The sequence below is a fragment of the Pseudomonas sp. LF-5 genome, from assembly GCF_037626295.1.
Taxonomy (GTDB): domain Bacteria; phylum Pseudomonadota; class Gammaproteobacteria; order Pseudomonadales; family Pseudomonadaceae; genus Aquipseudomonas; species Aquipseudomonas monsensis.
The window spans coordinates 1,366,500-1,422,353 of sequence record NZ_JARKMT010000001.1; the positions used below are offsets into that span (position 1 = coordinate 1,366,500).

56 protein-coding genes and 2 pseudogenes (2 of these 58 running past the window's edge) are annotated in these 55,854 nt (G+C 58.8%); 32 read left to right on the forward strand and 26 right to left on the reverse strand.

Going from position 1 to position 55,854, the window contains the following annotated elements:
- Positions 1-262, reverse strand: partial view of a DUF3087 family protein gene (locus PseuLF5_RS06075; RefSeq protein ID WP_340133173.1) — the 5' portion only. It extends 266 nt beyond the left edge of the window; only the first 262 of its 528 coding nucleotides appear in the window; the start codon lies at positions 260-262; the stop codon falls past the left edge of the window.
- A 222-nt stretch (positions 263-484) separates the two neighbouring features.
- Between PseuLF5_RS06075 and ppnN the strand changes: the two genes are divergently transcribed.
- Together ppnN and PseuLF5_RS06085 are read left to right on the forward strand one after the other, a co-directional pair.
- Entirely contained in the window at positions 485-1,858 is a 1,374-nt protein-coding gene (gene ppnN, locus PseuLF5_RS06080) for a nucleotide 5'-monophosphate nucleosidase PpnN (protein WP_123467821.1), read from the forward strand.
- 240 nt (positions 1,859-2,098) lie between these two features.
- Positions 2,099-2,833 carry a substrate-binding periplasmic protein gene (locus tag PseuLF5_RS06085; RefSeq protein WP_340133174.1) on the forward strand — a complete coding sequence of 245 codons (735 nt, stop codon included), beginning with the start codon at positions 2,099-2,101 and terminating at the stop codon, positions 2,831-2,833.
- A 131-nt stretch (positions 2,834-2,964) separates the two neighbouring features.
- On the opposite strand, the gene PseuLF5_RS06090 is transcribed toward PseuLF5_RS06085, so the two are convergent.
- Positions 2,965-4,359: an FAD/NAD(P)-binding protein gene (locus PseuLF5_RS06090; protein ID WP_340133175.1), complete on the reverse strand. Its 1,395-nt coding sequence runs from the start codon at positions 4,357-4,359 to the stop codon at positions 2,965-2,967.
- Positions 4,360-4,923, reverse strand: coding sequence for a helix-turn-helix domain-containing protein (locus PseuLF5_RS06095; RefSeq protein ID WP_123467815.1), 564 nt, complete (start codon positions 4,921-4,923; stop codon positions 4,360-4,362).
- A gap of 85 nt (positions 4,924-5,008) precedes the next feature.
- Here PseuLF5_RS06095 and PseuLF5_RS06100 point away from each other — a divergent pair, with 85 nt between their 5' ends.
- The 7 genes from PseuLF5_RS06100 (at position 5,009) to PseuLF5_RS06130 (ending at position 12,248) form a co-directional block, all read left to right on the forward strand.
- Positions 5,009-5,944 carry a DMT family transporter gene (locus tag PseuLF5_RS06100; RefSeq protein WP_123467813.1) on the forward strand — a complete coding sequence of 312 codons (936 nt, stop codon included), beginning with the start codon at positions 5,009-5,011 and terminating at the stop codon, positions 5,942-5,944.
- Positions 5,945-6,190: 246 nt separating this feature from the next.
- Positions 6,191-9,109 (forward strand): monovalent cation/H+ antiporter subunit A, encoded by a 2,919-nt coding sequence (locus PseuLF5_RS06105; RefSeq protein ID WP_267795368.1) that lies wholly within the window; start codon positions 6,191-6,193, stop codon positions 9,107-9,109.
- Positions 9,109-9,453, forward strand: a complete 345-nt coding sequence (locus tag PseuLF5_RS06110; RefSeq protein ID WP_008085854.1) for a Na+/H+ antiporter subunit C — start codon at positions 9,109-9,111, stop codon at positions 9,451-9,453. Before PseuLF5_RS06105 ends, PseuLF5_RS06110 begins: the two co-directional genes overlap by 1 nt.
- Positions 9,450-11,129: a monovalent cation/H+ antiporter subunit D gene (locus tag PseuLF5_RS06115; protein WP_123467809.1), complete on the forward strand. Its 1,680-nt coding sequence runs from the start codon at positions 9,450-9,452 to the stop codon at positions 11,127-11,129. The genes PseuLF5_RS06110 and PseuLF5_RS06115 overlap by 4 nt, the downstream gene beginning before the upstream one ends.
- Complete coding sequence (locus PseuLF5_RS06120; RefSeq protein ID WP_340133176.1) at positions 11,126-11,614, forward strand: Na+/H+ antiporter subunit E; 489 nt, start codon at positions 11,126-11,128, stop codon at positions 11,612-11,614. Before PseuLF5_RS06115 ends, PseuLF5_RS06120 begins: the two co-directional genes overlap by 4 nt.
- On the forward strand, positions 11,611-11,889 hold the full coding sequence (locus tag PseuLF5_RS06125; protein ID WP_123467805.1) for a K+/H+ antiporter subunit F: 279 nt from the start codon (positions 11,611-11,613) through the stop codon (positions 11,887-11,889). Before PseuLF5_RS06120 ends, PseuLF5_RS06125 begins: the two co-directional genes overlap by 4 nt.
- The gene (locus PseuLF5_RS06130) at positions 11,886-12,248 is read left to right on the forward strand and encodes a Na+/H+ antiporter subunit G (protein ID WP_336348084.1); all 363 of its coding nucleotides are present in this window, start codon (positions 11,886-11,888) and stop codon (positions 12,246-12,248) included. The genes PseuLF5_RS06125 and PseuLF5_RS06130 overlap by 4 nt, the downstream gene beginning before the upstream one ends.
- A 116-nt stretch (positions 12,249-12,364) precedes the next feature.
- On the opposite strand, the gene PseuLF5_RS06135 is transcribed toward PseuLF5_RS06130, so the two are convergent.
- Complete coding sequence (locus PseuLF5_RS06135; RefSeq protein WP_340133177.1) at positions 12,365-12,805, reverse strand: DUF3995 domain-containing protein; 441 nt, start codon at positions 12,803-12,805, stop codon at positions 12,365-12,367.
- 94 nt (positions 12,806-12,899) lie between these two features.
- Here PseuLF5_RS06135 and PseuLF5_RS06140 point away from each other — a divergent pair, with 94 nt between their 5' ends.
- The gene (locus PseuLF5_RS06140) at positions 12,900-13,289 is read left to right on the forward strand and encodes a DUF2946 domain-containing protein (RefSeq protein ID WP_123467799.1); all 390 of its coding nucleotides are present in this window, start codon (positions 12,900-12,902) and stop codon (positions 13,287-13,289) included.
- Positions 13,290-13,381: 92 nt separating this feature from the next.
- Positions 13,382-15,514, forward strand: a complete 2,133-nt coding sequence (locus PseuLF5_RS06145; RefSeq protein ID WP_340133178.1) for a TonB-dependent receptor — start codon at positions 13,382-13,384, stop codon at positions 15,512-15,514.
- Positions 15,515-15,610: 96 nt separating this feature from the next.
- Here PseuLF5_RS06145 and PseuLF5_RS06150 read toward each other — a convergent pair whose 3' ends face one another.
- From PseuLF5_RS06150 to PseuLF5_RS06160, 3 genes are all read right to left on the reverse strand, one after another.
- Entirely contained in the window at positions 15,611-16,627 is a 1,017-nt protein-coding gene (locus PseuLF5_RS06150; protein ID WP_123467795.1) for an ABC transporter substrate-binding protein, read from the reverse strand.
- Between the two features lie 129 nt (positions 16,628-16,756).
- Positions 16,757-16,954: a hypothetical protein gene (locus tag PseuLF5_RS06155; protein WP_123469150.1), complete on the reverse strand. Its 198-nt coding sequence runs from the start codon at positions 16,952-16,954 to the stop codon at positions 16,757-16,759.
- 5 nt (positions 16,955-16,959) lie between these two features.
- On the reverse strand, positions 16,960-17,409 hold the full coding sequence (locus tag PseuLF5_RS06160) for a hypothetical protein (protein WP_163005233.1): 450 nt from the start codon (positions 17,407-17,409) through the stop codon (positions 16,960-16,962).
- Positions 17,410-17,830: 421 nt separating this feature from the next.
- On the opposite strand from PseuLF5_RS06160, the gene PseuLF5_RS06165 reads away from it, so the two are divergent.
- Positions 17,831-18,082 (forward strand): hypothetical protein, encoded by a 252-nt coding sequence (locus tag PseuLF5_RS06165; RefSeq protein ID WP_123467793.1) that lies wholly within the window; start codon positions 17,831-17,833, stop codon positions 18,080-18,082.
- A 48-nt stretch (positions 18,083-18,130) separates the two neighbouring features.
- Positions 18,131-18,367 carry a DUF2789 family protein gene (locus tag PseuLF5_RS06170; protein ID WP_123467791.1) on the forward strand — a complete coding sequence of 79 codons (237 nt, stop codon included), beginning with the start codon at positions 18,131-18,133 and terminating at the stop codon, positions 18,365-18,367.
- Between the two features lie 7 nt (positions 18,368-18,374).
- Here the strand turns inward: PseuLF5_RS06170 and PseuLF5_RS06175 are convergent, their stop codons facing one another.
- The 3 genes from PseuLF5_RS06175 to PseuLF5_RS06185 all read right to left on the reverse strand — a co-directional run bounded on the left by PseuLF5_RS06175 (position 18,375) and on the right by PseuLF5_RS06185 (position 20,920).
- Complete coding sequence (locus PseuLF5_RS06175) at positions 18,375-18,578, reverse strand: hypothetical protein (protein ID WP_123467789.1); 204 nt, start codon at positions 18,576-18,578, stop codon at positions 18,375-18,377.
- 109 nt (positions 18,579-18,687) lie between these two features.
- On the reverse strand, positions 18,688-20,292 hold the full coding sequence (locus PseuLF5_RS06180; RefSeq protein WP_340133179.1) for a methyl-accepting chemotaxis protein: 1,605 nt from the start codon (positions 20,290-20,292) through the stop codon (positions 18,688-18,690).
- Between the two features lie 223 nt (positions 20,293-20,515).
- On the reverse strand, positions 20,516-20,920 hold the full coding sequence (locus PseuLF5_RS06185; RefSeq protein ID WP_003225981.1) for a TraR/DksA family transcriptional regulator: 405 nt from the start codon (positions 20,918-20,920) through the stop codon (positions 20,516-20,518).
- Positions 20,921-21,364: 444 nt separating this feature from the next.
- Between PseuLF5_RS06185 and PseuLF5_RS06190 the strand changes: the two genes are divergently transcribed.
- The 3 genes from PseuLF5_RS06190 (at position 21,365) to PseuLF5_RS06200 (ending at position 24,062) form a co-directional block, all read left to right on the forward strand.
- Positions 21,365-22,273, forward strand: coding sequence for a MurR/RpiR family transcriptional regulator (locus tag PseuLF5_RS06190; RefSeq protein ID WP_123467785.1), 909 nt, complete (start codon positions 21,365-21,367; stop codon positions 22,271-22,273).
- A gap of 62 nt (positions 22,274-22,335) precedes the next feature.
- Positions 22,336-22,941, forward strand: coding sequence for a glutathione S-transferase (locus PseuLF5_RS06195; RefSeq protein ID WP_123467783.1), 606 nt, complete (start codon positions 22,336-22,338; stop codon positions 22,939-22,941).
- A 2-nt stretch (positions 22,942-22,943) separates the two neighbouring features.
- Positions 22,944-24,062, forward strand: a complete 1,119-nt coding sequence (locus PseuLF5_RS06200; protein WP_340133180.1) for a DNA alkylation repair protein — start codon at positions 22,944-22,946, stop codon at positions 24,060-24,062.
- A gap of 133 nt (positions 24,063-24,195) precedes the next feature.
- Here PseuLF5_RS06200 and PseuLF5_RS06205 read toward each other — a convergent pair whose 3' ends face one another.
- The 8 genes and pseudogenes from PseuLF5_RS06205 to PseuLF5_RS06235 form a co-directional block, all read right to left on the reverse strand.
- The gene (locus tag PseuLF5_RS06205) at positions 24,196-25,056 is read right to left on the reverse strand and encodes a hypothetical protein (protein WP_340133181.1); all 861 of its coding nucleotides are present in this window, start codon (positions 25,054-25,056) and stop codon (positions 24,196-24,198) included.
- Positions 25,057-25,133: 77 nt separating this feature from the next.
- The gene (locus PseuLF5_RS06210) at positions 25,134-26,114 is read right to left on the reverse strand and encodes a hypothetical protein (protein WP_340133182.1); all 981 of its coding nucleotides are present in this window, start codon (positions 26,112-26,114) and stop codon (positions 25,134-25,136) included.
- Positions 26,115-26,217: 103 nt separating this feature from the next.
- Positions 26,218-27,543, reverse strand: coding sequence for a PIN domain-containing protein (locus PseuLF5_RS06215; protein WP_340133183.1), 1,326 nt, complete (start codon positions 27,541-27,543; stop codon positions 26,218-26,220).
- A gap of 124 nt (positions 27,544-27,667) precedes the next feature.
- Positions 27,668-28,819: a hypothetical protein gene (locus PseuLF5_RS06220; protein ID WP_340133184.1), complete on the reverse strand. Its 1,152-nt coding sequence runs from the start codon at positions 28,817-28,819 to the stop codon at positions 27,668-27,670.
- A 381-nt stretch (positions 28,820-29,200) separates the two neighbouring features.
- A pseudogene (locus tag PseuLF5_RS28145) lies at positions 29,201-29,566 on the reverse strand (DUF7079 family protein).
- An 853-nt stretch (positions 29,567-30,419) separates the two neighbouring features.
- Positions 30,420-30,647, reverse strand: a complete 228-nt coding sequence (locus tag PseuLF5_RS06225) for a hypothetical protein (protein WP_340133185.1) — start codon at positions 30,645-30,647, stop codon at positions 30,420-30,422.
- 47 nt (positions 30,648-30,694) lie between these two features.
- Positions 30,695-30,928 (reverse strand): annotated as a pseudogene (locus PseuLF5_RS06230) (DUF2235 domain-containing protein); the annotation flags it as partial.
- A 138-nt stretch (positions 30,929-31,066) separates the two neighbouring features.
- Entirely contained in the window at positions 31,067-31,429 is a 363-nt protein-coding gene (locus PseuLF5_RS06235) for a DUF6124 family protein (RefSeq protein ID WP_340133186.1), read from the reverse strand.
- Positions 31,430-31,935: 506 nt separating this feature from the next.
- On the opposite strand from PseuLF5_RS06235, the gene PseuLF5_RS06240 reads away from it, so the two are divergent.
- Entirely contained in the window at positions 31,936-32,475 is a 540-nt protein-coding gene (locus PseuLF5_RS06240; RefSeq protein ID WP_222833158.1) for a thioesterase family protein, read from the forward strand.
- 237 nt (positions 32,476-32,712) lie between these two features.
- Here the strand turns inward: PseuLF5_RS06240 and PseuLF5_RS06245 are convergent, their stop codons facing one another.
- From PseuLF5_RS06245 to PseuLF5_RS06255, 3 genes are all read right to left on the reverse strand, one after another.
- Positions 32,713-33,192: a GNAT family N-acetyltransferase gene (locus tag PseuLF5_RS06245; protein WP_340133187.1), complete on the reverse strand. Its 480-nt coding sequence runs from the start codon at positions 33,190-33,192 to the stop codon at positions 32,713-32,715.
- Positions 33,193-33,205: 13 nt separating this feature from the next.
- On the reverse strand, positions 33,206-33,418 hold the full coding sequence (locus tag PseuLF5_RS06250) for a DUF4287 domain-containing protein (RefSeq protein WP_123467767.1): 213 nt from the start codon (positions 33,416-33,418) through the stop codon (positions 33,206-33,208).
- Between the two features lie 230 nt (positions 33,419-33,648).
- The gene (locus PseuLF5_RS06255) at positions 33,649-34,197 is read right to left on the reverse strand and encodes a cytochrome b (protein WP_186747732.1); all 549 of its coding nucleotides are present in this window, start codon (positions 34,195-34,197) and stop codon (positions 33,649-33,651) included.
- A gap of 209 nt (positions 34,198-34,406) precedes the next feature.
- On the opposite strand from PseuLF5_RS06255, the gene PseuLF5_RS06260 reads away from it, so the two are divergent.
- The 8 genes from PseuLF5_RS06260 (at position 34,407) to PseuLF5_RS06295 (ending at position 41,464) form a co-directional block, all read left to right on the forward strand.
- Positions 34,407-35,084 carry a thermostable hemolysin gene (locus PseuLF5_RS06260; protein ID WP_340133188.1) on the forward strand — a complete coding sequence of 226 codons (678 nt, stop codon included), beginning with the start codon at positions 34,407-34,409 and terminating at the stop codon, positions 35,082-35,084.
- Positions 35,074-36,555, forward strand: a complete 1,482-nt coding sequence (locus PseuLF5_RS06265) for an AMP-binding protein (RefSeq protein WP_340133189.1) — start codon at positions 35,074-35,076, stop codon at positions 36,553-36,555. The genes PseuLF5_RS06260 and PseuLF5_RS06265 overlap by 11 nt, the downstream gene beginning before the upstream one ends.
- Positions 36,552-37,226, forward strand: a complete 675-nt coding sequence (locus tag PseuLF5_RS06270; RefSeq protein WP_123467759.1) for a TenA family transcriptional regulator — start codon at positions 36,552-36,554, stop codon at positions 37,224-37,226. The genes PseuLF5_RS06265 and PseuLF5_RS06270 overlap by 4 nt, the downstream gene beginning before the upstream one ends.
- Entirely contained in the window at positions 37,213-38,022 is an 810-nt protein-coding gene (locus PseuLF5_RS06275) for an SDR family oxidoreductase (protein ID WP_186747725.1), read from the forward strand. The genes PseuLF5_RS06270 and PseuLF5_RS06275 overlap by 14 nt, the downstream gene beginning before the upstream one ends.
- A complete protein-coding gene (locus tag PseuLF5_RS06280) occupies positions 38,019-38,663 on the forward strand; it encodes a tetratricopeptide repeat protein (RefSeq protein ID WP_123467755.1) in 645 nt (214 codons plus the stop codon). Before PseuLF5_RS06275 ends, PseuLF5_RS06280 begins: the two co-directional genes overlap by 4 nt.
- An 11-nt stretch (positions 38,664-38,674) precedes the next feature.
- Entirely contained in the window at positions 38,675-39,337 is a 663-nt protein-coding gene (locus PseuLF5_RS06285) for a response regulator (RefSeq protein ID WP_123467753.1), read from the forward strand.
- Positions 39,334-40,752 (forward strand): ATP-binding protein, encoded by a 1,419-nt coding sequence (locus PseuLF5_RS06290; protein ID WP_322374304.1) that lies wholly within the window; start codon positions 39,334-39,336, stop codon positions 40,750-40,752. The genes PseuLF5_RS06285 and PseuLF5_RS06290 overlap by 4 nt, the downstream gene beginning before the upstream one ends.
- Positions 40,753-40,900: 148 nt before the next feature.
- Complete coding sequence (locus PseuLF5_RS06295; protein WP_123467749.1) at positions 40,901-41,464, forward strand: GNAT family N-acetyltransferase; 564 nt, start codon at positions 40,901-40,903, stop codon at positions 41,462-41,464.
- A gap of 47 nt (positions 41,465-41,511) precedes the next feature.
- Here the strand turns inward: PseuLF5_RS06295 and PseuLF5_RS06300 are convergent, their stop codons facing one another.
- Entirely contained in the window at positions 41,512-42,585 is a 1,074-nt protein-coding gene (locus PseuLF5_RS06300; RefSeq protein WP_186747716.1) for an NAD(P)-dependent alcohol dehydrogenase, read from the reverse strand.
- Between the two features lie 255 nt (positions 42,586-42,840).
- Here PseuLF5_RS06300 and PseuLF5_RS06305 point away from each other — a divergent pair, with 255 nt between their 5' ends.
- Entirely contained in the window at positions 42,841-43,773 is a 933-nt protein-coding gene (locus PseuLF5_RS06305) for a universal stress protein (protein WP_128615599.1), read from the forward strand.
- 97 nt (positions 43,774-43,870) lie between these two features.
- On the opposite strand, the gene PseuLF5_RS06310 is transcribed toward PseuLF5_RS06305, so the two are convergent.
- Positions 43,871-44,764, reverse strand: a complete 894-nt coding sequence (locus PseuLF5_RS06310; protein WP_340133190.1) for a LysR family transcriptional regulator — start codon at positions 44,762-44,764, stop codon at positions 43,871-43,873.
- A gap of 133 nt (positions 44,765-44,897) precedes the next feature.
- Between PseuLF5_RS06310 and PseuLF5_RS06315 the strand changes: the two genes are divergently transcribed.
- Together PseuLF5_RS06315 and PseuLF5_RS06320 are read left to right on the forward strand one after the other, a co-directional pair.
- The gene (locus PseuLF5_RS06315; RefSeq protein ID WP_340133191.1) at positions 44,898-46,547 is read left to right on the forward strand and encodes a GMC family oxidoreductase; all 1,650 of its coding nucleotides are present in this window, start codon (positions 44,898-44,900) and stop codon (positions 46,545-46,547) included.
- A gap of 146 nt (positions 46,548-46,693) precedes the next feature.
- On the forward strand, positions 46,694-48,316 hold the full coding sequence (locus tag PseuLF5_RS06320) for an MFS transporter (RefSeq protein WP_123467741.1): 1,623 nt from the start codon (positions 46,694-46,696) through the stop codon (positions 48,314-48,316).
- Between the two features lie 55 nt (positions 48,317-48,371).
- On the opposite strand, the gene PseuLF5_RS06325 is transcribed toward PseuLF5_RS06320, so the two are convergent.
- Positions 48,372-48,740 carry a DUF427 domain-containing protein gene (locus PseuLF5_RS06325; RefSeq protein ID WP_123467739.1) on the reverse strand — a complete coding sequence of 123 codons (369 nt, stop codon included), beginning with the start codon at positions 48,738-48,740 and terminating at the stop codon, positions 48,372-48,374.
- A gap of 305 nt (positions 48,741-49,045) precedes the next feature.
- A complete protein-coding gene (locus PseuLF5_RS06330) occupies positions 49,046-50,452 on the reverse strand; it encodes a serralysin family metalloprotease (protein WP_340133192.1) in 1,407 nt (468 codons plus the stop codon).
- A 279-nt stretch (positions 50,453-50,731) separates the two neighbouring features.
- Here PseuLF5_RS06330 and PseuLF5_RS06335 point away from each other — a divergent pair, with 279 nt between their 5' ends.
- From PseuLF5_RS06335 to PseuLF5_RS06345, 3 genes are all read left to right on the forward strand, one after another.
- Entirely contained in the window at positions 50,732-52,660 is a 1,929-nt protein-coding gene (locus PseuLF5_RS06335) for a DNA topoisomerase III (protein ID WP_340133193.1), read from the forward strand.
- 202 nt (positions 52,661-52,862) lie between these two features.
- On the forward strand, positions 52,863-53,366 hold the full coding sequence (locus tag PseuLF5_RS06340) for a GNAT family N-acetyltransferase (protein WP_340133194.1): 504 nt from the start codon (positions 52,863-52,865) through the stop codon (positions 53,364-53,366).
- 510 nt (positions 53,367-53,876) lie between these two features.
- Positions 53,877-54,206 (forward strand): hypothetical protein, encoded by a 330-nt coding sequence (locus tag PseuLF5_RS06345; protein ID WP_123467733.1) that lies wholly within the window; start codon positions 53,877-53,879, stop codon positions 54,204-54,206.
- 540 nt (positions 54,207-54,746) lie between these two features.
- Here the strand turns inward: PseuLF5_RS06345 and cynR are convergent.
- Entirely contained in the window at positions 54,747-55,634 is an 888-nt protein-coding gene (gene cynR, locus PseuLF5_RS06350) for a transcriptional regulator CynR (protein ID WP_340133195.1), read from the reverse strand.
- A gap of 122 nt (positions 55,635-55,756) precedes the next feature.
- Between cynR and cynS the strand changes: the two genes are divergently transcribed.
- Positions 55,757-55,854, forward strand: partial view of a cyanase gene (gene cynS / locus PseuLF5_RS06355; RefSeq protein ID WP_123467729.1) — the 5' portion only. 370 nt of this gene lie beyond the right edge of the window; 98 of the gene's 468 nt are visible here — the first part of the coding sequence; its start codon is at positions 55,757-55,759; its stop codon lies beyond the right edge, outside the window.

Consider the following 55,854-nt stretch of genomic DNA (forward strand, 5'->3'; position numbering starts at 1 on the left):
TGAGCCGCCAGCTATAGACCGCCGGCGCCATCCACGCCTGATGCCAGAACTGCCCGCGCAACAACGCCGCCGTCAGCAGAAACGCGACGAACACCCCGCCGACATTAAAGCGCAGGTTATCTCCGCCAGCTTCGCCGAACAGCGCCACCGCCGCCGTGGAAAAACCCATCGCCAGCACCAGGAACAGCGCGGCGATGATGATCGTGCTGCGGCGGGTCTGCTGGCGAAACGTTGCTGCATCCATCGGCTGAATCTCGAACATCAGGCATGACTTCCTTGAGCGATAAAAAGGGCAACGGAAAAAACTCGCTGCGCATTATCGCCTCTGCGCGCGATTTAGCTATGCTGGGGGCCCTTTTCATCTTTTCAGCGTCCAACGGGGACATGGCGGTACCGCGCAGATCGTGCCATCTTCATTCATGGATACACACTATTCGGATGCCATCCGCCTGGTTCGGGATGACATCGTTTTAAGGATCATTGCATGACCCAACGACACGTAATCAATGCCTCGGTCAGCCCGAAAGGCAGCCTGGAAACCCTTTCTCAACGTGAAGTTCAACAACTGAGCGAAGCCGGATCCGGCAGCACCTACACCCTCTTCCGCCAGTGCGCCCTGGCCATTCTCAACACCGGCGCCCATGTCGATAACGCCAAGACCATCCTTGAAGCCTACAAAGACTTCGAAATCCGCATTCACCAGCAGGATCGTGGCGTGCGCCTGGAACTGCTGAACGCTCCGGCCGACGCCTTCGTCGACGGCGAAATGATCGCCAGCACCCGCGAAATGCTGTTCAGCGCCCTGCGTGACATCGTCTACACCGAGAACGAACTCGACAGCCAACGCATCGACCTCAGCACCTCGCAAGGCATCAGCGACTACGTTTTCCACCTGCTGCGCAATGCGCGCACCCTGCGCCCAGGCGTGGAGCCGAAAATCGTCGTCTGCTGGGGCGGGCACTCGATCAACACCGAAGAATACAAATACACCAAGAAAGTCGGCCACGAACTGGGCCTGCGCAGCCTCGACATCTGCACCGGTTGCGGCCCCGGCGTGATGAAAGGCCCAATGAAAGGCGCGACCATCGCCCACGCCAAACAACGCATCCACGGCGGGCGCTACCTCGGTCTGACCGAGCCGGGCATCATCGCCGCCGAAGCGCCGAACCCGATCGTCAACGAACTGGTGATCCTGCCGGACATCGAGAAACGTCTGGAAGCGTTCGTCCGTGTCGGCCACGGCATCATCATCTTCCCGGGCGGCGCCGGGACCGCCGAAGAGTTCCTCTATCTGCTGGGCATCCTGATGCACCCGGACAACGCCGGTTTGCCATTCCCGGTGATTCTGACCGGGCCGAAACATGCCGCACCGTATCTGGAGCAACTCGACGCCTTCGTCATCGCGACCCTGGGCGAAGCGGCGAAACAGCACTACGAAATCATCATCGACGACCCGACTGAAGTGGCGCGGCAGATGACTCAGGGCCTGAAAGCCGTGAAGCAGTTCCGCCGCGAGCGCAACGACGCGTTCCACTTCAACTGGCTGCTGAAAATCGACGAAGGCTTCCAGCGCCCGTTCGATCCGACCCACGAAAACATGGCCAACCTGAAACTGCACCGCGACCAGCCTCCGCACGAACTGGCAGCCAACCTGCGCCGGGCGTTCTCCGGCATCGTCGCCGGCAACGTCAAGGACAAGGGCATTCGCCTGATCGAAGAACACGGGCCGTACCAGATCCGCGGTGACGCGGCGATCATGCAACCGCTCGATCTGCTGCTCAAAGCCTTCGTCGCCCAGCACCGGATGAAACTGCCGGGCGGTGCGGCGTACGTGCCGTGCTATCGCGTGGTGGCGTAACCCTCACCGCTGACGCGACTCCCTGTGGGAGCCCGCCCGCTGGCGATAGGGTCATCAGATTCAACATCATTGTTGACTGATAATCCGCTATCGCCAGCAGGCGGGCTCCCACAGTTGTTTCAGGGTGAACCCGACGCTGCCAATCCGCCTTTATTTCTGACACAAAAGCCCCGTACTTTCCTCACGACAGCCAGCCTCGGCCCGTACTAAGCTTCGCGATCAATTTTTCAGGGACGAGTCATGAAACGGATTGCCGCATATTTGCTTTCAATGTTGGCTCAGACGGCCAATGCGGCGGATCTGCAATTGCTCACCGACTACCACCCGCCTCTGCATTTTCAACAAGGCGAGCAGTTAGTCGGCTTTGGCGTAGATATCGTGCGCGCACTGGCTAAAACAACCGGTGATCAGATCCATCTCCAACAAGTCCCGCTGCTCCGCGCGCTGCGTATGGCTAGCGACACCCCGGACACCGGCGTCTTCACCGTATTGCGCACCGACGAACGCGACAATCGCTACCAGTGGGTCGGGCCGCTGATCGAAGTGGAGACTGCGCTCTATGCGCAGGACACTCGCCAACCGCGTGTACGCAGCCTGCACGAGGCCGACCGGGCGGGCCGCATCACCGTGCCGCGCAAGTGGCTGGTCTACAGCTATTTGCAGAGGCAGGACCTGAACAATCTTTATGGCGTGGAAACCCCGGAGCAAATGATGCGGCTGTTCAGTCTGGGGCGTACCGACTTCGTGGTGACTGACACGCTGTCCTTTGCGTCCCTTGCCCGCGAACAGGGCATGGAGCCCGGGCGCTTGCAGTACCAGATCCCGTTGATGAAACAGGACACTTACATCGCCTTCTCGCTGCAAACCGACCCGCGTCAGGTTGCGCGTTGGCAGCGGGCGCTGGACAGCTTGCGCGCCGATGGCCGCCTTGAGCAGATTCGCCAGCGCTGGCTGGTGGGGGCATTGCCGAGATGATCATCGGTTGAGCGGGCCCCATCGCTGACAAGCCAGGCTCCCACAGATTGCGCAGTGCCAGCAAAATTGTCGCCCTACCTCGGCCCCTGTGGCAGTTGGCTTGCCAGCGATGGGGCCGTAAGCGAACAAGCTCAAATCACCAGACGCGCCGCCAACGCCTTGGCCTGCGACGCCACATCCGTCACCGCCGTGCTCTCCCACCACATCCCGCGCAACGGCGGCCCCATGGCGAACAGACGACGCGCCTTGCCCCCCTCTGCGTCCAGCACCGCACCATCTATTGCCGCCGCAATCCCCAACGCCAACGGCCCCGGCTGCACCAGCCCACGTGCCAGCAGTTGCTGCGGCAGCGGTCGCGCCACCCGCCGCCAGTCATACTCGATGCCACTGGAGTTGATCAGCGCCGCCCCCTGCACCGCACAGGTTTCAGTTTCGCCACGACGCCGGATACGAATACTCACCCCGCCGTTCGCAGTCGGCTCAAGCCCCTTGAACGATGCGGCTTGAATCCGTAAACGGCCTTCACCACGCAACCGCTCAACCAACTCGGCACTCAGCGGCGGCGAACGATGGTGATGACTTTCCCACCACGGCCGTACATGCCGTACGAATTGTCGACGTTGCACGTCAGTCGCCTGACTCCACAAACGTGCAATGTGAGCGCGAACCGTGTCCAGTGGTGCCTGCCAGTCAACGCCCTGAGCGATGGCATCCCGACAATGCCGACGCAGTTCGCGCAACAGCTGTCGCGGCGTACGAATGCTGTAATCCGCAGCCAGGAAATCCATCCACGCTGGCGGTTGCCGCCGCACATGGGGCAGTAGCCCGTGACGGGAGAACACTTCGATCGGCCCACGATGCCCGGCCTGTTCCAGCGACACCACGGCATCGACCATGGTCAGGCCAGAGCCGATGATCAGCACGGTCGAGTGTGGATCGAGCAAGCGCATGGCGTTCACGTCCCACGGATCGAGCGCGGCGGCATTGAGGCCGCTGGAGTGCTTTTGCGGCGTGCGCGCAGCCGGGAACATGCCGGTCGCCAGCACCGCAAAGGCGCCGCTCACCTGTCGACCGTCGTGCAACGTCAGTTGCACCGAGTCGGCGTCCGCCTGCAAATCGAAGACCTCCGCGCACAGGTGCACGACGCTCGAGCCATGTTGCGCACCGATACTCCGGGCCTCGGCCAGACGCTGTTGCACATACACGCCAAACAACCCGCGCGGCGGAAACAGCTCGCTGACCGGCACGGGCTGCGCGGCAGACTCCGGCCAGCCACCGCCGGCAATATGTGCGCTGAGCCACTGGGTCAGGTCATCGGGATTGTCCGGGTCAACGCTCATTCGCGCCGCGTTACCGTTGAGGGTATGGCCCGGTTCGACCGCGCTGTACGCTTCACCCCGGCCAAGCTCGGCACGCGGCTCGACGATCAGGATGCTGCGCGGCCCAGGCAAGCGCAGCAGTTGCACCGCCAGCATCGTGCCACTGAGGCCGCCGCCGATGATCAGGATATCCGCGCTCTGCGTCATTCAAATCACCACATTGCGTACAAACCACGCCGCTACGTCGCCGTCATTGCGATAGCTGTGCGGCTGGTTGCTGGCAAACATGAAAAACTCACCCTTGTTGATCTGCTGCCGTTGCTCACCGAGCATCAGTGTCAGGCAGCCTTCGAACACATAAATCTGCTCGCTCCAGCCATCGGCGTCCGGTTGCGAGGGGTAGACCTCGCCGGGTTGCAGGCACCATTCCCATTGCTCGACTTCACGGGTCGCGGTGGCTTTGGACAGCAGCACGGCCTTGCTTCCCGGCATCACGCCGGCCCAGGCCACTTCATTGATGCGGCTCGGATCGCGGGCGTCGGGCGCCTGGATCAAGTCACTGAAGGCCACGTCGAGGGCTTCGGCCACCCGGTCGAGAGTGGTCAGACTGACATTCTTCTCGCCGGCCTCGATCGCCACCAGCATCCGCCGACTGACGCCGGACTTTTCCGCCAACGCCGTCTGACTCATGTCCGCCGCGTGACGCAGGCGCCGAACGTTCTGGCTGACGTGTTGAAGGACGGACGTTCTTTGGCTGGAATCTTTGTGCACTATATTGCTCACTCGGTGGGGTTGGGCAGTATACTGCGCAACGTTAGGCGCATTGTGCGTCCTCTTTTTTACAGTGCGCAAGGTCATGACGACAGTGAACGGTTCTTCCCCCCCTCTTCGCTTCTCCCGCTTCAGCAAGGCCGAGTGCGTGCTGGTGCTGATCACCATGGTCTGGGGCGGCACTTTCCTGCTGGTGCAACACGCCATGACCGTCAGCGGCCCGATGTTTTTCGTCGGCCTGCGCTTTGCGGCGGCCGCGTGCATTGTCGCCGCGTTTTCCTGGCGGCATCTGCGTGCACTGACCCTGTTCGAACTCCGGGCCGGCGCCTTCATCGGCGTGGCGATCATGCTCGGTTATGGTTTGCAGACGGTCGGCTTGCAAACAATCCCGAGCAGTCAGTCGGCGTTCATCACCGCGTTGTACGTGCCGTTCGTGCCGCTGTTGCAATGGCTGGTCCTCGGGCGGCGGCCGGGGCTGATGCCGAGCATCGGCATCATGCTGGCGTTTACCGGGTTGATGCTGCTGTCGGGGCCGTCCGGCGCCTCGTTGAATTTCAGTTCCGGTGAAATCGTCACGCTGATCAGCGCCATCGCCATTGCGGCCGAAATCATTCTGATCAGCACCTATGCCGGTCAGGTTGATGTGCGTCGCGTGACCGTGGTGCAACTGGCGACGACGTCGGTGCTGTCGTTCCTGATGGTGGTGCCGACCGGCGAGATGCTTCCGGATTTCTCCTGGACCCTACTGGTCACCGCGCTGGGACTGGGCGCCGCCAGTGCAGCGATTCAGGTGGCGATGAACTGGGCGCAGAAGAGTGTTTCGCCGACCCGAGCGACGTTGATCTATGCCGGTGAACCGGTGTGGGCCGGTATCGTCGGGCGGATTGCCGGGGAGCGGTTGCCGGCAATTGCGCTGGTGGGCGCGGGGTTGATTGTCGCGGCGGTGATTGTCAGTGAGTTGAAGACCAAGGGTAAGGCCGCAGAAACCGATGTTGAGCTGCAGCGAGAAACGCAGGGCTGATCGGCAATACCTTCAGCGCCTGCGCCAACGCTTTCGCGAGCAAGCTCGCTCCCACACTGGAATGTATTTCAAATGTGGGAGCGAGCTTGCTCGCGAAAGGGCCATCTGCCACACCTTCCCTTGGCTTGAAATAACGCCAAACACAAATTTTGAGTCTACTTTGTAGGATTCTGAGACATCCTGGCGTTTGGTGATCAGGGAGCTGGCACGTATGATGCTTCACAAACTTCCGCAGATTAGAAGCCTATGTCCCTGATAGTTCTACTGCTTCTGCCATTCATTGGCAGCTGTCTGGCAGCGGTGCTGCCACACAACGCGCGTAATACCGAATCCCTCCTGGCAGGCCTGGTCGCTTTGATCGGCACCGTCCAGGTCGCGATGTTGTACCCGCAAATTGCCCACGGCGGCGTGATCCGCGAAGAGTTCATGTGGCTGCCGAGCCTGGGCCTGAACTTCGTGCTGCGCATGGACGGCTTCGCCTGGCTGTTCTCGATACTGGTCCTGGGCATCGGCACCCTCGTCTCTTTATATGCCCGTTATTACATGTCACCGGATGACCCGGTGCCGCGTTTCTTCGCGTTTTTTCTGGCGTTCATGGGCGCCATGCTCGGCCTGGTGATTTCCGGCAACCTGATCCAGATCGTGTTTTTCTGGGAGTTGACCAGCCTTTTCTCGTTCCTGCTGATCGGTTACTGGCACCACCGCGCCGACGCCCGTCGCGGCGCCTACATGGCGCTGATGGTCACCGGGGCTGGCGGATTGTGCCTGCTGGCGGGGGTCATGATCCTCGGCCATGTCGTCGGCAGCTATGACCTGGACAAGGTCCTGGCCGCCGGCGATCAGATTCGCGCACATGCCCTCTACCCCATTCTGCTCCCCCTCATCCTCATCGGCGCCCTCAGCAAAAGCGCGCAGTTTCCTTTCCACTTCTGGCTACCGCACGCCATGGCGGCGCCCACGCCGGTTTCGGCTTACCTGCACTCGGCGACCATGGTCAAGGCCGGGGTCTTTCTTCTCGCCCGTCTGTGGCCGTCGCTGTCCGGCAGTGAGGAATGGTTCTACATCGTCAGCGGCGCCGGTGCCTGCACGCTGTTGCTCGGCGCGTATTGCGCGATGTTCCAGAACGACCTCAAAGGCCTGCTGGCCTACTCGACCATCAGCCACCTCGGCCTGATCACCCTGCTGCTGGGCCTCAATAGCCCGCTGGCAGCGGTCGCGGCGGTGTTCCACATCCTCAACCACGCCACGTTCAAGGCCTCGCTGTTCATGGCCGCCGGCATCATCGACCACGAAAGCGGCACCCGCGATATCCGCAAACTCAGTGGCCTGATCAAACTGATTCCGTTCACCGCGACACTGGCGATGGTCGCCAGTGCCTCGATGGCCGGCGTGCCGTTGCTCAACGGCTTCCTGTCGAAAGAAATGTTCTTCGCCGAAACCGTGTTCATCAATGCCACGGCGTGGGTCGAGGCGGCGCTGCCGATTGTCGCGACCATCGCCGGTACGTTCAGCGTCGCCTACTCGCTGCGCTTTACGGTTGATGTGTTTTTCGGCCCGACCGCCACCGACCTTCCGCACACCCCGCACGAACCGCCGCGCTGGATGCGCGCGCCAGTAGAGTTGCTGGTCTTTACCTGCCTCGTCGTCGGCATCTTTCCGGCGCAAGTGGTCGGCCCGCTGCTCGCAGCGGCCGCCCTGCCGGTGGTTGGCGGCACGCTGCCGGAATACAGCCTGGCGATCTGGCACGGTCTGAATGCGCCGATGATCATGAGCCTGATCGCCATGTCCGGCGGCATCGTCGTCTACCTGTTGCTGCGCAACCAGCTCAAGCGCGGTCGCTTCAAATACCCGCCACTGATCGGTCGCTTCAACGGCAAGCGCCTGTTCGAACGCAGTCTGGTGGTGATGATGCGCATGGCCCGGCGCGTCGAACGTCGACTTGGCACCCGCCGCCTGCAAATGCAACTGTTCCTGATGGTATTGGCCGCGGTGCTCGCCGGCCTGATTCCGATGCTGCACAGCAGCCTGAGCTGGGGCGACCGGCCGAAGATTCCCGGCTCGATTGTCTTCGTGACCCTGTGGCTGCTGGCAATCGCCTGCGCCCTCGGCGCCGCGTGGCAGGCCAAGTACCACCGTCTCGCCGCGCTGACCATGGTCAGCGTCTGCGGGTTGATGACCTGCGTGACCTTCGTCTGGTTCTCGGCACCGGATCTGGCGCTGACACAACTGGCGGTCGAGGTCGTCACCACCGTATTGATCCTGCTGGGGCTGCGCTGGCTGCCACGCCGGATCGAAGAAGTCTCGCCACTGCCGAGCAGCCTGCGCAAAGCGCGCATTCGCCGCCTGCGCGACTTGCTGCTGTCGATTGCCGTGGGTGGCGGCATGGCGTTGCTCTCCTACGCCATGCTGACGCGCCAGACGCCGAACGACATCTCCTCGTTCTACCTCAGTCGTGCCATGCCCGAGGGCGGCGGCAGCAACGTGGTCAACGTGATGCTGGTGGACTTCCGTGGCTTCGACACCCTGGGCGAAATCACCGTGCTGGTCGCCGTGGCGCTGACCGTGTTCGCCCTGCTACGCCGCTTCCGCCCACCGAAAGAAAGCCTGCAGTTGCCGGCCCAGCAACGCCTGCTGGCGCCGGACGTGGTCACCGACCTGGTCAACCCGCGTTCGGCCAGCGACACCGCGCTCGGCTTCATGATGGTGCCGGCGGTGCTGGTGCGCCTGTTGCTGCCGATTGCGCTGGTGGTGTCGTGCTACCTGTTCATGCGCGGGCACAACCAGCCGGGCGGCGGATTTGTCGCCGGCCTGGTGATGTCGGTGGCGTTCATCCTGCAATACATGGTCGCCGGTACGCAGTGGGTCGAAGCGCAAATGAGCCTGCGCCCGTTGCGCTGGATGGGCACCGGCTTGTTGTTCGCCACCGCCACCGGGCTGGGCGCAATGGCGGTCGGTTATCCGTTCCTGACCACCCACACCTGGCATTTCACCTTGCCGTTGCTGGGCGATATCCATATCGCCAGTGCGCTGTTCTTTGATATCGGCGTGTATGCCGTGGTTGTCGGTTCGACGCTGTTGATCCTTACCGCCCTCGCCCACCAATCGGTACGCGGTCACAAGACTGCATCGCTGCCCAAGTCCGTCGCCAGCAAAGGAGCCGTCTGATGGAAGAAGTCATCGCAATCGCCATCGGCGTACTCGCCGCGTCTGGCGTCTGGCTGATCCTGCGGCCACGGACATTCCAGGTGGTGATGGGCCTGTGCCTGCTGTCGTACGCGGTCAACCTGTTCATCTTCAGCATGGGCAGCCTGTTCATCGGCAAGGAGCCGGTGATCAAGGACGGCGTCACCCAGGACTTGCTGCACTACACCGACCCGTTACCGCAAGCACTGGTCCTCACCGCGATCGTCATCAGCTTCGCCATGACCGCGCTGTTCCTCGTCGTGCTGTTGGCCTCGCGCGGCCTGACCGGTACCGACCACGTCGACGGCCGGGAGCCTAAAGAATGATGGCGATGACTCACCTGATCGCCGCGCCGATCCTGCTGCCGCTGCTGACCGCCGCCATCATGCTGATGCTTGGCGAGAAACACCGACCGCTGAAGGCGAAAATCAACCTGTTCTCCAGCCTCGTCGGGCTGTTCATTTCGGTGATGCTGCTGCAATGGACACAGACCACCGGCGTGCCCGGCTCCATCGGCGTGTACCTGCCGGGCAACTGGCAGGCACCGTTCGGCATTGTGCTGGTGGTCGATCGCCTGTCGGCACTGATGCTGGTGCTGACCGGGATCATCGGCGTCAGCGCGCTGCTGTTTGCCATGGCCCGTTGGGACGGCGCCGGTTCGAGTTTCCACGCGCTGTTCCAGATTCAATTGATGGGCCTGTACGGCGCATTCCTGACGGCGGATCTGTTCAACCTGTTCGTGTTCTTCGAAGTGTTGCTCGCCGCGTCTTATGGCCTGTTGCTACACGGCTCGGGCCGGGCTCGGGTGTCGTCGGGGCTGCATTACATCTCGATCAACCTGCTCGCCTCGTCGTTGTTCCTGATTGGCGCGGCGCTGATCTACGGCGTCACCGGCACATTGAACATGGCCGATCTGGCGCTGAAAATTCCGCTGGTATCGGAAGCCGACCGTGGCTTGCTGCACGCTGGCGCGGGGATTCTCGCGGTGGCGTTCCTGGCTAAGGCGGGGATGTGGCCGTTGAATTTCTGGCTGGTGCCGGCCTACTCCTCGGCCAGTGCGCCGGTGGCGGCCATGTTCGCGATCATGACCAAGGTCGGCGTCTACACCCTGCTACGCCTGTGGACACTGCTTTTCTCCGGCCAGGCCGGGGCCTCGGCCTTCTTCGGCGGCGACTGGCTGATCTACGGCGGCATGGCGACCATGGCTTGCGCGGGGCTGGCGATTCTTGCCGCGCAACGCCTGGAGCGCATGGCCAGCCTGAGCATTCTGGTGTCGGCGGGGATTCTGCTGTCGGCGGTGGGTTTCGCCCAGCCGAACCTGATCGGCGCCGCGCTGTTCTATCTGGTCAGCTCGACCCTGGCGCTGAGCGCGTTGTTCCTGCTCGCCGAGTTGATCGAGCGCTCGCGTTCGGCCAACGAAATTCCGCTGGAAGACGAAAGCGAACTGCTGCCACGTCCGCAAGAGTCCTTGCAGCCGCCCAAGGGCATCAACCTCGATGATGAGCAGAAAGCCGTGGTCGGTCAGGTCATCCCGTGGACCATGGCGTTTCTCGGCCTGAGCTTCATTGCCTGCGCGTTGCTGATCATCGGTATGCCACCGTTGTCCGGTTTCATTGGCAAACTCAACCTGATCGGCGCCTTGCTCAATCCGCTGGGGCTGGGCACGGGCGCACCGATTTCCAATGCGGCGTGGGCGTTGCTGACATTGTTGATCCTGTCCGGGCTGGCCTCGTTGATGGCGTTCTCGCGCCTTGGCATCCAGCGCTTCTGGACACCCGAGGAGCGCCCGTCGCCGCTGCTGCGCAAACTCGAATGCGCACCGATTTTCCTGCTGCTGGGGTTGAGCATCGCCCTGACCTTCAAGGCCGAACCGCTGCTGCGTTACACCCAGGCCACCGCCGACGCGCTGAACAATCCGCAGCAATACGTGATGGCCGTGCTCGGCACCCGCGCCGTGCCAAGCCCGGAAGCCAAAGCCGCGATGCTGGAGGTGCAGCCATGAAGCGCATTTTCCCGGCACCGTTGCTGTCACTGACCCTGTGGGTGTTATGGCTGACGCTGAACCTGTCGGTCAGCCCGGGCAATCTGTTGCTTGGCGCAATACTGGGGTTCGCCGCGCCATTGATGATGCGCAAGTTGCGCCCGAAACCAGTACGCGTTCGCCGTCCGGGGACAATTCTGCGCCTGTTCCTGCTGGTCGGGCGTGACGTGATCATGTCCAACCTGATCGTTGCTTGGGGCGTACTCAACGCCGGTCGCCGCCCGCCCCGCTCACGTTTTATCAAGGTGCCGCTGGACTTGCGCGATGCCCATGGCCTGGCGGCGCTGGCAATGATCTGCACCGTGGTGCCCGGCACCGTGTGGTCGGAACTGGCGCTGGATCGCAGCATTCTGTTGCTGCACGTGTGGGATCTGGATGACGAAGCGCAGTTCATCGAGCACTTCAAGCGCACTTACGAGCGGCCGCTGATGGAGATTTTCGAATGAGCCCGTTACTGTCGAACGCGATTCTGCTGACGTTGTTCCTGTTCTCGCTGGCCATGGTGCTGACCCTGGTGCGCCTGTTCAAGGGGCCGTCGGCGCAGGATCGAGTACTGGCCCTGGACTACCTGTACATCATCGCCATGCTGATGATGCTGACCCTCGGCATTCGTTATTCCAGTGACACTTACTTCGAAGCGGCGCTGCTGATTGCGCTGTTCGGCTTCGTCGGCTCGTTTGCCCTGGCGAAATTCCTGCTACGTGGCGAGGTGATCGAATGAATGCCGATTTGTCTTTATGGGTCGAGATCCCCGTGGCGATCCTGCTGGTACTCAGCGGCGTGTTCGCGCTGATCGGTGCGACCGGATTATTGCGCATGAAGGATTACTTTCAGCGCATGCACCCGCCAGCCCTGGCCTCGACGCTGGGAGCGTGGTGCGTGGCATTGGCGTCGATCATTTGTTTTTCGGCATTGAAATCGGGGCCGGTGCTGCACGCCTGGCTGATTCCGGTTCTGTTGGCGATCACCGTACCGGTCACCACGTTGCTGCTGGCGCGGGCGGCGTTGTTCCGCAAGCGCATGGCCGGGGATGATGTGCCGGCCGAGGTCAGCAGCCGGCGCACCGAAAGCGGCAGCTGAAGCTTTGTATTGTCTGCAATGACGCTATCGCGAGCAGGCTCACCGCTACACTTGGAACGCGTTCCTCTGTAGGAGTGAGCCTGCTCGCGATAGCGCTCTCCAGATCACCTCAAACCTCAAACCCAGGCCACCGCCAACAACCCCGCCCCTAGCGCCAGACACAACGGCGAATACACCCACGTATCCAGTCGCGCAAACCGTGAATCCTTCACCTCTTTGAAGAAGCCCACCAGATTCGAATCGCCAATTGCCCGGGCAAACATCAACAGCGCAATTGCACTGATTACCCATTGCAGCCAGCCCTCATGCACCGCCGGCATTCCCCAGCCGACGCGCATGCAGACCAGCCCGGCAATCGCCAATAACGCTGCCGCCACCAGCAGCGTGATCCAGCCTGAAGGCTCGAAGGCCGGTCGTACTGTCGCCACCAGCCCCTGCACGGGAATCTGCGGCACCGCAGCTACCGCCGCCCACTGCCCACCCAACGCCCAATACACATGCACCAGGCTGATGATTGCAAAAATCGTCACCAGCCACTGAGCCAATACGAAGGTCATGCTTGAGAGTCCTTTCAAAAGACTTGAACAAATCATCCTAGTCGGCATTTTTTCAAGTGCACGACCGATCAGCGGTACGGTAAAGTGCCGCCCCATGAAATTCTCCCGTTCCGATCGCTCACTGCTGGCCTGGATGCTCTATTGCTGCGTCCTGTTCAATGTGTTCGCCTGCAGCATCGGTCACGGGCAAATGGTCGGCATGCAACTCAACGGCATCGGCGGCCAGTTCTGTACGGTCGACCCGGCCACTCAAGCGCCGCTCACGTCAAATCCCGTCGAAGAAAAACTGCCGACCCTGAGCAAGGCGTTCGGTTGCCCGCTGTGCTCTGTCGGCGGGGGCATGGGCCCGGCGTTCAACTCCAGCCTGACCCTTGCGGTGCTGCCCGAACAACACAGTCCGCCGTTGGCGCCTGTCGTCAGCGCCGACCTCCCTGCCCGCTTCACCTGGCCCTCGGCCAACCCTCGCGCCCCACCGCTCGCCTGAGTGTCTTCGCCCTATTGATTTGTCAGCCCACTGCGCCAACGCGCGGCGTTTGCCTGTGCGCTGACACCTAGCCAAGCATTCAGGATTCAATGATGAAACAACTCACTTTGCTGGCGAGCCTGTGCGGCTGCCTGTCCGTTAACGCCTGGGCGCAATCCGCCGTGGATCTGGCGCCGATCACCATCAATGGCGAGTCCGGTGCCGAACCGGGCTTGAGCCTCGACCAATCCAGTGGCATGGCCTCGCGCCTCGGTCTGAGCGTGCGCGACACACCCGCGTCGGTGGCCATTGCCAACCGCAACGACATCGAACGCCACGGCGCACAAAATTTCCAGGACGCCGCCAACACCCTGCCTGGGGTCAATGCCAGCGCACCGCCGGGTTTCGGCGGCTTCGTCTCCTATCGTGGCTTCACCAGCAGCCAGATTACCCAGATGTTCAACGGCATCAACGTATCCGGCGGCCTCGCCCGGCCGGTGGATGCGTGGATTTACGACCGGGTGGAATTGCTCGGTGGTCCGTCATCGCTGGTCAATGGCGCAGGTTCCGTCGGCGGTTCGTTGAACTACGTGACCAAACTGGCCAGCCGCGATGAACAGGCAACTGAAGGTCGGGTCAGCTACGGCACCTACGACACCACCGAAACCGCATTCGGCCTAAACCACGCACTGACCGCGCCGAATGCCGATGTGCAGCACTACGCGCGTCTGGATGTCAGTCACAACACTAGCAACGGCTACATCGACCGCCAGGAACGCGATGCCTGGAGCGTGGCGTTCTCGCTGCTCAGCGACCTCACGCCGGACCTGTCGCACACCCTAGCCCTCGAATATCAGGACGAGCACGAAGAAAGCCCGTACTGGGGCACGCCGGTGCTCAACCCCAAGGCCGGTGAGTTGAAAATCGACAGACACAACCGCTTCAACAATTACAACGTCGAAGACGGGCGCTACGAACAACGGACGATCTGGCTGCGCTCGATCATTGATTACCGGATCAACGACAGCACCACCCTGCGCAACACGCTGTATCACCTCGACAGCCAGCGCGACTACCGCAACCTCGAAACCTATCAGTACAACGCCGACAACACGGCGGTGAATCGCTCCACCGCGTATCAGGTGCGCCATCAGGGCGAGCAGAACGGCAACCAGTTCGAACTGCGTCACGACAATACGTTCTTCGGTCTCGATACAACGTGGTCCGGGGGTTTCGAATACAAGGTCAACCAGACCACCAACTCACCGCTCAACGTCAAAGGCGCGAGTACGGTGGACCCGAACAACTACCGGCCGGGGCATTTCTACGACATTCCCGGCACCAACCCGAAGTTGATCAGCGACAAGACCAATGAAGTCACGACCAAGGCACTGTTCGTGGAAAACCGTCTGGCGCTGACCGACAAACTGTCGCTGCTCACAGGCCTGCGTTACGACGATATCGACCTCGACGTCACCAACCATCGCACAGTGACCGCCGCCAACCCCAAGCACCTCAAGCGCAGTTGGGAGCCGGTGACTGGTCGCGTCGGCCTGACCTGGCAATTCATCCCGTCGGCCAACGTCTACGTGCAATACAGCACCGCCGCCGAGCAACCGAACGGTACTCAGGACTTTGATGTTTCGACGGGCAAACAATGGGAGATTGGCAGCAAGTTCGACTACCTGAACGGGCGAGGCTCGGCGACCGTCGCCGCCTACACCATCGAGCGCAAGGACTTCGCCGTTACCGATCCACTGGACCCGACCAGCAGCATTCCAGTCGGCCAGCAGACCTCGAAAGGCATCGAGATTGCGAGTTCGTTGCGTATCACCGACAAGCTGTTGGCCGAAGGCAACTTCGCCTGGGTCGATGCGCAGTACGACGACTTCACTGAAAAGAATGCCGCCGGTGTCGTGGTGTCGCGCAAGGGCAATACACCGACCAACGTGCCGGATCGCGTCGGCAATGTGTGGCTGACCTATGACTTTTCGCCGCAATGGCAAGGTGGGGTCGATGCGCGTTACGTAGCATCGGTGTATGCCGACACCGCCAACACCATGACGGTGCCGTCGTACACGCTGTTCGGCAGTTTCCTCAGCTACAAGGTTGATTCACACACCACCGTCACTGGGCGGGTGCGCAACCTGACCAACGAGGTGTACGCCGAGTTTGCGCATGTGTCGCCGGCTTACTATCTGGGCACGCCGCGCACCTTTGAATTGGCGGTGCAGACTCGATTCTAAAAGCTTGAAAGCATCGCGAGCAGGTTCACTCCTACAGGGAAACGCATCCCAAATGCAGGAGTGAGCCTGCTCGCGATGGCGTCAGCCGCAACCCCTCTATTTCAGATCAGCCGCCACCTTATCCGCCACATCCTTCGGCAACCATGCCTGCCACACATCCGGATGCGCTTTCATGAAGGCTTCAGCCGCTTGGCGTGGCGCGGTGTGTTTTTCACTCATGTCTGCCAGCGCCTTGTTCAGCGACTCGATCGGAAAATCGACCTTGCTGAAGAATTCGGCAATCTGCGGGTACTGCTTTTGAAACGGCGTAGACACGCCAATCGACAGCTTCGAGGCCAGCGACCGGGTCGGTTTCGGATTCGGATTGTCGGCGTCGGTCAGGGTCTTCCATGCCTCGGCATCAAACGGCGGCTCTTCCAGTTGCACCAGTTTGAATTTGCCCAGCAGCGGTGTCGGCGACCAGTAGTAGAACAACACCGGTTTGCCGCGACGAATCGAAGAACTGATCTCGGCGTCCAGTGCCGCTCCCGAGCCACTGCGGAAATTGGTGAAGTCATCCTGCAGGCCGTATGCCGTCAGCTTCTGCTTGTTGACCACTTCCGAGGTCCAGCCAATGGGGCTGTTGAGGAACCGGCCCTTGTTCGGGCTCTCCGGGTCCTTGAACACATCCTTGTACTTTTTCAGGTCACTGACGCTGCGCAGGTCCGGCGCCAGCGGCTTGATGCCTTTGGCCGGGTCCCCCTTGATCACGTATTCCGGCACCCACCAGCCTTCGGTCGCGCCCTTGACCGTATCACCGAGGCTGACCACCTTGCCCTCGGCTTCTGCCTTGACCCACACCGGACTACGCCCGGCCCACTCCTCGCCAATGACCTGAATGTCATTGTTGGCCAGCGCGGTTTCCAGGGTGATGGTGGTGCCGGGCAACGTGTCCGTCGGCAATCCGTAGCCCTTCTCGACGATGATCCGCAAGACATCGGTGATCAGGCTGCCGCTTTCCCAATTCAGGTCGGCAAAATGAATCGGCGCCTGCGCGGCCATCAGCGGTGGTGCCGACGCCAGCAAAGCGAATGCGGCCGCGCTGGCGGCCAACAACCGTCGAAATCCGTTCATGCTTTTTGCACCTCGCGCTGTTCACAGCAATAGCAGGATGGCCTGATGGAAGACCGCAAGCCTCTGAATACTCAGTCAACTGACTGTAGCCGAGGTTCCTGCTTTTTCCGGGGCGTATCCCGGACGAGGTCAGGTTTCAGACTTTTCCTGCAAGCTTTGCAGCTCGCGTCTGACCATGCTGGCGTATTCCGCCGGGCGCAACGTGTAGATCTGCGATGCCACCCACCCCAGCCACGCGCCCTGCAATCGGGCTTTCGCATCGAACAGACGCCGAGCCTCTTCACGCGCATTATCGAGGTGGTGCACATGAAAATCAGCGCGACTCACAGCATTCACTCGCTGGCCTTGAAAGTCACCAGTTCGCCCTTGCGCCATTTGGCGGCCTTGGCGGTGACGGCTTTCAGGGTTTTGGTCAGGCCTTCCTGCAGTTGCTCATTGGCGGCGAACACGGTCACCACACTGTGGCCTTCCTTGAACAGGATCGCGTGACCATCGGCGGTGTCGACAAAGGCGTAGTCGCCCAGGCCGTAGACCGTCAGTTTGATTTCACGAAAACGGATATCCATCTTGCCGCCTTCGCGGCTGGGCAGGACCGACGCGCTGAAATGATCGCCAACCTTGAGCTTGAGCCCCGGTTTGTCATCGACCACCAAGGCACTTTCGGTGTCGATTTCGGCTACGTAAATGCCTTCGGCGTTTTGCTCGGTGATGTAAACAAAACGCGACTGGAACAGCTTGACCAGCTTTGCACGCAAATCACCGAGCACGAACAAAGCATGCATATCGAGGTTACTGACTGCCAAAGAAACATCCCCACATCTGAAAAAACCGTGCACGGAAAACGCGCGCGGCAAAAAACGGCCATGCCGACAGAACTGCCAAGTGACTCAAATAAAAGTCCGAGCGAGCGGAGCGCTCATTTATCGCGAGGTGCGTAAGACTACTGGAATGTCACTCGCGAAACTTGCTCCGATGTCGCCAAAGTTCGAAGGAAGATTCCTTACTGACGCTCAGAGAAAGCTGACTACGAACTTTAGGGAAAATTCTCACGAAAAAAAGCATTTTTCCGACATATCGCCCGTGAAAAATTGCTTTAGATAAGCCCTGTCGTCAACAGGTACTGGCGATTCTAGAGCAGCAACGCTCATTACGACTACCCGCAACGGCCAGTAAATGCCGGCCGACCGATGAAAAGGACTTCATATGTGCACCCTGACTCACTTTGCCACTCCCGTAGAGGCCAGGCACAAATCGACGCTGATCTTCCATGTCAGTGAAACGCCCGACCCGACCCCACGCTTTCAAGTCGTGCCGGCGGGCATCGCCTTCTTTCACATCAAGGAAAAATCCACCGGTCGCGTCAGAGGTTTCCGCGAAGACCATAACGAAGCCTGTGCCTTGGCTCGTTCACTTGAAGCGCAAATCGAACTCCTGGCCGGCGACTGCCTCAGATAAAGGGAGTGATCGACTGCGCCATGTCGGCGCAAAACCAAGGAGTAAACGATGGAACTGCCAGCATACGACCTGAAAACCCTGTTCGACCAGTTGGGCCTGCCCTCGGAAGGCAGCGCTATCGACGACTTCATCGAAGCGCATCCACTGCCCGCCGATGTCAAATTGATCGAGGCCGACTTCTGGTCGCCGCAACAGGCGCAATTGCTCAAGGAATGGTTACGCGCCGACGGCGAAGAAGCCGTCATGGTCGATGAATTGAACGTGCGCCTGCACCCCGGCAAGTAAGCACTGATCAGTGCAGACTGTCAGCGGGCTCGGCCTGCAATTGCGCGAGCCACGCAGCCTTGCACTCTTCGGCCTCGTCGCGGCTGGCAAATGCGGTGCCGCGTTGCTCCCCGTTGAGCAGCACCACCCAGCAAACGCTTTGCCCCCTTGCGCGCAAACCGGCGGGTACACCACTACCGATCATCACGGCGACATCAACCCGGCATTGCATGCCGACCTCCTGAATTAATTAGCTACCTAACTAAGCCGGCAGACTAATGCTTTCATTCGGAAGGAAAAAGCAACGCCGCTGCACAGAACCCTTGCCTCAACGGTAACAATCAGCACGGGGTCTCCGGTTTGTAGCCCAGCCGCAATCCACCCCAGTGACGTCCCTTGATCATGATCGGCACCGACAAATCGTGCATCAATTCGCCGGTGTCGCGGGTGTAGGTTTGCAACAGCACCGGTTGCTGATGACTGCCACAGCGTATCCCGGTGCGGTCGGCAAACTTGCGTTTGGTGCGATTGTTGACCGCATCAACCTGCACATCCCCGGTCAACGGCTGGCTGAACACCTGGTTATGCGTCGGCACATAACCCTGCTGCGTGCAGGCGATGGCGAACACCAGACCTTCATGGCGCGGCAACAAGGGCTCCTGAATCGCCGGCAGCACCTGATCGGTGTAACGGTCGAAACGGGTCTGGTACTTGGCCGGTTGAGTATTGGGAATCGCCTGATACTGGCGATCGAACAGATCCTCCAGACTGATCCGCCCCTGTTCGACATCCGCCTCGAAACGCGCCGCGATCTGACTCGCCCCCTCACGCGCCAGGTCATAAATACGCTGGTGATAGTCATCCAGGCCAACCTCAGCCAGACGTTCGCTGATGGTTTCGGCCTGCCCTTCCATCTGCACCGCCGCTTCGGCGAGGCGACGGGTCTGTTGATCGCTGATCGCCAGATCGCTGCGCATCTGCTCGATGGCCTTAAACAGGCTGTCGAGTTGCTCGCGATTGGTTTCCGCGCCCCGGGCGATTTCACCGACCTGAGTTTCCACGCCGGCCGCCAGGCGTGCGATGTTTTCCAGGTGCTGCCCGGTGTTTTCAACCTGTTCGACGCCGGTGTGCAGGTCGCTGGACAACTCGCGGATCTGCTCCACGACCTGTGCAGTCCGTTGCTGAATGTCGGCAACCATCTCGCCGACTTCCCCCGTCGCCGACGCCGTTCTGGCCGCCAACCCGCGCACCTCATCCGCCACTACGGCAAAACCGCGGCCATGCTCGCCGGCCCGAGCCGCTTCAATCGCCGCGTTCAACGCCAACAGGTTGGTCTGACTGGCAATCGACTGAATCACCAGCGTCACCCGCTGAATATCGTCGCTGCGCAGGCTCAACGCCTCGATCAGTTCGCGGCTGGCATTGGCGCGCTGGCTGAGTTGATGCATGCGCGAGATGGAATCGACCAGCTCGGCACGTCCCGCAGCACTGCTTTGATGGGCCTCACTGGCGGCTTCCAGGGCTTGGCGACTGAGCTGCGAAGTGGCGTGCTCGGTCGCAATCATCACCTCGGCATTGCTGACGATCCGCGCCGCCGCGTCGAGTTGCGATTCGAGTTTGTTCGCCAGTTCCTTGACCGAAAACGCCACTCCTGCCGCCGACAACGCGTTGTGGCTGGTGGTGTAGGAAAGATCGCGGGTCAGTTCGGAAATGGCACTGCCGGTGTCGGCAGGCGGTGCATCGAGGACGGTTCGCGAGCGCAGGCGCGGCAGCCAGACAATCAGCACCGCCAGTGGCATGCCAATGTACAACGACCCTTCACCCAGGGTCATGCCGGCCAACAACAGCATCAGGGCGATGCTTTGCAGGGTCGGTGCGATCCAGCGGTTTTTCGGCAAAAGCACTGGTGCAGGCAAAGCCCCAACCAGAGATCCATCTCTCGTCATATCAACACCCCACGCTTGTTCTCATTGTTGTGACTGCATTAAACGCCACTACAACGCCATTATCTATGGTCCGTTAGTCGCGGGGTCTGCAGCAGGTCAATGGAACGGCTTGGAAATAGTGCAGACGAGCAAAAGCAAAGATCGCAGCCACGGCACCCCTTTTGGAGCTGCCGAAGGCTGCGATCTTTTGCAGGCGCCCCCCTTTCAGGGGGCCGCCATGGAATCAGGCCTGACGCTGGTGCTTGTCGATCTGCTCGTGACGCTCTTGAGCTTCGATGCAGTACTTGGTGGTCGGGCTGATCAGCAGGCGTTTCAGGCCAATGGCCTCGCCGCTGTCGTCGCACCAGCCAAAACTGTCTTCCTTGATGCGCTCAAGGGCTTGTTCCAGTTGCGGCAGCATGCGCTGGTCGCGATCAATCGCGTTCACCAGCCAGGTGCGCTCTTCTTCAACCGAAGCTGCATCCGCCGGGTCGGCCGGGGTGTCCAGGCTTTCGATGGCGATACGGTTTTGCTCAATGCGCTCGTGGGTTTCGACTTTCATGTTCTGCAACAGCTCAGTGAAGAAAGCGTGTTGCTCTGCATTCATGTAGTCATCTGCCGGCATGGCCAGCAACTTGTCCTTTGTCATTGATATCTCTATAAAAAAACGTGCATTAAGGCGAATTAGGGAGCGTTCCGGCGAACCGTGTCCGGTCGACGAAAAGGCATCGTTTATTGCAAACGCCACCCGGCACTCAATTTACGAAGGGGCGGCAGTCTAAGGCCCGATTGAGGCCTCAGCAACTGTAAATACTGGGAATTTGTCCGACAACACCCGTTAACAGCTCTGACACAGGCGTCGTGGCGGTCATCGGAGTGCGTTTATAGCAAGAAATTCAGTCGAGCGGCTGTATATAGAAGACAAACGGCTAAACCAGCGGCAACCGGTCGCATTTTTTTTCAGCCATGCCGCCCGCGCAGTGCATCGTTTCAGCTGCGCAGACGCCGAAAAACTCCCCAGCCAACTGCTCGCACCCCGCCTATTATCAGGCACACCGCCATCGTGTGATTTGATCAGCCCTAAGGACACCTTATGCCCCGCCCCGATCTGCCGGCCACCGACGAGCCCACCCTCGCCAGCCCCCCGATCAATGCCGAGCGTCTGCTGCAACTGATCACCGACGAATACGACACCCTGCCGCGCCAGCTAAAACGCATCGCCAGCTACATGAGCCAGCAAAGCGACCGGATCATGGTCGATCGCATCAGCGACATCGCCCGCGAATGCGAAGTCCACCCCTCCGCCATCGTCCGCTTCTCGCAGCGCTTCGGCTTCAGCGGTTTCAGCGAAATGCAGGCACTGTTCCGCACCGCCTACACCCACAAAGCCTCGCCGGCACAGAACTACCAGCAACGCATCCGCAGCCTGATCGCCAACCCGTCGCAGCAAACCAGCGACGGCGACCTCGCCCGCGAATGCATCGACGCCACCCGCTCCGGCATCGAACGCCTGGGCCGTGAACTTGACGACGTCGCCTTCGAAAAAGCCGTCGACCTGATCGTCAACGCCGACAACATCTATGTGGTCGGCGTGCGCCGTTCCTTCGCCGTCGCCGACTACCTCGTTTACAACTTGCAACACACTCACAAGCGAATTCAGTTGGTATCGGGGCTGGGTGGCAGTTATCGCGAGCAGATGCGCAGCGTCCGCGAAAATGATCTGGTCATCGCCATCAGCTTCACCCCCTACGCCAAGGAAACCCAACATTGCCTGCGCTACGCCCGCCAGCAAAAGGCCAACACCCTGATCCTCACCGACAGCCACCTCTCGCCCCTGGCCAGGCACGCCAACAGCCTGTTGCTGGTGAATGAAGGCAGCGCATTGGCGTTTCGTTCGCTGAGCGCGACGCTGTGTTTGTGTCAGGCGTTGTTTGTGGCGGTGGCCTATCGGCTGGAACTGAATGTCGACGAGATTCACGAACAACCCGGCTTCGACGACTGACATTTGCCTCAGCCTCGGCTAGGTTATGCCTTCCCACTCGGTTCGACTTGAAGGAACGCGTCATGAAACTGATCGGCATGCTGGACTCCCCATACGTACGCCGCGTGGCGATCTCCGCCAAACGCCTCGGCATCGACCTCGAACACGAGTCAGTCTCGGTGTTCCGCCACTTCGAGCAATTCCAGCAGATCAACCCGGTGGTCAAAGCGCCCACGCTGATCCTCGACGACGGCGTCGTCCTCATGGACTCGACCCTCATCCTCGATTACCTCGAAGCCAGTTCCGGCAAAAGCCTGCTGCCCGCCGACCTCAAACAACGCGCCCACGCCCTGCGCCTGATCGGCCTGAGTCTCGCCGCCTGCGAAAAAGCCGTGCAGCTCTACTACGAACGCAACCTGCGCCCGGCCGACATCCAATACCAACCGTGGGTCGAACGCGTCGAAGGCCAACTCGCCGCTGCGTTCACCGCCCTCGAGCAAGAACTGGAAAAAACCGGCCTGCCCACCGACGGCACCCTCACCCAGGCCGGCATCAGCCTCGCCGTCGCCTGGAGCTTCACCGGCCTCGTCGTCCCCGACCAGATCGACACCCGCCGCTACCCACACATCGCTCAATACACCGCCTACGCCGAAACCCTCGAAGCGTTCGTCAGCACCCCGATGACCTGACCATGAGCACCACCGACACCGCCGCCCCGGCGTTAAAGGAAATCTTCAACCCCGAGCGCTTGCGGCACATCGCCAGCGAAATGAGCGCCGTGTACCCGGCGTTCAAGGCCAAGGCGTTTCTCAAACATGCCCAGGACGGCCTCGCTGAATTATCAGTGATGCAACGCATGGCCCGCGTCAGCGAAAGCCTGCACGCCGTGTTGCCGCTGGATTACGAAGATTCCCTCGAAGTGCTTTTCGAACTTGCGCCAAGACTGAACAGCGGATTCGTCAGCATGTGCCTGCCGCACTACGTCGCGGGCTACGGCGGCCACGCCTTCGACACCTCCATGGACGCCCTGAAATACTTCACCACCTTCGGCTCCTCCGAATTCGCCATCCGCCACTTTCTACGCAGCGACCTGGAACGCTCGCTGGAGCTGATGCACGACTGGACCCGCGACGAAAACCACCACGTCCGACGCCTAGCCAGCGAAGGCAGCCGCCCTCGCCTGCCCTGGTCGTTTCGGTTGGAAGCGGTTCAGGCCGATCCGCAGTTAGCGGCAGGGATACTGGATCGGTTGAAGACGGATGAGAGTTTGTACGTGCGCAAGTCCGTGGCGAATCATCTGAATGACGTGACCAAAGAGCACCCGGAGTGGGTGTTGGACACGATTGAAGGTTGGTCGTTGGAGAACAAGCACACGGCGTGGATTGCCAAGCATGCGTTGCGGAGTTTGATTAAGCAGGGAGATTTAAGGGCGCTGACGGTGATTGGCGCGGGGGCGAAGGCTGAGGTTGAGTTGTTGGATGTGCGGGTTGAGCCGACGGTGGTCAGGTTGGGCGAAGCGATTACGTTGTCGTTTGTGGTGAAGTCGACGGTGGCGCATGAGCAGCGGTTGGTGATTGATTATGCGATTGACTATGTGAAGGCGAATGGCGGGGTTTCGAGGAAGGTTTTTAAGTTGAAGACGGTGGAGTTGGCGGGGTTTGGGGAGTTGGTTGTGGGGCGGCGGCAGGTGATTAAGGATTTTACGACGCGGAAGCATTTTGTGGGGCGGCATGGGGTGCGGGTTATGGTTAATGGGGAGGTTTTGGCTAGCACGGTATTCGAAATAGTCGCCGGATTACGTCACGTATAGGATCCGTTGATCTGGCAGTAACACTGATTGATATGGAATTACGGATAGGGCAACTTTCGGCCAGAAGCGGTCAGTCAGAAGAGTAATGCGCTTGTCAAAAATGCCTCAAAAACTCTACTTTTAATGCGATATGTTATGTGCTTTTTTTATCACCCCGAACTAACGCAGGGGAAGAAGCACTTAACTCAGCAACTGCGGTAGCAAATCGTGAAACATCATCGTTAAGATAATCTTTAAGATATCGAAACGTCACGAAGTCAACAAGGTAGTCACCTTTTAATGTGTCCGAGTCCAGATTGCGCACAAATGTAACGCGCCCCCGCTCCGCCAACTCCTTCTCCTGTCCTTTTATGGAAAGTGCCATTAAATGATCTCGCAGTACTACTACTGGGAAAACCAACCATACAACGCGCCACTCACCACCATTACTAGCGGCAATGGACTTAAGACGCGCGTCCACAGCTTTAACAATAGGGAGGAATACCGAGTCATAAATTCCGTCATGATTAGCAATCCAATCGCTCCCCTTTCGTACTATCTTAGAGAACTGAGTGGTTTTGTTCGGAGATTGAAAATAGTAGTGCGAAGAAGCAAGTCCTAGATGTGTAAAAGCGGGGACCTCTCTGAATGAGCTAGCACTCAAGGCTTCCCTGTAGAATTTACAAGGAAAAATATATTCTTTAGGTCGAAACGACGTCATTTCTCGTTTGTTTTTTGGACGTTCTAAAAACACAAAAGGAGAGCTTGAGTCTTTGCATTCAACTAAAACTTCCACAAAAACCTGAATTTTATGCTCTTCATTATGGAGAAAAGTTTTTACTGCGCGAAGATCTATCTCTCTTGACTTTTTTGTATCTACGTCTAGGTATGGCCAAGATGTTTCAACGTGAAACCCATCTTCTTCGAGAATGGTTGCGATTTCTTGCTCAAAAAGAAAACCTGATCTCTCGAGCGCCTTTAGTATGTGATCGTTTGTAGGGTGAGAAGAGGACATGATTTCGATACCTCGCATTAGTTAATTAATTAATTTCTATTGCGTTATTTTTAGTTGATGTCATCAACTCCAAGCTATTACTGATCCGGCTTTCTTTTGCGGCTCTGAGCTGTTCGCTTCCGAGCGGACTTAAAACGCTCTGTTGAGAAAAGACGGTCAGAATTAAACTCTTTCTGAGTTAAGTTTATTTTCCATAAAAACTCAAAGCTCCTGCAATGTCCTAAAGGAATGCTTGATGAAGAGAATCGCTCTTGAAATGAAGGCGATGTTGAAATAACAGCCCGTAGCACTTGGTAATTAGGATTCAGGAAAGCTTGATAGAACAAGTATTTTATTTCATAAATAGTGAATTGAGAGGATAGGATTTTCAAATAATGCTCTCGCTTTTCCGGCAAGAAACATTCATTCAGAATTAATGATAGGATCGAATTTAATGTTTCTGTGTACCTGGTTTGTCGAAAAAAAATCATACTACTAGTCTTGTAGAGCCAATAAGTATAATCATCTTGATCGTTACTGCTAGCGTTTGACGGAAACATCATTATTCGCTGAACGCTACACGCCTCATCAAATTTCTGTTGAAGGACACTAAGCGCATCGATACCGTAAATTCTTGTGCTAGAGTTGGTTTCGGACTTAATGGAAAGCTGGCTCAGATTTTCTTTATACAAGGTGACGAGGCGATAAAATGACTCTTCGAATTGCTGCTGCTGAAATGTCCTGCTCTGAAGCTTTATCTCCGCCCGGGTTTCTGAAAGCTCCATCCTTGTAAGTTTTATATCTTCACGCTGCAGAAAGATTGTAACAAGCAATCCAGCAAAGCCGAGCCCCGTAAATAAACTATTCAATACACCAAAGCTGTCTCCAAAAGTCCCGGCCTTGGATATGGAGTACTCATCGACGGGCCACGTTTGTATAATCAAAATCGAAGCATAAGACAGTACAGATAATATAATCACCCCAAAGCATACTAGAATAACATTTCGTACGTGCAGGCTTGGCGGTGAATTAAAGTCGTTAGGATCGGCTTTGTAAAAGAAACCACTTTGGTTTTTCATTTTTACTCTCTAGGCATCAGATCTACTTGTTAGCTTCAATTAATGCTCTGATTTCAAGGAACAAACTTTGCAACCACCAGTCGCACGGCTGCAGCCTATAACATCAGGGCACACGTATCGTAACACCTGGAGCAAAAGTACGATAAATAAAAGTCACGCCGTCCTCATCAAAGCCGCGAGTGTCATCTTTAATTTCCATTATTTTAGCGGCCAGTATGCTTCCATCGGCATTTTTCACGAGAAAAATTTCCGCAACACCAATGGTGTATACCCGAGAACTACTGTCAAACGATTCAAATTCAATTGCCTGATCTCTTGGTACATGCCTTGCTCGTGCAACTGCTGTTCCAGAATCTGCGTACACATGGATTCTTTCATTACTTGCCTTGCTGAATTTTAAATTAAAATCGCCCTTTCCTTTAACGGTGATGAGCAACTCGCCGTCATATGTCGAGTAGTTAAAGCAAGCAATATCTTCATTATAATCCAATATTAAAGAATCGCTGGCAGTAACTGACGCCTCAGCGTCTTTCACTGCGCTTACTACCTCTTCTTCTACACCTGCTCGGCTGAGCAATTCACCCAAGCTTAACAGTTCGAGACTCCGCCCATTGGAATGTCTACGATACTCGTCAATCAATTCAGGCCTAAGATAGACTCCTTTACTATTACTTCTTACACGCCAATCAGCTTTCTCCTCGCCTGTAACAAATATGAGGTCTTGATTCTTTTTCTTGCCTATTTCGAGAATGCTCAGCCATATGAGAAAATCACCAATTCCCGTATCTAGTTTTCCTCCATCTTTGTAGCCAGGCGGTATCTTTGATGCTAACCGAATTTTCCAGGCCTTCTCCACCTCGGTTCGCTTAAACTCTGGATCAACCACCACATCATCCACAAAAATTTCGCGGTAGGCTAAACTTACAGGATCATTCCCACGCCAAGCCTTCATACTCTTGATCAAAGAATGTAATGACTCAGCATATTCATTACTTGCTTCGCGGAGTTTTTTTATTGAATTTAGAGCGGGGAGGGCTTCTACATGATCTTCGAAAAAATCAGGCAAGTTAATCATTGCATTATGAACACCATTAGCTTTAGTCTCGACGCCCTTTAAGATATCTGCAATTTTTCGATCCCGATTTGACAAAAACTCTCGAATTACCCGCCCGGGTACAAATAACCTTTCTTCTTCAGCAAGCTTCTTAAATGTCGATTTGATTGCTCCAAACTGCCGACCACCCATTATAAATGGTAGCAACAGAACATTAGTATCTAGGACAATTAACTCATTCTTGCTGGGCCCTTGAAGCACAGTAGGATGAAGTAAACATGTTACATCTGGAAAAGCATCTTCCAGCTGCCACATTGTGAGCGATAAATCATCTTTAGTCGCCGCAGAAACTTTTGGCTTCACATCACCCGTCATTGTATTTTTCATCCTTGTTATTTACTGCATTCAAATTAGTATTGAGTCGACAAAAAAGTAGGCGCACTAAATCAATGTAAAGTATTGGAGCCTGTTGAGGATATACCTCGCCCCCCTTTATCCCCTATTGTGGAGATCTAATCCAATTCAGAAGAGCGACCCTACAGTTATCTGTTAGCTCCTGTTCTTTTTTTGCCAGATACTTCGGAATGACCCTGGAGAAATTTATATAGCTATCAATATGTGATCTTTTTGGCGGAGCAGTATATAACCATGTATCCACCTTGCGCTTAATTAATGCCATGAAGAGCACCAGCCTAATCCCCTCCTCATAAGACAGTTGCTCTTTCTCCAAAGTAGAAATCCAAAAAACGGGAAACCATATGAGATAGAATGGCACATTTTGATATTCGTTTACTTGCCCCCCTCCATGAGCAATTTTATGCCGTGCCAAACGTAAACCATTGAGCTCTGAATCTAGGTTGGATTTAATCTCATCCAAGGACGGTTCTAGCTCTTTCCATAACAAATCAACTATAGTATTGGTTTTGGCATGGGCCTCTATATGTGCTAATGAGTTCTTCCAGAAAGTCGGTAAAAAATCTATCGGTTCAAGCTTGACGTGTTTTAGGGAGGCTTCAATTCCAGCTCGGGCAAACAACGCTTTATCGAGATAACTATGGATTGAATAAGTTTCCCAGCACTTGTTGTAGAGCTTTATTGCAGAGAACAGTTCGTCATCTATTTTTAGTTTCGAAAGCCGATCAACGTAGTGTAAATCATCAGGCCGAAGATTAACTTTGCATTGCCGCAAAATTGTTCTGAATTTGTAGTAGTTCTCCATAGAATGCATAAAATCATACATCCCATTCGATAGAATAACTTTTTGCTCAAAACTGGAGTCTGGGTTCTTTTCAAAGAGCCTGAAGCATTCAAAATTCTCGCTAGAGGTATAGCCACCGATATGGCCTGCCGTTGCTGGATTTAAAAAAAAATATGAAAACTTTATTTTTTCAAGTAACTGGTGCACTTGAATGTCTATTTCTGTACTGAAACCTTCCCCACTTACAAAACCTTCTATCTCCACTAGGCTTCCTCCTTCGGGAAAAATACCATCCGGCATTAGAAAGCTATGTCCAAGTGTATGCTCATATTTTTTCAGACAAAACCCAGTACCATAGATTTTGTTTTCAACATGAATAAGGGGTAAATAATACATAACACTTCTTTTATTGGCTTTTCCATCGGCAGCAGAGTGCGCAACTACAGAACTCATTGATTTCCTTCCTTGTCTTAAACTGCCCAGTAATGATATCAATTTAATACCAGTCCGCGGATGGTTGTCTACGAGAATTCCTCACACTGAGACTCCGTAGAAATTAGCGATCATCGCAATCAGCATAGGTTGACACCCCCTGCCTTATACACTCTGAATTCGGAGGGGGCCAATGACTGCTTTTGGTCGAAAGGAGACGCCTGAAAGGGGGGGGTCGGGATGATTTAGGGCATGTCCTAGGCCAGGATATGCAGAGGCATGCCACGCTACAACCGTGTAAGTGTCCGGCTTGGTAGCCTTAAACGGCCTCAAGGAGCTCCGAGGGGGTTCGGTTCCCTATCTCAGAAGCACTATTGTGCTGCTGAGAGTGTTCTTATGGGGTTATTGGAATCGAGCAAATTTCATGATTTCTTTCCATATGTAACCGTAGCTGTAGAGTAGCCACGCAACCTTTAACCGGTCGAAGCTACGTCTTACCCAACTTCTTTCTCGCGCTCTGAGTTCTTTGGCTATTTCATCTAGTAGCCATTCATCCTAAAAACCGGCCCACAAAGGAGGGACGGGGGCTTCAAGGTTGCTGAAACAAACAGGCGAAACCTCTGAGTATAGGATTTCTTCAACGATCTCTGAAGCCTAGCCCTGGATTCGCTCTGCGATAGAGGCGTAGTCGACAACGCGGTCTACAAACGCGTCTGCAAGCGCAATCTGGATGTTCGCTCGTTCCGCAGGAGTTAAAATATGTCCCAATGGGCCAGCTCCTCTAGCTCTGCGTCGAACGTACCGTCCGGCCAAATCACCTACTCGCACCATACATCGCACTTTTCGCGTGTTCTCAGGTTTAGAAGCTCTGCGCTGGTACACGCACCGACCGGGCTTCCCTCGAGAAATAAAACTTCGTCTCCCTCTTCCCAGCCCAGGCAATAAGTTTGGGATTCAAATTTTTCACCGTTGATAATGAAAAGCTCATCGTTATGAGCAACCTCGATTTTATAGCTCTCATGACCTGAGCTTCTGCTTGGTGTGCTATAGAGCTTGCGTGGAGCAGGAGACGCAGCTGCGCGAGGTTGTTGGGGAGCGGATTGTGTGCCACGAAGAGCTGCCGATTCTCTTTGAACGCATGCCACAAATAGCGAAGGCCCCAGCGATGTAGAGCAGGAGCTGAACAACCATTGCTTTTGTTCTTCGTTAAGAGACGAAATGTTTGGCAACCCGTCTACCAGTGCAGCTTTCTCCCGGGTGAGGCAGCTAATGGTAAGAGACGGGCCGAGGGAGTCGGAGCAGCTTCTTATGACCCAAGCCCGCATCTCCGGATTTAGGCTGGAAAGGTTTGGTTTTCCACGCGAAGCGGCTGACGCTTCCCGCACGACGCAACTAGACCAGAGAGACGGCCCGAGGCTGCGAGTACATGAACGATTGACCCAATCACGCGCTTCAGGAGATAGCTTAGATAAGGCCGCGTCAGGATCTTGAGCTATCGCTGACTGAGCAACCAAAATCGCAAGAGTGGTTAAAAGCATGAGTTGTAATTGCATGTGCCTCCGGCATCTAGTTGCCCTTTAGCGGCATTACTATCGCATTTAAACGCGATAGTAATGTCGTATCACGTTCCTTGATTTTCTGTACTGCCCTTTTTCCCTACGGTGGCTATGGCCAAAGCGAGCCTACTCAAGGAGAAACACAATACAGATAACAAGCCAAGCTGCTTGAACAGTGTAGGCGCCAAATTAAACAACACTGCCAGCATGCCGGCAGTTTCATTACCGCTTTTGGCCGAAAGCGGACCTTCGTTGAAACCAGCATTGACGCGGTAGCTGTCAAAGATGATCACTAAAAACAACACCAGTGAAAGACGGGCAGGAGAAGCGTCTCATGCCCCGGCGCAATCGGATGCTGCGTCCCACACAGCAATCCAGCCGCCGTGTTATTCGCATTGTTCCCAGTGCCATCAAAGAACACCCCAATCCTCAACGCGATCCCGATTTTCTCAGGTTCGCGCGCAGGTTCTTTTCCGTGCTTCTCATACTCCGCCCAACGCTGGGCGTGGATGTCGACGGGTTTGGCTTCTTCGTAGCGGTGGTTTTTCGGGGGGTTGGGGACGTAGCCGCTCAATCCTTGATTCCTTGTTCTGATCCTTGAGAACGGGCCGAAGGGTGACAGCGGAGGCGTTGTGGCGCAAGGCGTTGCCCTGTGCCAGCGCGGGTACGGCTTCTGGTGTGACGAGGGTTTCCCCTCGTCGTGTTGGGGGCGTTATCGGGGGACTTCGACGTTGTCCAGTGCCTGGTTGACGGCGATTTCGCCGAGCATCACGACTTGGGCGATGCCCAGTGCGGTTTTGCGGTGGGCGGTGTCGAGGACGGCGGCGAAGTTGTTGAGCATTTCGCTGGCGGAGCCGAGGGTTTCGCTGGCGTTGGCCAGGAGGGATTCGGTGTCGTACTTCGGGTTGGCGAGGTACATGCGTTCCGGCTCCTGAGCGTTGGCCATGATGTGGCTGGCCGGGAGCAGGTAGTGGTCGAGGGCGCGTTCGGCGGCTTCGTGGAGTTTTTTGGAATTAAGGGATTCGTAGGGGGATGCGGGGTCGGTTTCTGGCGGGTTGGGTGTTGGTTTGAACATGGTGAAACTCCTGGTTGTTCATTAGGAGCTACCACCATCACTTGCAGATGATGGGTGGCAGCTATGCGCGGGTCTGCAAGACCGGGAAACCAGGCACCCGGCAGACCCGAAGGTCTCCCGCACAAAGCTGCCATTGAGCGGACACGAACGAGTGTCCTTTGGCTGGCTGTGCGACTGGTTTTTCCGGCGGGCTTGCAGACCCGATCACTGATGAGCAGTGACAGGAATCAAGGTACGGAGGACGTGCCAGGCGCACAAGCCGGCGGATTCTGGCGCACTCGTAGGCAATGGCGCAAGGCGCTGTAGGGCATGGATGATAACGACAGGCTTATTTAAACATTTCGATTGTTTTCTGTTTATCCGCCGATTGAACTGGCTACCAATCCAACACCACCTCCGCAATGATCGGAATGTACTGTTCAGGCCAAAAAAGTCATTTACGCACCTACCTCACCGACGTCCGGGTCGCTAGAGTGCAGCGCCCCTCTCAAATGGCTGACGTACTTATGAATTTGTGGTTTCGACTGCTCTGCATGCTTTTTCACCGACCGTGGCGCAACCCGGTCAATGCGCTGGAATCCACCATTATTCGCATGCGCGTGTGGCCGCTGGATCTCGATTTCAATCGGCATGTCACCAATGGCCGCTATTTCACAATGGCAGACGTCGGACGCATGGATTTTGTGTTGCGCAGTGGCGCGTTTCGGGTGGCGCTGCGCACCAAGGCGCTCCCGATCGTTGGCGACACCTGGGGTAAATTTCGGCGCGAACTCAAGCTGTTTGAAGCGTTTGAAATCCACAGCCGGATGCTCGGCTGGGATGATAAATGGAGCTTCATGGAACATCGCTTCGTGAGTAAAGGCCGGGTGATCGGCGTGGTGGTCATGCGTGGGCTGTTTCGTTCGGCGAAAGGAACGATTGCGCCGGGTGAGTTCGTCAGGGAGTTGGGGTTGCCTGAGCGGTCGCCCGAGATGCCGGAGTGGCTGACGTCGTGGTCTGCGAATTGCGATGTGATGAGTTGTCAGCTTAGGGGTGAGGAGGCTTGAGTAATGTGGTTTCTGGATGATCGCATTTATGGATAGGGTGCGGTGGTGGTTGGTCGTGTGCCATCGCTAGCAGGCTAGCTCTCACAGGTTTTTTGGCTGGCTTGGGATTGGGGGTGGCTGGGCTGGCGTCTTCGCGAGCAAGCTCGCTCCCACAGCTTGCGCACAAGTCTTGGGAGCATGTCCGGCCGGGCGAACACCATTGCGAGCAAGCCTGTTCCCCCCCAAGTTTGGGGATGGCTATGGTCGGTGGCGTGTCATGTTGATGAGGGCAGAACGTCCACCATTTGGCGCCGGGCGTTCTTCGATAGAGAACGGCACGAAGCCGAGTTTCGGGTAGAGCAACAGGCCTGCAGTGTTTTCGTTGAAGCACGACAGTTGCACTTCTTTGGCCTGGTACTTTTCGAAACCCACTGCGGTCATGGTCTCGACGATGTACCGCGCCACGCCCTGGCCTCGGGCGTAGGGCGCGACGATGACGTTGCCGATGCAGCAGATGCCATCGCGCTCAGCGCGGTAGAAGTTGGCGAAACCGACGAACTCGCCGTTGGCCAGAAAGGCCGTGGAGTCGAAGCGCTGGCTGATCGCGCTGTGCATTTGCTCTTCCGTGAGCGGGAAGTTGGCTTTCGGGAACATGAAGAACAGCTCTTGTTCGCCTTGGGGAAAGCTGCAGAGGGTGTTGACGTCGTCGGCCGTCACTGGCCGGTGGGAGAAGTTCATCGCTGCCCTGCCCTCACTTTTTAGCCGCCAGATGATGCGCAACCAAGGCGTTGGCATGGCCGTGGCCCATGCCGTGTTCATCCTTGAGCCACGCCACCAGTTCCATGTGTTTCTTGTCGGTGATACCGGCGAGCAGGTTTAGCCAGTGATCAATGGGCTGGCCGTATTTTTTCTCGATGGAGGGGAAGTACGACGCCGGGCCTTTTACCTTGTTGTCTTCGCTCATGCTGCAAGCTCCCTGTGGTCACGACGGAGGGTCGGCGGACGCTCCTTGTCGGCAGGTCATAGAGTGGACGCGAAGTGCGGTTCCGGCAACTGCCCCGTTCTGCCAGACACCACAAAATCCTGTGGGAGCGAGCTTGCTCGCGAAGGGGCCGTGTCAGCCGACATCATCAGAGGCTGACACACCGCTTTCGCGAGCAAGCTCGCTCCCACAGGGGTTGTAGTGGTTCAGGGTTATTCGGTGCGGCCTGGCAGCATCCGCACGAGGGTGTTATCCCGCACCCAATAATGGTGAAACAACCCCGCCGCGGCGTGCAGGCCGATCAGCCAGTAGCCAGTGCTGCCCAGCAGTTCGTGCCAGTACTTCAGTTGTTTGGCAAAGTCCGGGTCGATGGCCACTGGCGCCGGGACGTGGAAGCCGAAGTACGGGAAAGGTTTGTCGGCGGCGGCGAGCATCAGCCAGGCGAGGATCGGCGTGGCGATCATCAGCACGTACAGCGCCAGATGCATCAGATGCGAAATGCCGGTCTGCCATGCCGGTGGCTTGGGCGTGATCGGCGGACGCGGCGTGAGACGGCCGAGTAGACGCAACCACACCAGCGCGAAGATGCCCGTGCCGAACAGGCCATGAAAGCCCATCAGCAAGCCGCGCGCTTCGCTGCCCTTGGGCATGTAGCCCTTGATTTCGACGCATGCGTAGACGCCGACAAACAGCGCCAGCATCAGCCAGTGCAGGGTGATTGAGAGTTTTCCGTAACGGGTTACGGCGATGTCGCGGGACATAAGCTGCGCCTCTTGATTGTCATGAGTGACGGCCAATTCGTTCGACCGCCTCGCTCCGGTTGTTGGGCGAACCGACGGCGTTACCCTGCCCGCCCAGTCTTAAGAGAGTCTGAAGAAAGACCCTCAGGTTAACCTTTTTTTACCTTCAGACTTCGTTAAGAAATGGCTTGGATACTTCGCTCAAATCTATTGAGGGAGGCGTTCTGCCCATGCCCGAATTTGACTGGAACATCCCCCTGCCCCTGCGCTTCGGTCAAGCCGAAACACCGCAGATGACACTGACCGGCGCGCTGCCCGAGGACACTCTGCGAGCGACGTTTGAAAGCTTTATCCAGCAACGCTTTCGCAAGGCCCACGGTGCCGATATCCGCCACTTCATGCCCGAGCTGTTCGGCATGCACAACGGCGACGGCGAGTTGTGCGCGGTGGCCGGAGTGCGTCGTGCACATCTGGAGCCGCTGTTTCTCGAGCGCTATCTGGATGAGCCGATCGAGCCGTTGATCAGCGCGACGGCAGATCGTCCGGTCGAGCGCAGCGCCATCGTCGAAGTCGGCAACCTCGCCGCCAGCGACACCGGCAGCGCGCGCCTGAGCATCATCGCCATCACCTACCTGCTGGCGATGGGCGGCCTGGAATGGGTGACGTTCACCGGCAACATCGGGCTGGTCAACAGTTTCCATCGCCTGGGTTTGAAGCCAGTCACATTGTGCGCCGCTGATCCGGAACGATTGGGTGACGAGCGTCAACACTGGGGCAGTTATTACGAAAGCAAGCCTTGGGTGCATGTCGGCAACATCCGCGCCGGCTTCATCCATCTGCGCAATATCGGCCTGTTTACCCGCCTGGGATTGCCGGGCTCGATTGAGGGAGCCTGCCATGTCGCTTGAATTGCAACGTTTCCAGGAAACCCTGCGCGACCATGCCCGGCGCAATGACCACGCGACCGCCCTGTGGGGCGACACGCTGAAACTCGATTACGCCACGCTGTACGCCGAGGTGCTGTATCGCCAGGAGCGTTTGCGCGATGAGCAGGCGCAGGTGATTGCGCTGGCGTTGGACAATGGCGTCGACGCGATGCTGTGGGATCTGGCCGTGCTGTTTGAAGGCCTGACCTGCGTGACCTTGCCGCCGTTTTTCAGCCCGGCACAGCGCGCCCATTGTCTGGAACAGAGCCAGGCCGAACGGGTGATCGCCGAGCCGGAACTGGGCGCCGAACTGCTCGCAGCTGGCTATGAACAACGTGGCGAGTTCTGGTGCCGCACGTTCAGTGGCCCCAGTCGCATGCCCGCCGGCACCGCGAAACTCACCTTCACCTCCGGCACCACCGGCACGCCGAAAGGTGTGTGCCTGAGCGCCGACAGCCTGCTGCGGGTTGCACGGGAGCTGCATCAGGCCAGCGAAGTGACCGGCCCGCAGCATCATCTGGCGCTGTTGCCGCTGGCGATTCTGCTGGAGAACCTCGGCTGTTATGCCGCGCTGTATGCCGGTGCGACGCTCAGTGTGCCGAGCCAGAAAACCCTCGGCATTCAGGGCGCCAGTGGCGTCGACATTCCGCGCTTGCTCGGTTATCTGGCCAGCCGTGCGCCGCAGAGTCTGATCCTGGTGCCGCAGTTGCTGTTGTTACTGGTCAGCGCCGCCGAACAGAAAGCCTTCGACCCGCAAACCCTGCGCTTTGCCGCTGTCGGCGGTGCGCGAGTGTCGGAGGATCTGCTGCACCGCGCGCAACGGCTCGGGCTGCCGGTTTACGAAGGCTATGGCTTGTCCGAATGCGCCTCGGTGGTGTGCCTCAATCGCCCCGGCGCACGGCGTCCGGGCAGCGTCGGCCGGCCGCTGCCGCACGTTGAAGTGCGCCTGGCCGAGGACGGTGAAGTGCTGATCAAGGGCTCGACGTTGCTCGGTTATCTGGGCGACACCCCGTACGCCGATGAGTGGTGGCCCAGTGGTGATCTGGGCGAGTTCGACCCGGAAGGGTTTCTGTACCTCAAGGGCCGCAAGAAGCACCAGTTCGTCACCAGCTTCGGGCGCAACGTCAACCCGGAATGGGTCGAGTCGGAACTGACCCAACGCCGCCACATCGCCCAGGCCTTCGTCTACGGCGAAGCAATGCCGCACAACCACGCCCTGCTCTGGCCGCACCGCGCCGACTGCAGCGACGCGGAACTGGCCGCTGCTGTCGCCGAAGCCAACGAAGCCTTGCCCGATTACGCCCAGGTGCATCAGTGGACGCGCCTGCCGCAACCCTTTACCGCCGCCAATGGCTTGCTCACCGCCAATGGCCGCCCGCGCCGCGAGGCGATCGTCGCGCAGTATCACAGCCAATTGACTGAATCCGCTGTTTCCGAGGAGTCCGCATCATGAGTTTTTTCGACACCCTGCAAGAAGCCACGCAACAGGAACGCCACGAACTGTTCAACCTGCCGATCATCGTCGATGCCCTGCAAGGCAAGGTCAGCCTCGACAGCTATCGGGCCTTCCTTGCGCAGGCGTATTACCACGTGCGCCACACCGTGCCGCTGATGATGGCTTGCGGTGCGCGCCTGCCAACGCGCCTGGAATGGCTGCGCAAAGCGGTGGCCGAATACATCGAAGACGAATACGGCCATGAACACTGGGTGCTCAATGATATTGCCGCGTGTGGCGGCGACCGCGATGCGGTGCGCGACGGCCAGCCGTCATTGCCAATCGAACTGATGGTGAGTTTTCTCTACGACCTGATCGCTCGCGGCAATCCGGTGGGCCTGTTCGGCATGGTCAATGTGCTCGAAGGCACCAGCATTGCCTTGGCGACCCACGCGGCGGGCAGCATTCGCGAGCGTCTGGCGTTGCCGGACAGCGCATTCAGCTATCTGAGCTCGCACGGTTCGCTGGACATCGAGCACATGCAGACCTATCGCCGCTTGATGAATCAGCTGGAAGATCCGCAGGATCAGGCGGCGGTGATTCACGCCTCGAAAGTCGTCTATCGCTTGTACACCGACATGTTCCGTGGCCTGCCGCGTGACGCGGAGGCTCAACATGCAGCTGCGTGATGCACGTGTGGTCTTGACCGGCGCCAGCGGTGGCATCGGCCTCGCGATTACCGAGGCCCTGTGCGCCGCCGGTGCCAGGGTGCTGGCCGTGGCGCGACATCAGGAAGCGCTGGCGCCGTTGCTGGCGCGCTATCCCGACACGCTGTGCTGGGTCGCCGCCGACCTGACCTTCCTCAGCGACCGGCGCAAAGTGCTGGCCGCCGCCGAAGCCATCGGCGGCATCAACCTGCTGATCAACGCGGCCGGGGTCAATCACTTCGCCATGCTCGAACAGCTCGATGACAGCGAGATCAACGCGATGCTCGCGGTGAATATCAGCGCGCCGATCTGCCTGACCAAGTTGCTGCTGCCACTGCTCAAAGAGGCCAACAGCGCCATGGTAGTCAATGTCGGCTCCACCTACGGCTCGATCGGCTACGCCGGTTATGCCAGTTACTGCGCGACCAAGTTCGCCCTGCGCGGTTTCTCCGAAGCGCTGCGCCGGGAGCTGGCCGACACTCGGGTCAACGTACTGTATGTCGCGCCCCGCGCCACCCGCACGTCGATGAATAGCGCGGCGGCGCAGGCCTTGAACGATGCGCTCAAGTCCAACGTCGATGACCCGCAAACCGTGGCTTCGGCGGTGGTCCACGCGATTGCTGGCGACCGCCGCGACCTGTATCTGGGCTGGCCGGAACGCTTCTTCGTGCGCCTCAACAACTTGCTGCCACATCTGGTGGATCGCGGCTTGCGCAAGCAATTGCCGCTGATCCGCCGCCTCAGTGAAAAACCTGACAACGAGTCCCTCAAACCATGAAAAAACTTAGCGCATGCCTGTTGTTCGCCGCCCTCAGCCAAAGCGTCTGGGCGCTGGAACCGGCCGATCAGCAACGCCTCAACGGTATCCAGCAAAGTTGGGCGCATATCCAGTACGAAGTGGCAGAGAAACAGCGCGCTGCTGCGTTCGAGCAACTGTCGTCCGACGCCAGCGCCTTCGCCACCCAGCGTCCGTCGGTGGCCGAAGCGTGGATCTGGAAAGGCATCGTCACCAGCAGTTGGGCCGGTGCCCAGGGCGGGCTCGGCGCCCTGGGCAAGGCCAAGGACGCCAAGGCCGATCTGGAAAAAGCCCTGAGCCTCGACCCCAAGGCCCTGCAAGGTTCGGCCTACACCAGCCTCGCCGCTCTGTATGATCGCGTTCCGGGCTGGCCGATCGGTTTCGGCGACAGCGACAAGGCCGAGCAACTGCTCAAACAGGCCCTGCAACTGAATCCCGATGGCATCGACAGTCTGTACTTCTGGGGCGATCACCTCTACCGTCAGAAGCGCTACGCTGAAGCCAAGGCTGCCCTGCTCAAAGCCCAGCAAGCCGCGCCACGTGCGGGCCGTGAAAGCGCCGACGCCGGGCGTCGCAAAGAGATCGCCGCCCTGCTGGTGGACGTGAACAAGAAACTCGACTGACAGGAGTCCGTGTGCGTTTATTACTGATCGAGGATGACGTGGCGCTGGGTGAAGGCATTCATCAGGCGCTGGGGCGCGAGGGCTACACCGTCGACTGGCTCAAGGACGGCAGCAGTGCCTTGCATGCGCTGCTCAGCGAAACCTTCGATGTCGCCGTGCTGGATCTCGGTCTGCCGCGCATGGACGGCCTCGAAGTCCTGCGCCGTCTGCGTGACAGCGGTTCGAACCTGCCGGTGCTGATTCTCACGGCCCGCGATGCCACCGAAGACCGCATCGCCGGGCTCGACGCCGGGGCCGATGATTATCTGATCAAGCCGTTCGACCTCGCCGAACTCAAGGCGCGCCTGCGCGCCTTGTTGCGCCGCAGCGCCGGGCGCGCCCAGGCGCTGATCGAACACGCCGGCATCAGCCTCAACCCCGGCACCCAGCAGGTCAGTTATCAGGGCCAGCCCGTGGCCCTGACACCCAAGGAATATCAGTTGCTGCACGAACTGCTGTCACCGCCGGGCCGGGTGATGACCCGCGATCAACTGATCCAGCTGCTGTATGGCTGGAACGAAGAAGCGGAAAGCAACACCCTCGAAGTGCACATCCATCACCTGCGCAAGAAATTCTCCACCGACCTGATCCGCACCATCCGTGGTGTGGGTTATCTGGTGGAGGAGCGCCGATGACCTCGATCCGCCGCCGCACGCTGACCCTGATCATTGGCCTGTTGCTGGCCGGGCTGGCGGTGCTCAGCACCTTCAACCTGCACGACAGCAACCACGAAATCGCCGAGGTCTACGACGCGCAACTGGCGCAGAACGCACGCCTGTTGCAGGGGGTGATGCGCATGCCGTTGGCCGGTAACGATCACTCGCAGTTGTATCAGGCGTTCAATCAGGCCTTGAGTGAAGCGGCACCGCGAGTCGACGGTCACCCTTACGAAGGCAAGATCGCCTTTCAGGTGTGGAACCCCAAAGGTGAGGTGCTGGTGCACACCACCAGCGCGCCCTCCTTCACTGTACCGCCGACCCAGCCCGGTTTCAGCGATGTGGTGGATTTGAAAAATCGCCAGTGGCGCGCGTTCCTGCTTGAAGACAAACAGAACGGCCTGCGCATCTGGGTCGGTGAGCGAAATGACGTGCGCACCGATCTGGTCGACCGCATCGTCCGCCACACCCTGTGGCCCAACGTGATTGGCAGCCTGATCCTCGCCGGCATGGTCTGGCTGGCCATCGGCTGGGGCCTCAAGCCACTGGCGAACATGGCCGCCACCCTGCGCGCCCGGCACAGCGGTTCACTGGAGCCGCTGCAACTGACCCCGCTGCCCAGCGAACTGGAACCGATGCAAGCAGCGCTCAACCGCATGCTCGCGCAGATTCAGGAGGTGCTCGGCCGCGAACGCCGCTTCATCGCCGACGCCGCCCACGAAATGCGCACGCCGCTGGCGGTGCTGCGGGTGCATGCGCAAAACCTCCTGGAGGCCGGCACCGAACAGGAACGCCGCGACTCTCTGGAGTTCCTGATGGCCGGCGTCGACCGCACCAGCCGTCTGGTCAACCAGTTGCTGACCATGGCGCGCCTGGAGCCCAGACCCGACCCGCCGCCCCTGCAACGCATCGACCTCAGCGAAACCGTGCGCAACAGCCTCGTGCAACTGACACCGTGGCTGTTGAGCAAACAGCTGGAGCTGGCTTTCGACGACAGCGCGCAACCGTTCAACGTCATGGCCAGTGCCGCCGCGATCGACATTGCCCTGAACAACCTGATCACCAATGCCGCCAACTTCTCTCCGGAACACGGGGTGATCACTGTCAAGCTGAGTCAGGCCGAAGGTTTCTACCATCTGAGCGTCGAGGATCAGGGACCGGGCATTGATGAAGCGGACCGGGCGCGGTTGTTCGAACGCTTCTACAGCCGAGGCAATGCGCAAGGGGCAGGTCTGGGGCTGACCATTGTCAACACCATCGCTACACGCCTGGGCGGACGAATCACCTTGGCCAATCGGGCCGAGGGTGGCCTGCGCGCGACGTTGTCGATCCCCGAGAGGTCATCGCCCCCCGCTTCGCCACTCAGCACCGGTGAGCCGCCGGGCCAAGCATGATAGCGGCGCGAGGAGCGCCATCATCGCGTCAGATCAGTGGCCGCGTGCCGATCTGATCCAGATCAGATCGCGGCGTTGCCATCGGCGTAGAACAGACCTCAGCGCACTCCCCCGCGCGTTGCTCGTTCAGCCGATGGAGGCTCACCTCATGCTCACTGTCAAAGACCACAACGACCGCGCAGCGGCGGCTTACGCCGCGCACAACGGTGAATACTGGATCGAATCGCTCAAGGATGGCCGACACGTCTTGATCCGCGCTTTGGCCGCCAAGGACCGCGAACGCGAGTACGCGTTCATCAAGCGCTTGTCGCCCGAATCCCGGCACATGCGCTTTCTCGCGCAAATCAGCGAACCGGGCACGGCACTGCTCGATCAGTTGATGGACATCGACTACAAGCAACGCGCGGCCTTCATCGCGCTGGTGCACGAAAACGGCGAGTTGATCGAAATCGGCATCAGCCGCTACGCCGCCACGGGCGAAGAGGATTGTGAATGCGCGGTGACGGTCGCCGATGAATGGACCCAACTGGGCCTGGCCACGCTGCTGATGGAACACCTGATCAAGGCCGCCCGCCGCAACGGTTTCAAGCGTATGTACTCGGTGGACTCGGCCAGCAACACGGCCATGCGCGACCTGGCCAAATCCCTGGGCTTCGAAACCCACGGCGACCCTGATGACACCCGTCAGGTCATTCATCGCCTGAGCCTGTAGCGAACCCTGCGCCCCGCCGTCTTCAACGTTGCGGGGCGCAGCACCGGTCAGGGTGTGATCGCCACTTTCATCACGCCATCGCGCTGATGACCGAACAACTCATACGCGGCCTCGATATCGTCGAGTTTGAAATGGTGGGTCACCAGGGGCGACAGATCGACGCCGCCGCTTTGCACCACCGCCATCAATCGCCGCATGCGTTCCTTGCCGCCGGGGCACAGGGTACTGACGATGCTGTAGTCGCCCAGTCCCGCCGCAAAAGCATCATAGGGAATGCGCAAATCCGAAGCGTAGACCCCCAGGCTCGACAACCGACCGCCCGGACGTAACACCCGCAGCGCTGATTCGAATGTGCCCTGGGTACCCAAGGCTTCGATGGACACATCGACGCCACGCCCGTCAGTCAACGCCATGATCTGCTTGACCACGTCGCCGTCCTTGAAATTGACCACATGGGTCGCGCCCAACTGACGAGCGACAGTCATGCGCTCGGCCACCGTATCGACGCCGATAATGACGCTCGCGCCCTTGAGTCGCGCCCCGGCCACCGCGCAGAGCCCGATCGGACCCAGTGCGAAAACCGCCACCGTGTCGCCGATACTGACCTCGCCACGCTCGGCACCGGAAAACCCGGTGGACATGATGTCCGGGCACATCAGCACTTGCTCGTCGCTCAATCCGTCGGGGATCGGGCACAGGTTGGCCAATGCATCAGGGACTAACACGTACTCGGCCTGACAGCCGTCGATGATGTTGCCGAATTTCCAGCCGCCGGTGGCGCGAAAGCCGTGGCGGGTGTCCGGGCCGTCCTGGGAGCCGCAGCCACACAGGCAGGCGTAGCTTTGGCCACTGGGGGTGATGGCGCCGGCGATCACTCGCTGGCCTTCGGTAAACCCGCGAACCTGTGAGCCGAGCTTTTCGATCACCCCCACCGGCTCGTGACCGATGGTCAAGCCTTTGGCCACCGGATACTCGCCGCGCAGGATGTGTACGTCGGTGCCGCAGATCGTGGTGGTGGTGATCCGCACCAGTGCGTCCAGCGGACCGACGTCGGGGATCGGCTTGTCATCCAGTACGATGCGATTCTTTTCGACGAATATCGCCGCTTTCATCATGGCCATGAGCGAGGCTCCTGCGCAGGTCGGTTCAGTGAGTTCAGCACCTTTCACAGGCTGCGCCGTACTCACCGGTGCAAGGTTGATAACAATCAACAATTGCGCAATTGCGCCGGTCGCTGCCATCCGTCGGGCGCGCGCGTGGCGCTGTCGCATCATTGACAAAGATCAAGCTGCGCCCGGCTACCCGGAGCAGCATGACCCTACGCCTCTGTCGCCGTTGCGCCCACGCATCCCGGCCGTCCCCTCAGGAGATTCGTCATGTCCGAGCAAGCACGTTTCATGCTGGTGGCTTCACCTCTGATGAAAAACAGCCCCGCATTCGACCGGGCGGGCGCGCTGGCCAAGGCCTCGGGCGCGGCGCTGCATATCGTCGCGTTCGATTACCTGGAAGGCCTGGCAACCGCCGGACTGGTCAATGAACAGGCGCTCGAACAGATGCGCCTGGGCTATGTCGAACGCCATCGTCAATGGCTGGAAGACCAGGCCCGGCCGATGCGCCACCTTGGTGTCACGGTGACGACGGAAGTGGTGTGGGTCGACAATCCGTTGCGCGAGATCCAGATTCACCTCAAGGAACAACCCATGGCCCTGCTGATCAAGGATCTGCAGCACGCCTCGTTCATGTCGCGGCTGATGTTCACGCCGCTGGATATCCATTTGCTGCGTGAGTGCCGGGTGCCACTGCACTTTGTCAGCCATGTGCAACATGCCAGGCCGCGGCGGATCGTGGCGGCGGTCGATCCATTTCATCGTGACGATCAGTACGCCGATTTCAACGACCGCATCCTGCGCGAGGCCGTCAAACTGGCCAGCCTCTGCGACGCCGAGCTGGATGTGGTCTATGCCTATGACTTGTCCTCGATCAGCGCCGACGAGTTCGGCTTTGGCAATCCCTCGGCGTTTTTCAAGGTGGGCAACGCGAAAGCGCTGTTCGATGCACAAGGCGATGCATTCCGTGAGCTGGCCGAGCGCAACGGCATCCCGCCGGAACGCCAGCACATGGTCATGGGCAACCCGGCCAAGGTGCTGTGCAGCTATGCCGATGCCTATGACATCGACGTGATCGTCATGGGTCGCATCGGTCATCGTGGCCTGGGCAGGTTAATTGGCAGCACGGTGGAGCAGTTGCTGTACAAAATGCCGTGCAGTGTCTGGGTGGTGTCGCCGCAACTGATAGAGCAAACCAGTTAAGCCCTGCCCACATTCAGGCAGGCGCTGCGGCACGCTGCGATCTTTTGATCCTGCTTGAAAGATCGGGATCAACAGACCGCAGCGCCTACAGGGGATGTCATCCGGACTGACCGCGCAGCAAACCCTGCTCCGCCTCGCACAGGCCCACCACATAATCCCAGACCACCCGCAACCGCACCGATTTGTGCAACTCGCGCCGTGTGCTGATCCAGTAACTGCGCTCGATGCCCTCGTCCGGCAGCAGCGGCACCAGGCCGGGATCGGCTGCTGCCATGTAGCACGGCAGCACGGCGATCCCCAGTCCCGAACGCGCCGCTTCCTGCTGGGCGATGACACTGGTGCTGTGAAACACCACGCGCGGACTGCGGCAGAAGCTGTTGAGGAACATCAGTTCCTGGCTGAACAGCAAATCATCGACGTAACCGATCCACGCGTGTTTCCCCAGGTCTTCGCGGCTGTGCAGCGGCGGCGCGGTGTCGAGATAGGCCTGGCTGGCATACAGCGCCAAACGGTAGTCGGTGAGCTTGCGCGTCACCAGCATGTCCGCTGCCGGGCGCTCCAGATGAATACTGATCTCCGCCTCGCGGTTGAGGATGCTGACGAAACGCGGCACGGCGACCAGCTCCACTTCCAGCCCCGGATAGCGCTCGAACAGGCCGATCATGCGACTGGCGAGAAACTTTACCCCGAGGCCCTCGGTGACGCCGACGCGGATCTTGCCCAGTGGCGCGGTGGATTGGGTGATTTCTTCCTGGGCCAGCAGCGCGACGTTTTCCATGGCTTCGGCGTGCTTGAGCAGCGCCTCCCCCGCCGGGGTCATCTCATAGCCTTGGGCGTGCTGCACGAACAGCGCGGTGCCGAGGCTTTTTTCAATGGCCTCGATGTGCCGGGCGACGGTGGCGTGGGTGGTGTTCAAGCGCCTGGCGGCGGTGAGCAGGCGACCGCTGCGTTGCAGTTCAAGAAAAAAACGCAGGTCGTTCCAGTCGAACATGGCAGGTCCTTGTCAGCGATGGTCAGGTGAGGCTGTTTGAAAACGCACAGCGGCTGCGCAAAAACTAACATTCTTTTGACGAAAGCTAACAACTAGAGTGTCCGACAATAAAAACAAAAAGCGAGGTCAGGGAATGCAGACTTCCCTTGAGGAATACGATTACATCGTGGTCGGCGCCGGCCCTGCCGGGTGCCTGCTGGCCAATCGACTGTCGGCGGATAAACAGCAGCGCGTGTTACTGCTCGAAGCCGGCGGACGCGACAACTATGCGTGGATTCACATCCCGGTCGGCTACCTGTTCTGCATCGGTAACCCGCGCACCGACTGGTGCTTCAAGACCGAGGCGGAACCCGGCCTGCAGGGCCGCAGCTTGAGCTATCCGCGCGGCAAAGTGCTGGGCGGCTGTTCCTCCATCAACGGCATGATCTACATGCGCGGCCAAGCCAACGACTATGACGGCTGGGCGGCCGAGGGCAATCCGGGCTGGGCCTGGAACGATGTGCTGCCGCTGTTCAAACAAAGCGAAAACCACTTTGCCGGCGCCGCCGAATTTCACGGCGCCAAGGGCGAATGGCGCGTGGAGCAACAGCGCCTGTCGTGGCCGATTCTCGATGCGTTTCGCAGCGCCGCCGAGCAGAGCGGCATCGCCAGCATCGACGACTTCAATCAGGGCGACAACGAGGGTTGCGGCTACTTTCAGGTCAACCAGAAGGCCGGGGTGCGCTGGAACGCGGCGAAGGCCTTCCTCAAGCCGGTTCGCGACCGGGCCAATCTGACGGTGCTGACGGGGGTGGAGGTAGATCGGGTGCTGCTGGAGGACGGTCGCGCCTCAACCGTCAGTGCGCGGCATGCAGGTCAGGTCAAACAGTTCAAGGCCCGCAAGGAGATCGTGTTGTGCGCCGGCTCGGTGGGTTCGCCGAGCATTCTGCAACGCTCCGGGATTGGCCCGCGTCCGTTGCTGGAGCGCCTCGGGATCGGGGTGATTCATGAGCTGTCGGGCGTCGGCGGCAATCTGCAGGATCACCTGCAACTGCGCCTGATCTACAAACTGCAGAACGCCCGCACCCTGAACCAGATCGCCGGCAGCGTGTGGGGCAAGATGGGCATGGGCCTGCGCTATCTGTATGACCGCAGCGGGCCGTTGTCGATGGCGCCGAGTCAGCTCGGGGCGTTTGCCCGATCCGGGCCGGAGCAGGCCTCGGCCAACCTCGAATACCACGTGCAACCCTTGTCGCTGGAGCGCTTTGGTGAGCCGTTGCACAGTTTTCCGGCGTTCACTGCGTCAGTGTGTGATTTGCGGCCGCAGAGCCGTGGGCGCATCGAGATTCGCTCGGCGGACCCATCGCAGGCGCCGCTGATCCAGCCCAACTACCTCAGCCATCCCGAGGACCTGCGCGTGGCGGCGGATGCGATTCGTCTGACCCGACGTATCGTCAGCGCACCGGCCCTGCAAGGGTTCAAGCCGGTCGAGTACCTGCCGGGCGCCAGCCTGCAAAGTGAAGAAGAATTGCAGCAAGCGGCGGCGAAGATCGGCACGACGATTTTCCACCCGGTCGGCACCTGCCGCATGGGCCAGGACGCGGACTCGGTCGTCGACGCACAACTGCGGGTACACGGCGTGCCGGGCCTGCGTGTTGCCGACGCGTCGATCATGCCGCGCATCACCTCGGGCAACACCTGTTCGCCGACGCTGATGATTGCTGAAAAAGCGGCGCAACTGATCCTGAAACCTACAGTACACATAACCCCTGTGGGAGCGGGCTTGCCCGCGATGACGGTATGACATTCAACATTGAAGTTGGCTGACCCAGCGCAATCGCGGGCAAGCCCGCTCCCACAGGTTTTGGCAGCAGATTCAAGGCATCGCGCATCACCCGGACACGCAACACCAGTGGAACAACAAAAACAATCACTGTGAGGGATACCGATATGTCAGAACACGCTCAGACGCTGGACGCCGCGAGCGGCGCCAGCACCAGCAATGCCACGCAGAAAGTCATCTTCGCCTCGTCCCTGGGGACCGTGTTCGAATGGTATGACTTCTTCCTCTATGGCGCCCTCGCGGCGGTGATCAGCAAGCAGTTCTTCGCCGGGGTCAACGACACCACGGCGTTCATCTTCGCGCTGATGGCCTTCGCGGCCGGGTTTATCGTGCGGCCCTTCGGCGCGCTGGTGTTCGGGCGGCTGGGGGACATGATCGGGCGCAAATACACCTTCCTTGCGACCATCATCCTGATGGGCGTCGCGACCTTCTGCGTCGGCCTGCTGCCGACCTACGCCAGCATCGGCATCGCCGCACCGATCATTCTGGTGGTGCTGCGCATGCTGCAGGGCCTCGCGCTCGGCGGTGAGTATGGCGGCGCAGCCACCTACGTGGCCGAGCACGCGCCGATTGGCAAACGCGGTTTCCACACCAGCTGGATTCAGTCCACCGCGACCCTTGGCCTGCTGCTGTCGCTGCTGGTGGTGCTCGGTTGCCGCTACTTCACCGGCGATCAGTTCGAAGTCTGGGGCTGGCGCATTCCGTTCCTGCTGTCGATTGTGCTGCTGGGTATTTCCACCTGGATTCGCCTGAGCCTGCACGAGTCGCCGGCGTATCTGAAAATGAAAGAGGAAGGCAAAACCTCGAAAGCGCCGATCCGCGAATCCTTCGGCAAATGGGAAAACCTCAAAGTCGTGCTGATCGCCCTGTTCAGCATCAACGCCGGGCAAGCGGTGACCTTCTACGCGGCGCAGTTCTACGTGCTGTTTTTCCTCACTCAGTTCCTGAAGATGGACCCGGCGGTGGCCAACAGCCTGCTGATTATCAGTGTGGTGATCGGTGCACCGTTCTTTATCATTTTTGGCTGGCTGTCGGACAAGGTCGGGCGCAAACCGGTGCTGATGCTCGGCCTGCTGCTGGCCACGGTGCTGTACTTCCCGATCTTCAAATCCCTGGCCCACTACGCCAACCCGGCGATCGACCAGGCCAGCCGTCAGGCACCGATTACCGTGCTGGCGGACCCGGCGACCTGCACCTTCCAGTTCGATCCGGTGGGCAAGGCGAAATTCGACAGCCCGTGCGACAAGGTCAAAACCTTCCTGGTCAAACAGGGCCTGCCCTACTCCAGCGCCGCCGCTCCGGCCGGCAGTGGCGTGCAGGTGAGCATCGGCGACATGAAGATCGACGGCTACGACGAAGCCGCACTGCGCGGCGCGGTGACACTCGCTGGTTACCCGCAACAGGCGGATCTGCAGCAGATCAACAAACCGATGATCGTGGCGCTGATCGTCGCGCTGATCATCATCTCGGCCATGTGCTACGGGCCGCTGGCGGCGCTGATGGTCGAACTGTTCCCGACGCGCATCCGCTATACCTCGATGTCCCTGCCCTACCACATCGGCAATGGCTGGTTTGGCGGGTTCCTGCCGACCGTGTCGTTTGCGCTGGTGGTGTACACCGGGGATATTTTCTATGGGCTGTGGTACCCGGTGCTGATTACCGGGGTGAGTTTGGTGGTGGGAATGTTCTGTCTGCGTGAGACGAAGAATATAGATCTCGACAAGAACTGAAACTCACCCAGACAACTCAATCGGCGAGGGCTTTTACCCTCGCCGTTTTTTTTGCTCAGGCATCAGCCTTGATCACTTCGAACTTCACCTGATCCGGATAAAACGCCACGTAGTTTTTGATCTGCTCGACCGAGATTTTCGGTTTCTCATAAGTCCACACCGCATTCGCCCCTTCATGCCCCGGCACTTGCAGACTGAAGTAATTGGCATCGCCCTTGTACGGGCAATAACTGGTGTGATCGGTGCGGGCGAAATACTGTTCGTCGATGTCTTCGCGGGGGACGTAATAAACCGGTGGGTAATTGGCTTCGTTGAGGATCAGCACGCGGGAGGACGCAGCGACCTGGATGCCGTGGAATTTCACCACCAGGCACCCGACAAGTTGTTCGAGGTTTATGACGGGACTGAGGCCGGAACTTTTCATGAGGTTCCCCTGAATACGGCGAAGAGACCGGTTCAGGTATAGCCCATCGGTTCTGGTTGGGGTGGTTTTACAGCCGAACGGCCCATCAACTTCAAAAGCTCCCTCACCCTGGCCCTCCCGAAACGTCGGACCGCCCTGAGGAAGAGGGGACAGACCGAGTTGTCTGACGAAATCCATCGACCTGAAAAATCGAGTCGATTATGGATTCAAAACCAATCGTTCAAGTCGGTGAATTTCGCCAATATCCCCCAATCAGTCCCCTCTCCCCCTGGGAGAGGGTTAGGGTGAGGGCCGATCTTCAGGCATCACGCCAGAATATCAGTCGCCACCGCCTGCCCCACCACGCCGACGGCAAAGTCCACCGAGCCCTGCCCCGTCAGATCAACCATCAGACTGGTCTGATTGGTCTGCGCGAAGTAGGTCAGGATCGCGTCGCCGGCATGTCCGGTGAAGCCGCTGACGAAGTTCAGCGAGGCTGCGCCCGTGGCGAAACCGGCGATCCCCGACAAGTCGATCTTGTCCAGACCGCTAGTGAAATCCATGATCCAGTCCGGCGCGGTCATGGTCGAATCGCTGGCCGCACCAAACACAAAGGTGTCTGCGCCTGCACCACCCCACAAGGTATCGCCACCGCCACCACCGTAAAGGATGTCATTACCGGCACCGCCGACCAGATCGTTGGCCGCCGCATTGCCGATCAGCAGATCATTGCCTGAACCACCCAAAGCATTTTCCACGGTCACGCCGTAAGCGATGGACACGTTACCGACCAACCCGCCGACGTCGGAGAACGAACCCTCATTGAGGTTGATTTTCTGGTTCTGGCTGAAGCCTGAGAAGTCCAGCGTGTCGTTGCCGCCGCCATCCCACACCGAAAACACCACTTTCGAGGATGCCGAAGTGGCGCTGTAGAAATCGCGCTCGGCGTTGGAGTTGAAACCGTACGTAGTGTCTTCGGCACGGGTCGCGTAGTTGGCGCCATAGAGTTTTTGCACAGCAACGATATCGTCCAGCAACGGCGCCGAGGCGTACGCGCCGCTGCCGTCCTTGCTGAAGTTCTGGTCGGTGTTGGCTTCGCTCCAGTAGCTCATCAGGCTGTAGCCACGGGTATCTTCAGCGTATTTGGCATCGTTGTAGGTCGGGTTGCCGTTGCCGGCGTTGTAGGCGCCCGGGTGCGACAGACCGAGGGTGTGGCCGATCTCGTGGGTCAGGGTCTGGCGCCCGTAGTTGTTGGTGTCCGGGGTCTTGTTGACCTGATATTGATTGTTGATCAGGTACCACGACTGGCCGTCATAGCTGCCACCGCTTGGCAGGTAGGCAAACGCCGCGCCACCGGTGCTGACGTCGTAGTTGCCGAACGTCATGTGCCCGTCGCCGCCCTTGCCCTCGGTGAACGTGACCCTGGCGACATCGGCCCAGGATTGCATGGCCAGCACGGCCTGCGTCTTCTGCTGGGCGCTGAATTCGCTGAAGTTGCCCAGTTGCGGATTGTAGTTCGCCGGTTTTTCCGTGAGGAAGCTGTAGCTCAGGTCGATTTTGCCGTCAGCGTTCTTGTCGCTCCACGACAGGCCTTTGCGCAGAATTTCGTCAGCGGCCTGGTCGGCGGTGAACGATGGTTTACCGTTGACCAGACCGACGCCACGGTCGTACAGGTGGCTGAACGTATTAACGTCGTCGTAGGCGCTGCTGGTGCTGGAGGTGGCTTGAGCCATGATGGACTTCCTTGTTTCTGAGTAGTCAGTGTCCGACAGACCACGGCGATCCCGTGTCGGGATCGTCCTGTCACGTGCTTGTCATAAAAACGCACTGAACCTGACATGGCGGACAACACGAGGCTAATCAATTTCTCGATAGCCGGAGTGACGTCCCCGGATTACCCGTCACGTGCTGCAATCGTTTTTATCTGTATATCCATACAGATAAACGTTGCCCCTGAGGCGAAGTCCGGCCATTCTGTGCACCTGTTCCGACCTTGATCGACGATGGTGGTTATGCGGCTGTACCTCTGTGAAAAACCTTCCCAGGCCAAAGACATTGCGGCCGTGCTCGGTGCCCGGCGCCGGGGCGACGGTTGCTGGCTGGGAACGGATGTCACAGTGACCTGGTGCATTGGCCACTTGCTCGAAACCGCGCCGCCGGATGCCTACGATGCCCGCTACAAGCGCTGGGTGCTGGCGGATCTGCCGATCATTCCGGACAAATGGAAAATGACCGTCAAACCGCGCACTGCCAGCCAGTACAAGGCAGTCAAGCGCCTGCTTGGCGAGGCCAGCGAACTGATCATCGCCACCGACGCCGACCGCGAGGGCGAGATGATTGCCCGGGAACTGGTCGAGCACTGTCGCTATCGCGGGCCGATTCGGCGCTTGTGGCTGTCGGCGCTGGACGAGGCATCCATCCGCAAGGCGCTGGCCGCACTGAAGCCGGGGGCAGAGACGTTCAGCCTCTATCACTCGGCGCTGGGTCGCTCGCGGGCAGACTGGTTGATCGGGATGAACATGAGCCGGCTGTTCACGCTGCTGGGCCGTCAATCCGGTTATCAAGGTGTGCTGCCGGTGGGCCGGGTGCAGACACCGACCCTGCGCTTGGTGGTCGATCGCGACCGCAGCATTGCCGATTTCGTCCCGGTGCCGTACTGGGCCGTCGATGTGCAACTGCTGCACAACGGCACAGTATTCACCGCGCAATGGCGGGCGCCGGGCGACGCCTGTGACGATCAGGATCGCTGCCTGAATCAGGCGCTGGCTCAAACAGCGGCAGCCGCTATGAGTAGTGCTGCCAGCGCCCGGGTGGTGAAGCTGCGCACGGAGCGCATGCGCGAAGTGGCGCCCCTGCCCTTCGACCTCGGCACCCTGCAAGAAGTCTGCTCGAAGAAACTCGGCCTCGGCGCACAGGAAACCCTCGACATCGCCCAGGCCCTCTACGAAACCTACAAGGTCGTCACCTACCCGCGCAGCGACTGCGGCTATCTACCCCTGAGCCAGCACAGCGAGGCGCCGCAGATTCTGGCGGCATTGCGTCAGGCCGACCCGAGCCTTGAGGTGCTCAACGGCTTTCTGCAGCCCCAGCGCAAATCCCGGGCATGGAACGACGCCAAGGTCAGCGCGCACCATGGCATCATCCCCACGGCTGCAGCGAAGAACCTCGAACGCCTGAGCGGCAAGCACCGCGCGGTCTACACACTGATTCGCGCGCGCTATCTGGCGCAGTTTCTGCCCAATCATGAATACGATCGCACCCAGGCCGACTTCGATTGCGCCGGTGAAGCGTTGCGCGCAGTCGGCAAGCAGATCATCGAACCGGGCTGGAAACGTGCCTTGCCCGAAGCACTCGCACCGGCCAAGGGTCGTGAGGCGCCCGCACCGCAGACCTTGCCGGTATTGCGCGAGGGCATCGACTGCGCGGTGGCTGACGTCAGGCTCAAGGATCTGTGGACGCAACCGCCCAAGCCCTACACCGAAGGCGATCTGATCAAGGCCATGAAGAACGTCGCCAGACTGGTGGAGGATCCGCTGCTCAAACAGAAACTCAAGGACACCACCGGCATCGGCACCGAAGCGACCCGGGCGTCAATTATTCAGGGCTTGCTGGATCGCGGCTATCTGGTGAAGAACGGCAAGGCACTGGCCGCGACACCGGCGGCGTTCAGCCTGATCGATGCCGTGCCCCGCGCCATCGCCGACCCCGGCACTACCGCGATCTGGGAACAGGCGCTGGACATGGTGCAGAGCGGCGAAATGAGTCTGGAAGAGTTCGTCACCAAACAAGCGGCATGGATGAGCAAACAGGTCACCCGCTGTTCCGGCCTGAGCCTGACCATCAGCGGCCCGCCGCCGTCAGGCAAGGCTGCCGCGCCGTGGAAGAAAAAGCGCAAGTCGACACGCAGTAAAACCACGGGTACCAAGCGCAAAACTCAATGACCACAGCCTCTGTGCCGAGGGGATTTATCCCTGCCAGGTCGCGAAGCGGCTCCTCTTTTGTTACAACCATCAGGGGGACTGCTGCGCAGTCCAACGGGGATAAATCCCCTCGCCACAAGGTATGTGCATTCGCAATACCTGGGCTTACTACAAAGTGTTGGGGCCACAATACTGGCTCATCACTGCCGGGAGTTCAGCCACTATGCCCACCATCGCACTGCACCCCGCCCACCGCGACGAATGGGACACCCTGGAAAACCTGATGCAGTTCTACATGCACGACTTCAGCGAATGGCTGCCGCTGAAACTGGCCAGGCACGGTTTGTTCAGCATTCACCCGAAAGACGACTACTGGCGCAATCCCGCCACCCAGCCCTTTCTGATCCGCGTCGACGGCGAACTCGCTGGTTTCGTCACCGTGGACAACGACACCCACATCGCCGGTGCCGAATTCAACATCGGCTACTTCTTCATCGCCCGGCGCTTTCGTGGCCAAGGCGTCGCGCAATTTGTCGTCTCTGCCCTATTGAGCCGTATCCCCGGTCAGTGGCAAATTTTCCATATCGACGCCAACCTGCCGGCACAGCGCTTCTGGGCCCGACTGATCCCCGAGTTGAGTGGCGGCGAATTCACCTGCCAACCGCGCGAAGTGGACGGTTACCCGTGCACCTTCTACGGGCTGTACGCGCCTTTTTCCGTTGCCTGAACGGATCCTTTCTCATTCCAAAACAGCTTTGTCTGACAATATGTAGTGAGAAAAAATAATCACTACAAAACCGTTGACGGCATCGTTTTGCTTTTGCATGATGAAGACGTTCCCCGATCGGGAGCACTGGCAACACGCTTGAGCAAACTCGTCTGACCGCCGAGTTGTTTTTTCCGGATACACGCTGCCCACAAGGCAGATTGAAGAAGCTGACCTGGCCTGAACGTCCAGTACAAGGACGAGAAGCGCTGGCGAAAATTCTCAAGACGCTTGTGGTCGACACTGTAAAGGTCGTCAAGGAGCCTCCCGGTTTTCGCTGCTTCTCCTCGTTGTGACGCTATTGCGTAGCAGTTATTCAACACGACTACATGCAACAGATGCACGACCCCGTACTTGTCACGGGCGAGCGCTGACGTCCTGGTTTCGGTGCCAGGGATCAACTAACCGATGGGCTACCTGTATTAGCGAATCAACTTTGAAAGATCACCAAACTGGTCAAGGGGCAACATCATGAATCTGAACAATCAACCGACTATTGAAGAACTGGCTCGTATGTTCGCTGCGCAAAAAGACAGCCACGACAGCCATATTCTGTGGATCAGCAAGACGGGCCAGGTGCATATCGACTGCCTGTCGCCCCATGCTGGTGAAGAAGAGTTCGACCAGAACAACCAGAACCTGCTGGCCCGCCTGAAGATGTACCGCCGTGGCCACGGTTATGTCGGCAAGAAAGCTGCGGCCGACAAGGACTTCATCGGTAATGTTCTGCAAACGCTGAAACAGGCGTGGGACTCGATGCAGAACAACAACGAAGTTCGGGTGATTGACCGGTTCTGCTGAGTTAGTAATTAGATAATTGAAAGGCCTGCTTCCTTAAAGGAAGCAGGCCTTTTTTTTGTTCGCTTGCATTGATATGGCGTGACTGGAATTGTAGCCCCTCACCCCAGCCCTCTCCCGAGGGAGAGGGAGCTGATTTGTGCTGCGCTGAAAATTTTAGTTCGGCTCAAAACTTTCAGGTCGGCGTAAATCGCACAAACACCTCGGTCAGTCCCCTCTCCCTAAGGAGAGGGAGCCGATATATGGTGCTTTCAGAACCTGAGTTCGACTCAGGTTTCTCAGGTCGGCGTAAATCGCACAAACACCTCAGTCAGTCCCCTCTCCCTAGGGAGAGGGAACTGATTTATGGTGCTTTCAGAACCTGAGTTCGACTCAGGTTTCTCAGGTCGGCGTAGACCGCACAAACACCTCAGTCAGTCCTCTCTCCCTAGGGAGAGGGAGCCGATTTATGGTGCTTTCAGAACCTGAGTTCGACTCAGGTTTCTCAGGTCGGCGTAGATCGCACAAACACCTCGGTCAGTCCCCTCTCCCTCCGGGAGAGGGTTAGGGTGAGGGGCTTCCCATGCCCAACACCAATTCCATAAACGCCACCGACGCCGCACTGTGATAATTATTGCGCCGCCGCAACAACGCCGCCCCACGCTGCGGCGCCTCGCTCTCTACGCGCAACCGGCGCAACGCCCGATCCTGCGTCGCGATCGCCTGCGGCAACATCGTCGCCATCGGCGAATGACGCACCACCTCCAGCAACGTACTCACCGAATTCACCTCAATCCGCACCTGCGGCGTAATTGCGTGCTGACGGAAATATTCATCAACCGATAGCCGGGTGATGAAGTCTGACGCCAGTAACGCGAAATCCAGTTGGGCGATGTCCTCCGGGGTCAGCACCGAAGTGCTTTCGTACAGCGGATGCTCGCGCCCGACCATGATCCCCAGGGTTTCGGCAAACGCCGGAATGCATTCGATATCCGGGTGGCGCACCGGGGTGAAGGCAATGGCGATGTCCAGCGAGTCATCCGCCAGGCCCGACTCGATGTCGTCCATCGACAACTCAAAGATCTGCAGGTGAATCCCCGGATACCGCACCGCATAGTCACGCACCAAGGGCCCGACCAGATACGCCATGAACGTCGGCGTCATCGCCAGGCGCAAAGTGCCACGGGACAGGTCCTTCACGTCATGCAACGCACGCTTGCCCGCCTCCAGCTCCACCAGCACCCGCCGTGCAGATTCCAGATACGCCATGCCGGCATCCGTCGGTTTCACCGTGCGTGAGGTGCGATCGAACAATTCCACCCCGAGGCTTTCCTCCAGTTGGCGAATCTGTTGCGACAGGGTTGGCTGCGACACGTGCAGCGCCTCCGCCGCGCGAGTGAAGCCGCCGTGATCGGCAACGGCCAGCAGATAACGCAAATGACGCAGCAGCATGGGGGCACACCATCTATAGGCAGGACTTATGCAAAGCATTGTATATCGGTCTTGGACGCTATGGGTCAATCGGCAGAAGATGAATCCCACACAGCAAGCCAACCCCTGAAAGGAGTGACACCATGCAACAGTCCCATGCCTACAACGACACCAGCCTGGCCCTGACCACCCGCATTCTGGACATCAAGGCACGCAAGAACCTGTCGTGGCAGGATCTCGC

Coding starts and splice junctions, on each gene's coding strand:
- ppnN (WP_123467821.1), top strand. CDS start 485: ATGACCCAACGACACGTAATCAATGCCTCGGTCAGCCCGAAAGGCAGC.
- PseuLF5_RS06085 (WP_340133174.1), top strand. CDS start 2,099: ATGAAACGGATTGCCGCATATTTGCTTTCAATGTTGGCTCAGACGGCC.
- PseuLF5_RS06090 (WP_340133175.1), bottom strand. CDS start 4,359: ATGACGCAGAGCGCGGATATCCTGATCATCGGCGGCGGCCTCAGTGGC.
- PseuLF5_RS06100 (WP_123467813.1), top strand. CDS start 5,009: ATGACGACAGTGAACGGTTCTTCCCCCCCTCTTCGCTTCTCCCGCTTC.
- PseuLF5_RS06105 (WP_267795368.1), top strand. CDS start 6,191: ATGTCCCTGATAGTTCTACTGCTTCTGCCATTCATTGGCAGCTGTCTG.
- PseuLF5_RS06110 (WP_008085854.1), top strand. CDS start 9,109: ATGGAAGAAGTCATCGCAATCGCCATCGGCGTACTCGCCGCGTCTGGC.
- PseuLF5_RS06115 (WP_123467809.1), top strand. CDS start 9,450: ATGATGGCGATGACTCACCTGATCGCCGCGCCGATCCTGCTGCCGCTG.
- PseuLF5_RS06120 (WP_340133176.1), top strand. CDS start 11,126: ATGAAGCGCATTTTCCCGGCACCGTTGCTGTCACTGACCCTGTGGGTG.
- PseuLF5_RS06125 (WP_123467805.1), top strand. CDS start 11,611: ATGAGCCCGTTACTGTCGAACGCGATTCTGCTGACGTTGTTCCTGTTC.
- PseuLF5_RS06130 (WP_336348084.1), top strand. CDS start 11,886: ATGAATGCCGATTTGTCTTTATGGGTCGAGATCCCCGTGGCGATCCTG.
- PseuLF5_RS06135 (WP_340133177.1), bottom strand. CDS start 12,805: ATGACCTTCGTATTGGCTCAGTGGCTGGTGACGATTTTTGCAATCATC.
- PseuLF5_RS06140 (WP_123467799.1), top strand. CDS start 12,900: ATGAAATTCTCCCGTTCCGATCGCTCACTGCTGGCCTGGATGCTCTAT.
- PseuLF5_RS06145 (WP_340133178.1), top strand. CDS start 13,382: ATGAAACAACTCACTTTGCTGGCGAGCCTGTGCGGCTGCCTGTCCGTT.
- PseuLF5_RS06150 (WP_123467795.1), bottom strand. CDS start 16,627: ATGAACGGATTTCGACGGTTGTTGGCCGCCAGCGCGGCCGCATTCGCT.
- PseuLF5_RS06160 (WP_163005233.1), bottom strand. CDS start 17,409: ATGCATGCTTTGTTCGTGCTCGGTGATTTGCGTGCAAAGCTGGTCAAG.
- PseuLF5_RS06165 (WP_123467793.1), top strand. CDS start 17,831: ATGTGCACCCTGACTCACTTTGCCACTCCCGTAGAGGCCAGGCACAAA.
- PseuLF5_RS06170 (WP_123467791.1), top strand. CDS start 18,131: ATGGAACTGCCAGCATACGACCTGAAAACCCTGTTCGACCAGTTGGGC.
- PseuLF5_RS06175 (WP_123467789.1), bottom strand. CDS start 18,578: ATGCAATGCCGGGTTGATGTCGCCGTGATGATCGGTAGTGGTGTACCC.
- PseuLF5_RS06180 (WP_340133179.1), bottom strand. CDS start 20,292: ATGACGAGAGATGGATCTCTGGTTGGGGCTTTGCCTGCACCAGTGCTT.
- PseuLF5_RS06185 (WP_003225981.1), bottom strand. CDS start 20,920: ATGACAAAGGACAAGTTGCTGGCCATGCCGGCAGATGACTACATGAAT.
- PseuLF5_RS06190 (WP_123467785.1), top strand. CDS start 21,365: ATGCCCCGCCCCGATCTGCCGGCCACCGACGAGCCCACCCTCGCCAGC.
- PseuLF5_RS06195 (WP_123467783.1), top strand. CDS start 22,336: ATGAAACTGATCGGCATGCTGGACTCCCCATACGTACGCCGCGTGGCG.
- PseuLF5_RS06200 (WP_340133180.1), top strand. CDS start 22,944: ATGAGCACCACCGACACCGCCGCCCCGGCGTTAAAGGAAATCTTCAAC.
- PseuLF5_RS06205 (WP_340133181.1), bottom strand. CDS start 25,056: ATGTCCTCTTCTCACCCTACAAACGATCACATACTAAAGGCGCTCGAG.
- PseuLF5_RS06210 (WP_340133182.1), bottom strand. CDS start 26,114: ATGAAAAACCAAAGTGGTTTCTTTTACAAAGCCGATCCTAACGACTTT.
- PseuLF5_RS06215 (WP_340133183.1), bottom strand. CDS start 27,543: ATGACGGGTGATGTGAAGCCAAAAGTTTCTGCGGCGACTAAAGATGAT.
- PseuLF5_RS06220 (WP_340133184.1), bottom strand. CDS start 28,819: ATGAGTTCTGTAGTTGCGCACTCTGCTGCCGATGGAAAAGCCAATAAA.
- PseuLF5_RS06235 (WP_340133186.1), bottom strand. CDS start 31,429: ATGTTCAAACCAACACCCAACCCGCCAGAAACCGACCCCGCATCCCCC.
- PseuLF5_RS06240 (WP_222833158.1), top strand. CDS start 31,936: ATGAATTTGTGGTTTCGACTGCTCTGCATGCTTTTTCACCGACCGTGG.
- PseuLF5_RS06245 (WP_340133187.1), bottom strand. CDS start 33,192: ATGAACTTCTCCCACCGGCCAGTGACGGCCGACGACGTCAACACCCTC.
- PseuLF5_RS06250 (WP_123467767.1), bottom strand. CDS start 33,418: ATGAGCGAAGACAACAAGGTAAAAGGCCCGGCGTCGTACTTCCCCTCC.
- PseuLF5_RS06255 (WP_186747732.1), bottom strand. CDS start 34,197: ATGTCCCGCGACATCGCCGTAACCCGTTACGGAAAACTCTCAATCACC.
- PseuLF5_RS06260 (WP_340133188.1), top strand. CDS start 34,407: ATGCCCGAATTTGACTGGAACATCCCCCTGCCCCTGCGCTTCGGTCAA.
- PseuLF5_RS06265 (WP_340133189.1), top strand. CDS start 35,074: ATGTCGCTTGAATTGCAACGTTTCCAGGAAACCCTGCGCGACCATGCC.
- PseuLF5_RS06270 (WP_123467759.1), top strand. CDS start 36,552: ATGAGTTTTTTCGACACCCTGCAAGAAGCCACGCAACAGGAACGCCAC.
- PseuLF5_RS06275 (WP_186747725.1), top strand. CDS start 37,213: ATGCAGCTGCGTGATGCACGTGTGGTCTTGACCGGCGCCAGCGGTGGC.
- PseuLF5_RS06280 (WP_123467755.1), top strand. CDS start 38,019: ATGAAAAAACTTAGCGCATGCCTGTTGTTCGCCGCCCTCAGCCAAAGC.
- PseuLF5_RS06290 (WP_322374304.1), top strand. CDS start 39,334: ATGACCTCGATCCGCCGCCGCACGCTGACCCTGATCATTGGCCTGTTG.
- PseuLF5_RS06295 (WP_123467749.1), top strand. CDS start 40,901: ATGCTCACTGTCAAAGACCACAACGACCGCGCAGCGGCGGCTTACGCC.
- PseuLF5_RS06300 (WP_186747716.1), bottom strand. CDS start 42,585: ATGGCCATGATGAAAGCGGCGATATTCGTCGAAAAGAATCGCATCGTA.
- PseuLF5_RS06305 (WP_128615599.1), top strand. CDS start 42,841: ATGTCCGAGCAAGCACGTTTCATGCTGGTGGCTTCACCTCTGATGAAA.
- PseuLF5_RS06310 (WP_340133190.1), bottom strand. CDS start 44,764: ATGTTCGACTGGAACGACCTGCGTTTTTTTCTTGAACTGCAACGCAGC.
- PseuLF5_RS06315 (WP_340133191.1), top strand. CDS start 44,898: ATGCAGACTTCCCTTGAGGAATACGATTACATCGTGGTCGGCGCCGGC.
- PseuLF5_RS06320 (WP_123467741.1), top strand. CDS start 46,694: ATGTCAGAACACGCTCAGACGCTGGACGCCGCGAGCGGCGCCAGCACC.
- PseuLF5_RS06325 (WP_123467739.1), bottom strand. CDS start 48,740: ATGAAAAGTTCCGGCCTCAGTCCCGTCATAAACCTCGAACAACTTGTC.
- PseuLF5_RS06330 (WP_340133192.1), bottom strand. CDS start 50,452: ATGGCTCAAGCCACCTCCAGCACCAGCAGCGCCTACGACGACGTTAAT.
- PseuLF5_RS06335 (WP_340133193.1), top strand. CDS start 50,732: ATGCGGCTGTACCTCTGTGAAAAACCTTCCCAGGCCAAAGACATTGCG.
- PseuLF5_RS06340 (WP_340133194.1), top strand. CDS start 52,863: ATGCCCACCATCGCACTGCACCCCGCCCACCGCGACGAATGGGACACC.
- PseuLF5_RS06345 (WP_123467733.1), top strand. CDS start 53,877: ATGAATCTGAACAATCAACCGACTATTGAAGAACTGGCTCGTATGTTC.
- cynR (WP_340133195.1), bottom strand. CDS start 55,634: ATGCTGCTGCGTCATTTGCGTTATCTGCTGGCCGTTGCCGATCACGGC.